54 protein-coding genes (2 of these 54 cut by a window edge) are annotated in these 57,671 nt (G+C 36.0%); 16 read left to right on the forward strand and 38 right to left on the reverse strand.

What is annotated here, in order from left to right; translation table 11 throughout:
• Positions 1–931 carry the 5' portion of an AAA family ATPase gene (locus E2R68_RS10475; protein WP_134277636.1) on the reverse strand. It extends 707 nt beyond the left edge of the window, so 931 of the gene's 1,638 nt are visible here — the first part of the coding sequence; the start codon lies at positions 929–931; the stop codon falls past the left edge of the window.
• A gap of 118 nt (positions 932–1,049) precedes the next feature.
• On the opposite strand from E2R68_RS10475, the gene E2R68_RS10480 reads away from it, so the two are divergent.
• On the forward strand, positions 1,050–2,291 hold the full coding sequence (locus E2R68_RS10480) for a multifunctional CCA addition/repair protein (RefSeq protein WP_134277637.1): 1,242 nt from the start codon (positions 1,050–1,052) through the stop codon (positions 2,289–2,291).
• A 63-nt stretch (positions 2,292–2,354) separates the two neighbouring features.
• On the opposite strand, the gene E2R68_RS10485 is transcribed toward E2R68_RS10480, so the two are convergent.
• The 3 genes from E2R68_RS10485 to folB are packed head-to-tail and all read right to left on the reverse strand — an operon-like array spanning position 2,355 to position 4,033.
• Positions 2,355–3,155, reverse strand: coding sequence for an undecaprenyl-diphosphate phosphatase (locus tag E2R68_RS10485; RefSeq protein ID WP_134277638.1), 801 nt, complete (start codon positions 3,153–3,155; stop codon positions 2,355–2,357).
• 39 nt (positions 3,156–3,194) lie between these two features.
• Entirely contained in the window at positions 3,195–3,680 is a 486-nt protein-coding gene (gene folK / locus E2R68_RS10490; RefSeq protein WP_134277639.1) for a 2-amino-4-hydroxy-6-hydroxymethyldihydropteridine diphosphokinase, read from the reverse strand.
• Positions 3,680–4,033: a dihydroneopterin aldolase gene (folB, locus tag E2R68_RS10495; RefSeq protein ID WP_134277640.1), complete on the reverse strand. Its 354-nt coding sequence runs from the start codon at positions 4,031–4,033 to the stop codon at positions 3,680–3,682. The genes folK and folB overlap by 1 nt, the downstream gene beginning before the upstream one ends.
• Before the next feature lie 172 nt (positions 4,034–4,205).
• On the opposite strand from folB, the gene plsY reads away from it, so the two are divergent.
• From plsY to gloA, 3 genes are all read left to right on the forward strand, one after another.
• On the forward strand, positions 4,206–4,802 hold the full coding sequence (plsY, locus tag E2R68_RS10500; RefSeq protein WP_134277738.1) for a glycerol-3-phosphate 1-O-acyltransferase PlsY: 597 nt from the start codon (positions 4,206–4,208) through the stop codon (positions 4,800–4,802).
• 113 nt (positions 4,803–4,915) lie between these two features.
• A complete protein-coding gene (locus E2R68_RS10505) occupies positions 4,916–5,335 on the forward strand; it encodes a c-type cytochrome (RefSeq protein WP_208380207.1) in 420 nt (139 codons plus the stop codon).
• A 461-nt stretch (positions 5,336–5,796) separates the two neighbouring features.
• A complete protein-coding gene (gloA, locus tag E2R68_RS10510; protein ID WP_134277642.1) occupies positions 5,797–6,204 on the forward strand; it encodes a lactoylglutathione lyase in 408 nt (135 codons plus the stop codon).
• A 98-nt stretch (positions 6,205–6,302) separates the two neighbouring features.
• Here the strand turns inward: gloA and trpS are convergent, their stop codons facing one another.
• The 11 genes from trpS to pilM form a co-directional block, all read right to left on the reverse strand.
• On the reverse strand, positions 6,303–7,304 hold the full coding sequence (gene trpS / locus E2R68_RS10515; RefSeq protein ID WP_134277643.1) for a tryptophan--tRNA ligase: 1,002 nt from the start codon (positions 7,302–7,304) through the stop codon (positions 6,303–6,305).
• 21 nt (positions 7,305–7,325) lie between these two features.
• Positions 7,326–7,997: a phosphoglycolate phosphatase gene (locus tag E2R68_RS10520; protein ID WP_134277644.1), complete on the reverse strand. Its 672-nt coding sequence runs from the start codon at positions 7,995–7,997 to the stop codon at positions 7,326–7,328.
• Complete coding sequence (rpe, locus tag E2R68_RS10525) at positions 7,994–8,683, reverse strand: ribulose-phosphate 3-epimerase (protein WP_134277645.1); 690 nt, start codon at positions 8,681–8,683, stop codon at positions 7,994–7,996. Before rpe ends, E2R68_RS10520 begins: the two co-directional genes overlap by 4 nt.
• A 123-nt stretch (positions 8,684–8,806) precedes the next feature.
• Entirely contained in the window at positions 8,807–9,622 is an 816-nt protein-coding gene (locus tag E2R68_RS10530; protein ID WP_134277646.1) for a Dam family site-specific DNA-(adenine-N6)-methyltransferase, read from the reverse strand.
• Between the two features lie 149 nt (positions 9,623–9,771).
• Entirely contained in the window at positions 9,772–10,842 is a 1,071-nt protein-coding gene (aroB, locus tag E2R68_RS10535) for a 3-dehydroquinate synthase (protein WP_134277647.1), read from the reverse strand.
• The gene (aroK, locus tag E2R68_RS10540) at positions 10,842–11,357 is read right to left on the reverse strand and encodes a shikimate kinase AroK (RefSeq protein WP_134277648.1); all 516 of its coding nucleotides are present in this window, start codon (positions 11,355–11,357) and stop codon (positions 10,842–10,844) included. Before aroK ends, aroB begins: the two co-directional genes overlap by 1 nt.
• A 156-nt stretch (positions 11,358–11,513) precedes the next feature.
• Complete coding sequence (locus tag E2R68_RS10545) at positions 11,514–13,643, reverse strand: type IV pilus secretin PilQ (RefSeq protein WP_134277649.1); 2,130 nt, start codon at positions 13,641–13,643, stop codon at positions 11,514–11,516.
• Positions 13,644–13,669: 26 nt separating this feature from the next.
• A complete protein-coding gene (locus tag E2R68_RS10550) occupies positions 13,670–14,188 on the reverse strand; it encodes a pilus assembly protein PilP (protein ID WP_134277650.1) in 519 nt (172 codons plus the stop codon).
• Complete coding sequence (locus E2R68_RS10555) at positions 14,188–14,757, reverse strand: type IV pilus inner membrane component PilO (RefSeq protein WP_134277651.1); 570 nt, start codon at positions 14,755–14,757, stop codon at positions 14,188–14,190. The genes E2R68_RS10550 and E2R68_RS10555 overlap by 1 nt, the downstream gene beginning before the upstream one ends.
• On the reverse strand, positions 14,754–15,311 hold the full coding sequence (locus tag E2R68_RS10560; protein WP_134277652.1) for a PilN domain-containing protein: 558 nt from the start codon (positions 15,309–15,311) through the stop codon (positions 14,754–14,756). The genes E2R68_RS10555 and E2R68_RS10560 overlap by 4 nt, the downstream gene beginning before the upstream one ends.
• Entirely contained in the window at positions 15,311–16,369 is a 1,059-nt protein-coding gene (gene pilM / locus E2R68_RS10565) for a type IV pilus assembly protein PilM (RefSeq protein WP_134277653.1), read from the reverse strand. The genes E2R68_RS10560 and pilM overlap by 1 nt, the downstream gene beginning before the upstream one ends.
• A gap of 192 nt (positions 16,370–16,561) precedes the next feature.
• Between pilM and E2R68_RS10570 the strand changes: the two genes are divergently transcribed.
• Entirely contained in the window at positions 16,562–19,177 is a 2,616-nt protein-coding gene (locus tag E2R68_RS10570) for a penicillin-binding protein 1A (RefSeq protein ID WP_445177085.1), read from the forward strand.
• 13 nt (positions 19,178–19,190) lie between these two features.
• On the opposite strand, the gene yrfG is transcribed toward E2R68_RS10570, so the two are convergent.
• The gene (yrfG, locus tag E2R68_RS10575; RefSeq protein ID WP_134277655.1) at positions 19,191–19,838 is read right to left on the reverse strand and encodes a GMP/IMP nucleotidase; all 648 of its coding nucleotides are present in this window, start codon (positions 19,836–19,838) and stop codon (positions 19,191–19,193) included.
• Positions 19,839–19,965: 127 nt separating this feature from the next.
• Here yrfG and nudE point away from each other — a divergent pair, with 127 nt between their 5' ends.
• A complete protein-coding gene (gene nudE, locus E2R68_RS10580; RefSeq protein ID WP_134277656.1) occupies positions 19,966–20,514 on the forward strand; it encodes an ADP compounds hydrolase NudE in 549 nt (182 codons plus the stop codon).
• Positions 20,515–20,568: 54 nt separating this feature from the next.
• On the opposite strand, the gene sthA is transcribed toward nudE, so the two are convergent.
• Positions 20,569–21,999, reverse strand: coding sequence for a Si-specific NAD(P)(+) transhydrogenase (gene sthA, locus E2R68_RS10585; RefSeq protein ID WP_134277657.1), 1,431 nt, complete (start codon positions 21,997–21,999; stop codon positions 20,569–20,571).
• Positions 22,000–22,218: 219 nt separating this feature from the next.
• Between sthA and E2R68_RS10590 the strand changes: the two genes are divergently transcribed.
• The 4 genes from E2R68_RS10590 to E2R68_RS10605 are packed head-to-tail and all read left to right on the forward strand — an operon-like array spanning position 22,219 to position 24,823.
• Positions 22,219–22,578 (forward strand): YijD family membrane protein, encoded by a 360-nt coding sequence (locus E2R68_RS10590; protein ID WP_134277658.1) that lies wholly within the window; start codon positions 22,219–22,221, stop codon positions 22,576–22,578.
• Between the two features lie 21 nt (positions 22,579–22,599).
• Positions 22,600–23,061 carry a methylglyoxal synthase gene (locus E2R68_RS10595; protein WP_134277659.1) on the forward strand — a complete coding sequence of 154 codons (462 nt, stop codon included), beginning with the start codon at positions 22,600–22,602 and terminating at the stop codon, positions 23,059–23,061.
• 15 nt (positions 23,062–23,076) lie between these two features.
• On the forward strand, positions 23,077–24,177 hold the full coding sequence (locus tag E2R68_RS10600; RefSeq protein ID WP_134277660.1) for a YcbX family protein: 1,101 nt from the start codon (positions 23,077–23,079) through the stop codon (positions 24,175–24,177).
• A 13-nt stretch (positions 24,178–24,190) separates the two neighbouring features.
• Positions 24,191–24,823, forward strand: a complete 633-nt coding sequence (locus E2R68_RS10605) for a hypothetical protein (RefSeq protein ID WP_134277661.1) — start codon at positions 24,191–24,193, stop codon at positions 24,821–24,823.
• A gap of 73 nt (positions 24,824–24,896) precedes the next feature.
• Here E2R68_RS10605 and miaE read toward each other — a convergent pair whose 3' ends face one another.
• Both miaE and E2R68_RS10615 read right to left on the reverse strand, forming a co-directional pair.
• Positions 24,897–25,658: a tRNA isopentenyl-2-thiomethyl-A-37 hydroxylase MiaE gene (gene miaE, locus E2R68_RS10610; protein WP_134277662.1), complete on the reverse strand. Its 762-nt coding sequence runs from the start codon at positions 25,656–25,658 to the stop codon at positions 24,897–24,899.
• A complete protein-coding gene (locus E2R68_RS10615; protein ID WP_134277663.1) occupies positions 25,658–28,900 on the reverse strand; it encodes a DEAD/DEAH box helicase in 3,243 nt (1,080 codons plus the stop codon). Before E2R68_RS10615 ends, miaE begins: the two co-directional genes overlap by 1 nt.
• A gap of 374 nt (positions 28,901–29,274) precedes the next feature.
• Between E2R68_RS10615 and E2R68_RS10620 the strand changes: the two genes are divergently transcribed.
• Positions 29,275–29,976: a GGDEF domain-containing protein gene (locus E2R68_RS10620; protein WP_166738847.1), complete on the forward strand. Its 702-nt coding sequence runs from the start codon at positions 29,275–29,277 to the stop codon at positions 29,974–29,976.
• A gap of 44 nt (positions 29,977–30,020) precedes the next feature.
• Here the strand turns inward: E2R68_RS10620 and metH are convergent, their stop codons facing one another.
• Positions 30,021–33,704, reverse strand: a complete 3,684-nt coding sequence (gene metH, locus E2R68_RS10625; RefSeq protein WP_134277665.1) for a methionine synthase — start codon at positions 33,702–33,704, stop codon at positions 30,021–30,023.
• Between the two features lie 767 nt (positions 33,705–34,471).
• Entirely contained in the window at positions 34,472–35,389 is a 918-nt protein-coding gene (metA, locus tag E2R68_RS10630) for a homoserine O-acetyltransferase MetA (protein WP_134277739.1), read from the reverse strand.
• A 214-nt stretch (positions 35,390–35,603) separates the two neighbouring features.
• On the opposite strand from metA, the gene E2R68_RS10635 reads away from it, so the two are divergent.
• Positions 35,604–36,089, forward strand: a complete 486-nt coding sequence (locus E2R68_RS10635) for a GNAT family N-acetyltransferase (RefSeq protein ID WP_134277666.1) — start codon at positions 35,604–35,606, stop codon at positions 36,087–36,089.
• Between the two features lie 86 nt (positions 36,090–36,175).
• Here E2R68_RS10635 and E2R68_RS10640 read toward each other — a convergent pair whose 3' ends face one another.
• From E2R68_RS10640 to gspC, 14 genes are all read right to left on the reverse strand, one after another.
• Positions 36,176–36,853 (reverse strand): SCO family protein, encoded by a 678-nt coding sequence (locus E2R68_RS10640; RefSeq protein WP_243834656.1) that lies wholly within the window; start codon positions 36,851–36,853, stop codon positions 36,176–36,178.
• 21 nt (positions 36,854–36,874) lie between these two features.
• Complete coding sequence (gene lexA, locus E2R68_RS10645; protein ID WP_134277667.1) at positions 36,875–37,501, reverse strand: transcriptional repressor LexA; 627 nt, start codon at positions 37,499–37,501, stop codon at positions 36,875–36,877.
• An 82-nt stretch (positions 37,502–37,583) separates the two neighbouring features.
• Positions 37,584–38,339: a type II secretion system protein N gene (locus E2R68_RS10650; protein ID WP_134277668.1), complete on the reverse strand. Its 756-nt coding sequence runs from the start codon at positions 38,337–38,339 to the stop codon at positions 37,584–37,586.
• Between the two features lie 18 nt (positions 38,340–38,357).
• Positions 38,358–38,840: a type II secretion system protein M gene (locus E2R68_RS10655; RefSeq protein ID WP_134277669.1), complete on the reverse strand. Its 483-nt coding sequence runs from the start codon at positions 38,838–38,840 to the stop codon at positions 38,358–38,360.
• Entirely contained in the window at positions 38,840–40,039 is a 1,200-nt protein-coding gene (gspL, locus tag E2R68_RS10660; RefSeq protein WP_134277670.1) for a type II secretion system protein GspL, read from the reverse strand. Before gspL ends, E2R68_RS10655 begins: the two co-directional genes overlap by 1 nt.
• A gap of 22 nt (positions 40,040–40,061) precedes the next feature.
• A complete protein-coding gene (gene gspK, locus E2R68_RS10665) occupies positions 40,062–41,030 on the reverse strand; it encodes a type II secretion system minor pseudopilin GspK (protein ID WP_134277671.1) in 969 nt (322 codons plus the stop codon).
• Complete coding sequence (gspJ, locus tag E2R68_RS10670; protein WP_134277672.1) at positions 41,030–41,662, reverse strand: type II secretion system minor pseudopilin GspJ; 633 nt, start codon at positions 41,660–41,662, stop codon at positions 41,030–41,032. Before gspJ ends, gspK begins: the two co-directional genes overlap by 1 nt.
• A complete protein-coding gene (gene gspI / locus E2R68_RS10675) occupies positions 41,649–42,035 on the reverse strand; it encodes a type II secretion system minor pseudopilin GspI (protein WP_134277673.1) in 387 nt (128 codons plus the stop codon). Before gspI ends, gspJ begins: the two co-directional genes overlap by 14 nt.
• A gap of 1 nt (position 42,036) precedes the next feature.
• Positions 42,037–42,606: a type II secretion system minor pseudopilin GspH gene (gene gspH / locus E2R68_RS10680; protein WP_134277674.1), complete on the reverse strand. Its 570-nt coding sequence runs from the start codon at positions 42,604–42,606 to the stop codon at positions 42,037–42,039.
• A gap of 39 nt (positions 42,607–42,645) precedes the next feature.
• On the reverse strand, positions 42,646–43,086 hold the full coding sequence (gene gspG / locus E2R68_RS10685; protein ID WP_134277675.1) for a type II secretion system major pseudopilin GspG: 441 nt from the start codon (positions 43,084–43,086) through the stop codon (positions 42,646–42,648).
• 41 nt (positions 43,087–43,127) lie between these two features.
• Complete coding sequence (gene gspF / locus E2R68_RS10690; protein WP_134277676.1) at positions 43,128–44,342, reverse strand: type II secretion system inner membrane protein GspF; 1,215 nt, start codon at positions 44,340–44,342, stop codon at positions 43,128–43,130.
• 1 nt (position 44,343) lies between these two features.
• The gene (gene gspE / locus E2R68_RS10695) at positions 44,344–45,864 is read right to left on the reverse strand and encodes a type II secretion system ATPase GspE (RefSeq protein ID WP_134277677.1); all 1,521 of its coding nucleotides are present in this window, start codon (positions 45,862–45,864) and stop codon (positions 44,344–44,346) included.
• A complete protein-coding gene (gspD, locus tag E2R68_RS10700; RefSeq protein ID WP_134277678.1) occupies positions 45,861–47,894 on the reverse strand; it encodes a type II secretion system secretin GspD in 2,034 nt (677 codons plus the stop codon). The genes gspE and gspD overlap by 4 nt, the downstream gene beginning before the upstream one ends.
• 168 nt (positions 47,895–48,062) lie before the next feature.
• Positions 48,063–48,917 carry a type II secretion system protein GspC gene (gene gspC, locus E2R68_RS10705; protein ID WP_243834657.1) on the reverse strand — a complete coding sequence of 285 codons (855 nt, stop codon included), beginning with the start codon at positions 48,915–48,917 and terminating at the stop codon, positions 48,063–48,065.
• A 299-nt stretch (positions 48,918–49,216) separates the two neighbouring features.
• Here gspC and hslR point away from each other — a divergent pair, with 299 nt between their 5' ends.
• From hslR to pckA, 3 genes are all read left to right on the forward strand, one after another.
• A complete protein-coding gene (gene hslR, locus E2R68_RS10710) occupies positions 49,217–49,621 on the forward strand; it encodes a ribosome-associated heat shock protein Hsp15 (protein ID WP_134277680.1) in 405 nt (134 codons plus the stop codon).
• A gap of 25 nt (positions 49,622–49,646) precedes the next feature.
• Positions 49,647–50,513 (forward strand): Hsp33 family molecular chaperone HslO, encoded by an 867-nt coding sequence (gene hslO, locus E2R68_RS10715; protein ID WP_208380211.1) that lies wholly within the window; start codon positions 49,647–49,649, stop codon positions 50,511–50,513.
• A 167-nt stretch (positions 50,514–50,680) separates the two neighbouring features.
• A complete protein-coding gene (gene pckA / locus E2R68_RS10720; RefSeq protein ID WP_134277682.1) occupies positions 50,681–52,297 on the forward strand; it encodes a phosphoenolpyruvate carboxykinase (ATP) in 1,617 nt (538 codons plus the stop codon).
• Between the two features lie 69 nt (positions 52,298–52,366).
• Here pckA and E2R68_RS10725 read toward each other — a convergent pair whose 3' ends face one another.
• The 3 genes from E2R68_RS10725 to E2R68_RS10735 all read right to left on the reverse strand — a co-directional run bounded on the left by E2R68_RS10725 (position 52,367) and on the right by E2R68_RS10735 (position 56,449).
• Entirely contained in the window at positions 52,367–53,659 is a 1,293-nt protein-coding gene (locus tag E2R68_RS10725; RefSeq protein ID WP_134277683.1) for a hypothetical protein, read from the reverse strand.
• A gap of 143 nt (positions 53,660–53,802) precedes the next feature.
• Positions 53,803–54,333 carry a protein disulfide oxidoreductase gene (locus E2R68_RS10730; protein WP_243834658.1) on the reverse strand — a complete coding sequence of 177 codons (531 nt, stop codon included), beginning with the start codon at positions 54,331–54,333 and terminating at the stop codon, positions 53,803–53,805.
• Between the two features lies 1 nt (position 54,334).
• On the reverse strand, positions 54,335–56,449 hold the full coding sequence (locus E2R68_RS10735; RefSeq protein ID WP_134277684.1) for a protein-disulfide reductase DsbD family protein: 2,115 nt from the start codon (positions 56,447–56,449) through the stop codon (positions 54,335–54,337).
• A 356-nt stretch (positions 56,450–56,805) separates the two neighbouring features.
• Between E2R68_RS10735 and E2R68_RS10740 the strand changes: the two genes are divergently transcribed.
• Positions 56,806–57,671 carry the 5' portion of a 2-hydroxyacid dehydrogenase gene (locus E2R68_RS10740; protein WP_134277685.1) on the forward strand. Its footprint extends 124 nt past the window's final position, so 866 of the gene's 990 nt are visible here — the first part of the coding sequence; the start codon lies at positions 56,806–56,808; the stop codon falls past the right edge of the window.

A 57,671-nucleotide genomic window follows, 5' to 3' on the forward strand; every position in this document is an offset into this window, starting at 1 on the left:
GTATTGGTTGATTAAAGTGGTGCCCTATTTTAGGGGCTTGCATAACAAAAAAGAGACCTAATATAGCTAATAAAGCAAATCGCCAAATATGTTTAAATGGTTTATCTGAAACTTGGCTATCAAAGCTTAAATCAATTTCTTTTACAGCTAAATCAACCATCTTAGCCGTCACTTTATGTGAATTTTGACTGTATGCACAAAGCATACTGCGGTCACAAATTAAATTAATTAAGCGAGGAATACCATGGCTGTACTTAAAAATACGCTTCAATAATTTAGCATCAAAAATAGGGTAACTTGCCCCTGCAACATTTAAGCGGTGTTGAATATAAAACTCAGTTTCTTGCAAATTAAGTGGCAATAAATGGTAACGAGCAGTTATCCGCTGTGCTAATTGACGTAATTTAGTTTCTTTTAATTTTTGTTGTAATTCTGTTTGCCCAATTAGGATGACTTGTAATGGTTTTTTATTATTAGACTCTATATTCGTTAATAACCTTAATTGCTCTAATACAGAAAAGCTAAGGTGCTGCGCTTCATCAATCAAGACAATAGCATTACGCCCTTTCTCTAAATTATGAATCATCCAACTACTGATCGCATCAAAGAGTGTTTTTAAACTCGCTCTTTCAACATCATAAGCAATATTTAACTGATCACAAATCGTCGCTAATAACTCAACTTCTGTTTGTGCAGGGTTAAGAACAAAAGCGACATCAGTATCAGCAGAAAGGTCTTTTAGTAACACTCTGCATACTGTTGTTTTTCCTGTCCCAACTTCACCCGTTAATAGAACAAAACCGCCGTTCCCCTGTAATCCATACATAAGGTGAGCTAATGCTTCTTTGTGGCGGTCACTTAAAAAGAGAAAGTCTGGATCTGGCGAAATTGAAAATGGTTGCTCTTTTAATGAGAAAAATTCTTGATACATCTTAAAACCTAAGCAAAATTATAAGGCACACTTAATTAACTCTCTTGATACAGAGAAGCTCCTGCATATTGAGATAGAATCGGTATAATAACTAAATTAATCATTAAGGGGGAAAACAATGCGTGTATTTTTAGTCGGTGGCGCAGTTAGAGATAAATTATTAGGACTCGAAGTTAAAGATCGTGACTTTGTTGTCATTAATAGTACTCCTGAGCAAATGATAAACAAAGGTTTCACTCAAGTAGGCAAAGACTTCCCCGTTTTTCTACACCCTACAACAAATGAAGAATATGCCTTAGCAAGAACTGAGCGAAAACAAGGCATAGGTTATACTGGGTTTATTTGTTACGCAGGGCAAGATGTTAGTTTAGAAGATGATTTAGCGCGCCGAGATCTAACCATTAATGCCATTGCAGAATCTGATGATAAACAGTTAACCGACCCTTATGGTGGCCAACAAGATTTAGAAAATAAAATATTACGTCATATCAGCCCTGCATTTAGTGAAGACCCATTAAGAGTATTAAGAGTAGCTCGTTTTGCAGCTCGATTTGCTCACCTTGGTTTTACTATTGCACCAGAAACACAGCGATTAATGACAGAACTTGCTACAAGCGGTGAATTACAAAGTCTTACACCGGAACGAATATGGGTTGAAACAGAAAAGGCATTACAAACTGATAGCCCGCAAACATATTTTCAAGTATTACGTGACTGTGGTGCACTAGCAGCTTTATTTCCTGAAATAGATAATTTATTTGGAGTACCTGCACCTAAACGTTGGCACCCAGAAATTGATACTGGTATTCATACATTAATGGTTGTCGAGCAAGCCTGTTTATTATCAAGCTCAACCGTTTTACGTTTTGCCTGTTTAGTCCATGACTTAGGTAAAGCATTAACCCCAAAAAGTGAATGGCCAAGCCATAAAGGCCATGGTTTAAAAGGTTTGGCAGTTATTAAAAAACTATGTCAGCGCCTTAAAATTCCTAATGAATATAGAGATTTAGCTTTATTAGTAAGTGAACATCATACGAATATTCATAGTGCTTTTGAGTTACGAGCAAGTACCATGAGTAATATTATGGAGAAATGCGATGCATGGCGTAAACCAGAGCGCTTTCATCAAATGTTGCAATGCTGTGTCGCAGACTCTAAAGGCCGTACTGGTTTTGAATTATTACCCTATCCTACAGCAGAATATATGTGGCAAGCCTTTCAAGAAACATTAAAGGTAAATATTAAAGCGATTATTGCAGAAGGTTTTCAAGGGGTAGAAATCAAACATAAATTGAACGAACAACGTGTTCAACTTATTCAAGACTTCAAAAATGAGCAAAAACTAAAAAGAGAATGCTAATAAAACAATATAAAAGAGAAGAATAGCTATAACTTACAACCAGTTATAGCTATTCGAATTACTTTAACCTGCTAACACGTAAAATAACGCAAGACCTAATAGCAAACGATAAATAACAAACGGTAACATTCCAACTTTATTTAATAATAATAAGAAGACATGAATACATAAAATAGCACTTATAAATGAAATACCAGCCCCTAAGAATAATGAAGACCAATCCACATACTCGTCAGAGAGAATAAACTTTAATAAGTCATATCCAGATGCCATCGCAATAATAGGGATAGACATTAAGAAAGAAAAACGAGCTGCGGCATTACGAGTTAAACCTAACATCAAACCTGCAGTAATAGTTATACCTGAACGAGATGTACCAGGGATCAACGCAAGCGCTTGCGCAAAACCTAAGATAATTGCACCTTTTAATCCCGTTTGATATTCGGTTTTTATTTGGCTTGCTTTGGCATCTGCCCACCACAGTAATAAACCAAAGACGATGGTAGTAACAGCAATGACATATCCACTACGAAGGTACATTTCAATATAATCTTTACCAAAAAAACCAATAGCAGCCGCCGGGATCGTCGCCCATACTATCCACCAAGCAAGTTTACTATCTGGCGTATGATTTTTATTTTTAATGGAGTCTGTCCATGCCATCGACATGTTGATCACTTCATGACGGAAATACAATACAACAGCCGCCAGAGTGCCAATATTTAAAACGAGATCAAAAGCTAAACCTTGATCTTGCCAGCCTAATAATACTGAAGGCAGAATTAAATGTGCAGAACTGGAAATAGGTAAAAACTCAGTTAACCCTTGAATTAAGGCTAGTACTACAATTTCTAAAATACTCATTTCAATCTCATTTAGTTAAAGTGATTAATACTTTATTGGTTAAAAAATAGGTGTTTCTACTTTCCACAATTTTTGCTTATTTGTGGGATACTGTTGCCATAGTTGTTGATACGTAACGGCTAAAATGGGGTGAATTAAGGTTGGAGCTAATTCTGCTAAAGGTTGTAATACAAATGCATTTTCAGTTATTTCAGCTCGTGGGACATCACGTATTTTGTCAATTTCAGCATCATATAATAATAAATCGAGATCTAAAGTTCTTGGTGCGTATTTGATTGCTTTTTCTGGTCGCCCTAATTGTATTTCTATACATTTTAATTTTTTAATAACTGATTCGATAGATAAATCACTATGTAATTCAGCAACCAAATTATAAAAATTACCACCTTTAAAGCCTACCGCTTCACTTTCAAAAATATTCGATAAACGTAATTGACCAAAAGACTCTTTTAATAAAATGACACCTTGGCGAATATTTTCTCGACGATTAATACTTGATCCAATACCAATAAAAATTTGCGCCACTATTTTATACCACGTTCAATTTGTACACCTAAACTTTGGGCTTTAGCTAACGCTCCAGGCTTATGTAATGTTAGCTTTATCCATGGCACTGCAAATTCTTGCATTATCAATTCAGCAACACGTTCAGCCATTGTTTCAATTAATTCAAATTGATGTTGCTGAGCAAATTGGTTTACTCGTTCTGAAACACTGAAATAGTTTAATGCCAATGCAATATCATCACTATTTGCGGCAGGACGATTATCGAATGCCATTTCAAGATCAAAATAAAGTTTTTGCTGAACTGATTTTTCCCAGCCATATACACCAATTGTACTGATCACTTCTAATTGTTTAATAAAAACGATATCCATGCTTAAACCTTATAGCTATGCCTATTTTTTATACGACGATGCTTTTGTTTATAATACTTTACAAGTAAACTCAGCCTACAAAACTCAATATTATAATGAATGTTATAAGAAATAATCTCATAACTCATTAACAATGCGCCATATTTTACCTGATTGGGATGAAATAAGTACCATGATTATACTGACCACACTAATTTTTAGCGTGTCTGCTTATTTTATTGGCGCGCTCAACGGTGCCATTTTATTATGTAAGCTCAAAGGTTGGCCCGATCCTAGATTAGAAGGCTCAAAAAACCCAGGTGCTACAAATATGCTGCGTTTACATCACGCACAAGCAGCAAGCCTCGTATTAATTTTTGATCTATTAAAGGGAGTCATCCCTGTTTACCTCGCTTATTTCGCAGGAGTTCCACCTGTAGCCATTGGCTTTATTGGTATCGCCACTTGTTTGGGGCATATTTTTCCACCTTATTTTGGTTTCAAAGGAGGAAAAGGTGTTGCTACAGGATTAGGTACTTTATTGCCTTTAGGTATGGATATGACAGGTTTGGTTATTATTACTTGGTTATTAACAATTGCAGTCAGCGGTTATGCTTCTTTAGCAGCAATTATTACGGCAATTGCAGCACCTATTTTTATCGAAAATATAAAACCAGAATTCACTTTGCCAGTATTAATGCTGTCATGTTTGATTATTATTAAACATATCAGCAATATTCGTCGCCTGATCAGAGGAAAAGAAAAGAAAATAGTGAACTGGAAACAATAATATCCATAAAGATACTGGTAGTTAAAGGCAATCTCGTTATAATTAACATTTTTACAACAAGCCTTATGCAAATAAGCTTTTTATTAACATTTACAGGAGTTCACGTGAGCCTTATTAAACGTCTTAGCCTATTTATTGCTCTTTCAATGAGCCTATTTAGCACACTAAGCTTTGCACAAGACCTATCGGAAGAAGCAATTGCCCATCGTATTAGTCCCGTTGGTGATGTTTATTTGGATGGCGAAGTTGCAACAGCAAGTTCTGGTGGAGATTCAGGTGAATCTGCTGGCCCACGTTCTGGAGAGAAGATTTACAACTCTTTCTGTGTTGCATGTCATGGCACAGGTGCCGTTGGCGCTCCGATTAAAGGAGATGCTGCAGCATGGGCTCCTCATATAGCGAAAGGTGAAGAAACCTTAATCAAACATGCAATCACTGGCTTTAATGCGATGCCTCCAAGAGGGACGTGTAATGATTGTACTGATGAGGAAATAACTGAAACAGTTAAGTTCCTAACAAAAGGTTTATGGTAGAAAATTACCAAGCTAATATTTAAATAAAAAGCGAATTTATATTCGCTTTTTTTGTGCCTATTTTTTAAGAATGCCTCAGTTTATAGCGAAGAAGTAAGTTACTTTAAGCAGTGAAAAAGCCCTGTCGTTGACTAAGTTGGTTATTATTATGTTACAAAATAAGAAATGACCTAATTCACAGCATAAGTTGACGTAAATGATTATTTCCTTTGCTAAACTGTTAACACTGAAAAATAAGTTATTTTAATTACCTAAAAATTCAGGCTTATACCAATTGCATTAAGTATGTGATCTAAATTTTGTGCAGAAAAAACAATTCAATTCGAGCCGTAAATTTCGTAAAGGGTTGTTCCATTTACGAAATTTATAACAAAGAAGTGAGTTGTTTTAAGCAATAAAATAGAGCTGCTATTTACTGTGATTGGTATTAATCTTGATTAAGATAATAGAGGAAGTATTTTATGCGTTTATTACACACAATGTTACGTGTTACTGATCTACAAAAATCTTTAGATTTTTACCAACAAGTATTAGGAATGAAGTTATTACGCCAATCTGAAAATGCTGAATATAAGTATACTCTTGCTTTCTTGGGTTATGGTGATGAGCTTGAAACAACAGTGATTGAATTAACCTACAACTGGGATACTGATGCTTATGACTTAGGCAACGCTTATGGTCATATTGCTATTGAGACTGATGATATTTATCAAACCTGTGAAAAAATAAAAAGCTTAGGCGGCATCGTTACACGTGAAGCTGGTCCAGTAAAAGGTGGCAGTACGGTCATTGCTTTCGTAAAAGATCCAGACGGTTATATGATTGAGCTGATCAATAAAAAAGATGCAGGTAAAGGTTTAGGCGAATAAATTACGTCTCATACTGATAAACTCTAAATCGAAAAATAAAAAAGGCTGATTAAAAATCAGCCTTTTGCTTTTTAATGCATAATAACGATGATAATTAATTATTTCGGTAAGAAACCAACACGATCGTATACTTTAGCTAAGGTTGCAGCAGCTCGTTGTTGCGCTTTCTCAGCCCCCACTCTCGCCATTGCTTGCAATGCATCTTCATCTGCACGTAACGCTTTAAAACGAGCTTGAATCGGCTCTAATAATGTCACTACGGCATCTGCTGTATCTGATTTTAAATGTCCGTACATTTTATCTTCATACTCGGGAATCAAACTCTCGATTGATTTGCCTGTTGAACATGAAAGTAATGTTAATAAATTAGAAACACCTGGTTTTTCAGCAGTATCAAAGTAGATGCGAGCTAACTCATCGGTATCTGTTTTAGCACTTTTAATCTTTTTAGCAATTTTCTTAGGATCTTCTAATAATGCAATAAAATTCTTTTCATTATCATCAGACTTAGACATCTTTTTAGTCGGTTCTTGTAGACTCATAATACGCGCACCGTGCTCAGGAATTGCAGGCTCTGGCACAACAAAAGTATCGCCATATGCGTTATTAAAACGTGTTGCAATATCGCGTGCTAATTCAAGATGTTGTTTTTGATCGCTACCAACAGGCACACTACTTGGGCCATATAATAAAATATCCGCCGCCATTAAAACTGGGTAACTAAATAACCCGGCATTAATGTTTGTGACATTCTTTTGTGATTTATCTTTAAATTGAGTCATACGGTTTAATTCACCCATTTGCGTATGGCAATTTAATATCCAAGACAATTCAGCATGTTCAGGCACTTGTGATTGAATAAACATGGTACTTTTTTGTGGATCAATCCCTACCGCTTGGTACATTGCTAAACCATCATAAATAGCACTACGCAATGCTTTTGGATCTTGGCGAACAGTGATCGCATGTAAATCAACAATACAAAATAAACAATCATGTGTTTCTTGCATAGCAACCCATTGACGAAGTGCGCCCATGTAATTACCGATGGTTAAGCCGCCAGATGGCTGACATCCACTTAATACAACTGGTTTAGTCATTTTTTATTTCCTTCATTACTTTTATAGTAATGTTAATAATTCGTCGAAATGATTAATCATATAATCAGGGTTAATATCGGCAATAGGCTCACCAAAGTTATAACCGTATGTTAATGCTATTGTTTTTACCTGTGCGTTTTGTCCCGCTAAAATATCATTACGTGAATCGCCTACCATCACCACATCTGCTTTATCGACTTTAAAATAGTTACAAGCATAATCTACTTGCATTGGATCTGGTTTATTTTTAGCTAGAGTGTCTCCACCTAAAAGTAAATCAAAGCAGCGATCAATACCAAAATAAGCTAATAAATCAGGTAAGAATTTTTCACCTTTGTTGGTCACTAAAGCAATTTTGTAACCTTTATCCTGTAACGTAAATAGTGTGCTTTTTACTGCAGGATATAAACCTGATTCTGTATTTAAAAACGCTTGATAATAACCTTCAAAAATAGCAACAGCATGATTTAATTCTGATTCACTAGGCGCTTTGTTCTGAACATGTATTAAACAACGCTCAACCATTTTAGGGATGCCGTCACCCACCCAAGTTTTAACTATCAAATCATTCACATTAGGTAATGCAAAATCATCTAACATTGCATTCAAAGCTAAACGTAAATCCGGCACACTGTTTACTAATGTACCATCTAAATCAAAACAGATAAGTTTAATATTAGTTAGTTGATTCATCTTAAAACACTCTCTAAGTTAACTTGAGCTAATTGTTCACGCATATCGTCGATCACTGCTTTATAATCTGGTTGATTAAAAATAGCCGAGCCTGCCACAAACATATCAGCACCCGCTTCAGCAATTTCTTTGATGTTGTCAGTTTTAACACCACCATCAACTTGTAAACGGATATCTAAACCACTGTCATCAATTAATTTACGTACTTGACGAAGTTTTTCAAGAGTATGTGGAATAAAGGATTGTCCACCAAACCCAGGATTCACAGACATTAATAAAATAACATCTAATCTATCCATAACATGCGTTAACTCTTCTAATGAAGAAGCTGGATTTAATACTAAACCGGCTTTACAACCATGATCTTTAATAAGCTGTAATGAGCGATCCACATGTTTTGATGCATCAGGATGGAAGGTAATAATTGAAGCGCCTGCTTTAGCAAACTCAACAATCATAGTATCAACGGGCTCAACCATTAAATGAACATCAATAGGAGCGGTAATACCAAAATCACGTAGTGCTTTACAAACCATTGGACCAATCGTTAAATTGGGTACGTAATGATTATCCATTACGTCAAAATGCACAACATCGGCACCATCATCTAATACTTTTTGTACATCATCACCCAAACGAGCAAAGTCTGCAGACAGGATCGAAGGTGCAATTAAATAATCAGTCATGATGATTTGTTCCCTAATAGAAAAAAGCTAAATAATAAAGCCATTATTCTACCTAAGCAGCGCCTAACACACTAATTTTTATTTTCGATGTTTGTACTCAGGATGGTATATCTTTGAAGTTAATTATTTTTGAGCAGGAAAGAAAGCAAATAATTCAGCAGCAGGTTTACGATCTGAAGATTTACTACTAATTGTACGAGAAACAAAAAAGCTATCGCATTCTGCATCTCGATATAATTCTTGCGTTAACGTTGTATCGTGATTACTTAATAAAACGGCCGCTTTACTTTCTCGCGCTAATTTAGCCAACTGTGCTTGATCATCTAAACTAAAGCCTTGTGTGGCATAACTAGTAAAAGAAGCGCTTTTACTTAATGGTACATAAGGAGGGTCACAATACAGCACATCATCATCACGGAGATATAAAAAAAGTTTTTGATACGGTTTACAAGTGAAAGTTGCTTTTTTCGCTTTTTCAGAAAAAAACAATAACTCAGCTTCTGGGAAATAAGGTTTTTTATATCGCCCAAAAGGCACGTTAAAACCACCACTTTTATTATAACGACACAGACCATTGTAACCGTGACGATTCATATAGAGGAATAAGAGTGAGCGTAGGTAAACGTCATCACTTTTATTAAACTGCTCTCGCAACTGGTAATAAACTTCTTCTTGATTGTATTTATTTTGGAAATAAACCTTTGCATCATGGATGAACTGCTTCGGTTTACGTTTAATAATTTTATACATCTCAATTAAATCAGGGTTGATATCATTAAGAATATATTCTTCATAATCACTATTTAAAAAAACAGATCCTGCGCCAACAAAAGGTTCTATTAATCGTTTTGCATCAGGTAAACGCGCATTAATTTGCTCGGTTAACGTGTACTTTCCGCCTGCCCACTTTAAAAAAGCTCTGTTCTTTTTATTATTCATTTAAAAACAACCGATACATTTTTAGCACATTCAACTCGTTTTATCACCGTATTATTAGGGATAAAAAAAGGACACATGAGATGTTGCAGGTGAACGATCAACTGCAACAAAGAAGAGATTAACCTTGTTATTATTACAAGCATAATAAATTATGATTCAATAACGTCGCGAAGTACTCTCTCACTGACATCATCAAATAATGCACTTGTGCCTACTGAGGTCGGTAAAACTAAACGTAATTGACCATTAAGTACTTTTTTATCTAATTGCATATGTTCTGCAAAATGCTTGTATTGCATATCAGCAGGCGCAGTTAATGGCAGATCAAAGGCTTCAATCAAATTGATTATTTGTTCCACATCATTGTGATCTACTAAGCCTAATATATAAGACGTTTCAGCAGCTAAAACCATACCAACAGCAACCGCTTCACCATGTAACCAGTTACCATAACCTTGCTCAGCTTCAATGGCATGTCCAAACGTATGACCAAGATTTAACAGTGCGCGAATGCCGTGCTCTTTCTCATCAAGTGCAACAACTTCGGCTTTAATCGCACAACAACGCTTAAGCATGTAAATAATTGCATCAGGATCAAGTGATTTAATAGCTTCAATGTTTGATTCTAACCAAGCAAAAAAATCTTTATCGTAAATAATACCGTATTTGATCACTTCAGCCATACCCGCCGCGAATTCACGTGCAGGTAGCGTTTTTAAACATTCAATATCAATAATAACGGCTTGAGGCTGATAAAAAGCACCGATCATATTTTTACCAAGCGCATGATTTACAGCAGTTTTTCCGCCCACTGACGAATCAACTTGAGATAATAATGTAGTAGGTATTTGTACAAATGGAACGCCTCGTTGATAACATGCAGCCGCAAAGCCTGCCATATCACCAATAACGCCACCACCTAATGCAACAATTGTGGTATCTCTTGCATGTTTTTTAGCTAATAGTTCGCTTAATATAATTTCAAACGTATTCAGATTTTTATGTTGCTCGCCGTCAGCTAAAATAACTTCATCTATTTGATAGTCTTTTAGTGTTTCTTTGCAGGCGTCTAAATATAAAGGAGCAACCACGTCATTAGTGACGATCATTACTTTTTTACCTTTAATTGCGCTGCTAAATAAATCGACATTAGACAATAAATTTTGTCCAATAGAAATTGGGTAACTACGGTCACCTAGATCAACGAGTAACTTTTCCATTAAAAATCCAATAAAGCAATAATTTGACTAGCAACTACTTTTGCACTTTGCTCGTCTGTTTCAATAGTGTAATCCGCAGCTTCTTCATAAAGCGCGTTTCGTTTTTCTGCTAATGTTTCTAACACTGATTGTGGATCATCAGCTTGCAGTAATGGTCTACGTTTATCTTTCAACGTTCTCGCAAGTTGCTTTTGAACACTTGTTTTCAAATAAACAACGATGCCACGAGCAGATAAATGAGTTCTGTTTTCTTGTCGAATAACAGCACCACCACCCGTTGCTAAAACGATGCCATGTTTTTTAGTTAGTTCATCTAGCATTTCTTGTTCGCGGTTTCTGAAACCTTCTTCACCTTCGACATCAAATACCCAGGCGATATCCGCACCTGTTTTACGTTCAATTTCGCTATCTGAATCAAGGAAATCTAAATGCAGCATTTGTGCAAGTTGACGTCCAATTGTGCTTTTACCAGCCCCCATTGGACCGATTAAAAATATATTACGCTGTTCTGCCATGTTGAATTTTTACTCAAGTGATTGATTACTGGGAAAACCCTTAGAAATTAAAGAGAAGTCGCTTATTATCGCAATTGTTAACAATATATTGCAAGCCATAAAAAAATAAGCCCGAAGATAAACTTCAGGCTTATTCAAAATTTAGCTTACAAATTATTAATATTTGGTTTGCATTACGATACGTGGAGTAACAAAAATTAATAACTCAGCTTTACTATTTTCTTGAATAGTTGATCTAAAGAAGTAACCAAGATAAGGAATATCTCCTAATAATGGAACCTTAGTAATTGAGTCAGTAATACGTTGTTGGTAAATACCACCAAGTACTAATGTTTCTCCATTTTCAACTAGTACTTGTGTTGCAATTTCCTGTGTATTAATTGCCACTGCAGTACCTGTACCTGTAGGAACAATTTCACCTTTTGAATCTTGGGTAATCACTAAGTCTAAGATAACTTTGTTATCTGGTGTGATCTGCGGTGTTACTTCTAAACTTAATACCGCTTTTTTGAAGCTCACAGATGTTGCACCTGAAGAGGCTGATTCAACATATGGAATTTCAGTACCTTGTTCAATATAAGCAGTTTGTTGATTAGACGTTGTAATACGCGGTGTTGCAATTATTTCAGCTTTATTCTCTTGCTCTAATGCCGAGAGTTGTAAATCTAAAATTTCACCATTTGCAAGCTTAGCAACTTGGAAGGCAATATTACCGGCAGCTCCTGCGACAGGTAAATTAACATTCAAACGGTCTGAGACAGAACCTGTTGTACCGCCTGCAATACCTGGCAATGTACCCGAAGTAGAACCTGTCGTTGTTGTACCCGTTGTGCCTGAGAAGCCCCATTGAACACCTAGTTCTTCACCTACAGAATCATTTACCGTTACCATTCTTGCTTCAATAACAACTTGGCGTACTGGAATGTCTAAGATTTCAACCATATCTTTAACTGAATCAATAACAGCAGCAGTATCTTTAATTAATAGCGTATTAGTACGTGCATCGATACTTACGTTACCACGAGCAGATAACAGCCCTGCGTTTCCACCTGATAACATGCCAGCAATGTCAGCTGCTTTTGCGTAATTAATTTGAATGTATTCAGAGTGTAATGTCGCTAAGTCAGCCACTTCTTTATCTGTTTCTAATTGCTCACGTTCTTTTGCTGCCAATTCAGTTGCAGGGGCAATCATCAGAACGTTACCGTCCATACGCTTACCCAAACCTCTCACTTTCAGAATGATATCTAAAGCTTGCTCCCAAGGAACATCATCAAGACGTAGCGTAATATTACCGCTTACTGAATCGGTGATAACTAAGTTAAAACCGTTAAAATCAGCTATTAACTGTAATACAGTACGGACTGGGATATCTTGGAAGTTAAGTGAAATAGCTTTACCTTGATAAACACTTTCTTGTTCATCTTTTGGTTTTTCAGATACTTCAATCATAAATAAAGTATCTAATTGGTCATAGCGGTAGTTATATTCACCTTTCATTTCAAAAACAAAACGCGTTGTACCATCTTCACGGAAAGTCTCTACTTTCTCAACTGCGGTTGCAAAATCAACTACATCCATGATGTATAACAATTCATCAGGAATATAGGTGCTTTGGAATTCAGCAATTAATTGATTATCACGACGACGAATATCCACAGCAACACTTGAATTATCTAAGTAAACAAATAATTTACCTTGCCCTTCTGAACCACGTTTAAAATCAATTTCTGAAACCGTATTTACATAGCCTTTAGGTTTCTCTGTTGAGGTTGCTTTAGCTTCTAATTTAGCAGGTGTTGGCAATTCAACTTGTATAGTTTGATTACCTGAATCTTGCGCAACAGCAAGAGCTAATGCAGATTCAGCCGCTGACGTTTCTGATTGTTCAGAAACTTCACCAAAACGTACAATAAGGTTATTAGCTTCACGTGAAATGCGGTAAGGCATTAAAGTATCTAAGTTAATAACTAAACGTAAACCTTCAATAGTACGATTAGCTTCAACAACTTCTATTCCGCCTTTCTGTATTTTAATTGGATTTAGTTTAAGAATTGAACTTGCATCAGCAATATCAATAATTAACTGATTTGGGCGATAATTTAATTTATCTGTATAAGCACTGATAGCATCATTGAATTCAAACTTTAATTCATATTTCCCTTGCACAAGTGGATTGACATTAAGTTTGGTTAATTGTGGTTCAGCAGTCACAAAAGAAGACAATAATAATAAAGCGACACTTACACTCGATAATATTATTTTTTTAAGGTTTCTAAGTTCCATTATTTCCATTTCATCCCTGATTAAATTTATTCTGACAGCAACTCGATTTGTGTAACACGTTCTTGCCAGCAGCCGTTACTGTCTGATGCTAGCTCTAATAAATCGATTTTATTTTTGGAGACTTTTAACACTTTTCCATAGTTTAGCCCCAAATAATACCCTGGTCGTACCTTGTGAATTTCACCTCCTGATACTTGCACAAGCGCCCAAAGCTCTTCATTGATCGATAATGTACCTCTCATTTTAATATTTTCAAGAGAATACATCTCTAATGACTGTTTTTTACGTTCAAAATTAGGCTGAGGGCAACTTTTAGGCGCATTTTTTACCACCTCGGCAACTTCAGCTTTAGGTTTTGAAAATGGGTCTCGGCCCTCTTCCTGCGTAAAAACTAACGCATCAATTTTTTTCAAAGTGGGTATTTTATCATTAATGGGATAAACCTTTGCTTTAGTCTCAACAACAAAGGAGTTCAAATCATCAATTTTCACTTCTACACATGCAAACAGCGAAAGACTCATTAATAAAGTGAATAAATGCTTCATTATTTATTTCCTTTATAACGGTAGGTTTTAGCCACAACATCTAACATAAGCATGTTCTCCCCACTATGCTTTAAACGTAGGTTTTCTAATATGACAATACGTGGTAATGCCGCAATATCAGCTGAAAACTTACCTAACTGATCGTAAGTCCCTACCACTTGAATACTGATTGGAACCTCTTCCGAAAGCTCACCCTGTTTCTTCACTCCCCAGTTAATACTTTTAAACTGTAAACCGTTATTTGAACCGATAAAGCTAATGTCATCTAACAAGCTCGCAAGTTCTTTGTTACTAGGTAATTTATTAACCAGCCCCTCCAGTATCACTGCAATTTCTTTCATTTGCTCTCGATACGGCTCAAGGTTTGAAGCCAGTGCGGCTTTTACTCTAAATTCATCTTTTAGTGTTAACTCTTTTGCTTCAATTTTCTTTAATTGTTTTAACTGGTCTTCAATGACGTAATAATAAAAACCAACAAACAACATAAGACAAACAACCACAATCATCACAACTTTATATAAACGAGGCCAACTACCTACATTTTCAAAATCTAATTCATTAATGTTCATTTTTTAGCCCCCTGCTCATCAAGCACAACAAAGTTCATAGAGAACTTAAACAGTTTTATAGGTTCGGTAGGTCCTGTCACAATAGAAGGTAATGAAGCATCCCCTAACCAACCAGAACTATCCACATTTCTTACCATTGTACTAACCCGCCCGTTTGATTCAGTTAACCCTCTAACATCAACTCGGCCATTATTAAAATTAACAGAATCAATATAAACACCAGGAGGAGTAACAACAGGTAAAGTATTAAATAGATGAGTTGCGGTATTACGCTCAGCTTCAAGATGTTGGATTAAGTTAATACGACGTACTAATTCTGCTTTTTCTGCTTTAATATTACGGATTTCTGCAATGCGTCTATCAAGAATAATAGTTTGAGTTTGTAAGTATTGATTACGTTCACTTTGTGCATCAATCATTGAATCGACATACATTTTACCCACATAACAGATGGCTAAAGCCCCCAAGCAACTTGCACCTAATATTGTAAAAAAAGTTATTTTTCTTTTCTTTTTATCGTCTTCGCGCCATGGCAACAGATTAATATTCGACATTAAATAACTCCTCGTAATGCCAAACCTAATGCCATCATATATTTAGCTCCAGACTGGCTTAATAATGTTTTATCTTCTTCATTTTTGAATTCGAAACCTAGATAAGGATCTGCAACTTGTACATTTACCTCTAACTCATCTTTTAATTGTTGTACTAGTTCAGGCATTAACTGCCCACCACCCGTTAAAATTAATTTTTTAACTTCTACGGTATTGGGTGCATTAGTAAACATGCGTAAATCAAAACGCAAATGATTCACTGTCTGATTAATAAAAGGAGTAATAACGTCGATATCACAATCAACAGGTAAGTTACCCTCTAATTTCATTTTTTCAGCTTCTGTAAATGAAAAACCATAACGGTCTGCGATCATTTGGGTACAAGTTGCACCACCATGATTTTTGCTACGTGTAAAAATAATATTGCCCTGATAAAAAATATTGAGCATCATTTGCGAGGCACCAATATCCACAAGTGCAATACCTTGGTCATAATCTTCTGGAGAAAACACCAATTCAGTTGCACGAGCAAGAGCATGACTAGCCACGTCAACAACCGTTGTTTTTAAACCGCTTTCGTCCACGCATTGTACCTGTGATAACACTCTCTCTTTTCGAGCGGCACTCACAAGAATGTCATTGGCGGCTTTATCTACAGCATTAGGACCGATAATTTCAAAATCGATAAATATTTCATCTAATGGAAAAGGAATACTACTCTCTGCTTCTAATTCAACTTGAGCCTCTAACTCTAATTCATCAAGATCCGCGTTCATTGTCATCACTTTTGTAATGACGTCAGCCCCCGTCACAGCAATCGCAGCATTCCTGTAGTTAGCAGGGAAATTCTTTCGTAACTGTTTAATTACTAACGTTAATTTAGCAACATCTTCCAAACGGTTATCTACAATTAGTCCTTTAGTAACTGGCGCTTCCCCTACCGCATCAATCTGATACGTGCCATGGCCTTTTGATATGGCCATTGCTTTAATTGAATCAGATCCAAAATCGATGCCGATCACACCACTTGGCCCCATTTTTTTAAACCCAGAAAACATAATATCCTGCCGTATTTAGTGTTAATAAATAGATTTCTTTGATAACCTGCGATATTAAGATGAAAAACAACAACTTCCAAGGTGATGAGTCACAGTTCCCTCTTTAACTCCGGACTTATCACTATATACTGTAAAAAATAATCTAAAATCATGTAACACTGTCACACTATCGATTGGAATTACTCAAATATGATGAAATGGATCAAGCGTCTTTTTTTATTAGCTCTTTTCTTAGGACTTGCTGGAATTGCAACAATAGGAATTGTTTATTATCAACTTAAGGCAAACCTACCTGACGTAACGACAATTCAAGACATTCCGTTACAAGTACCGATGAAAGTTCTCAGTAAAGATGGAGAACTCATTTCTCAATTTGGTGAAAAGAGACGTATTCCATTAACTAGAAAAGAGATCCCAGATCAGCTTGCTAATGCTTTCATCGCAACAGAAGATAGCCGATTTTATCATCATATTGGTATTGACCCGATCGGTATTCTACGTGCAGCAGGTGTTTATATTGCTTCAGGTAGTGCAAAACAAGGTGCGAGTACGATCACCCAACAAGTCGCAAGAAACTTCTTTTTAACCAACGAAAAAACCATGTTGCGTAAAGTAAGAGAGATGTTTATTGCCATACAGATTGAGCAAATCTTAACTAAAGATGAAATCTTAATGCTGTACTTAAATAAAATTTCTCTAGGCCACCGCTCGTTTGGTGTAGGTGCAGCAGCACAAGTGTATTTTGGTAAAGCAGTTTCTGATTTAACACTTTCAGAGATGGCTGTATTAGCAGGCCTTCCTAAAGCGCCTTCGCGTTTAAACCCTATTTATTCAATTAAACGTGCAACAGAACGACGTAATGTCGTTTTAAGACGTATGTTGGATGAAAAATATATTACGCAAGAAGAGTATGAAACAGCATTAAAAGAAGTGGTTTTAAGCCGTTACCATGGTGCCGAAATAACACTTTCAGCGCATTATGTGGCTGAAATTGCACGTAATAAATTAGTTGAATTATATGGTGAAGATAGAAGTTATAACGAAGGTTTTAATGTTTACACTACCATCACTAAAAAAGCCCAAGAAGCAGCAAATCAAGCCGTAATTGAAAACCTACATAATTACGATATGCGTCATGGCTACCGAGGAGCAAGCAAAGTTCGTTGGACTGAAAAAGAGACCTCTTGGACACCTGAAAAAATAGCACGCACTTTATCAAGTGAAACAAGTTTTGCAGATCTCTTACCAGCCATTGTTGTTGCTGTTAATAAACAAAGCATTGATGTCATTGTGAAAGGACAAAAAGAAAACATTTCAACCATTGAATGGGACGGATTAAAATGGGCAAGAGCATTTAGATCTGATTCATCACAAGGTCGCGCGCCTCACAGAGCAAAAGATATTGTCAAAGTGGGAGAACAAATCTGGACCCGTGAAGTAGAAGTGGAAACGGAAGTTAATAAAGAGAAAGTATTAGTTAAACAACTACAACTTTCACAATATCCAGATGTAAGTGCCGCTTTTGTCGCCCTGAATCCGCAAGATGGAGCTATTAACGCATTAGTTGGTGGCTTTAGTTTTGTACACAGTAAGTTTAACCGTGCAACACAAGCAAAACGTCAAGTAGGTTCTAATATCAAACCATTTATCTATTCAGCAGCTATTGATAATGGTTACACATTAGCAACCTTAGTCAATGACACTCCTATTAATCAATGGAGTGGTAGTGCTGCGTGGAGACCTAAAAATTCACCTGCAATTTATGAAGGTCCAATTCGTTTACGTCGTGCTTTAGGGCAGTCTAAAAATGTAGTATCTGTACGTTTAGTGCAAGATTTAGGTGTTGATACCGTTATTCAGCAGCTAACAAAATTTGGCTTCAATGAAGCCGATATGCCTAAAAACTTTTCTATTGCATTAGGTTCTGCTTCAATTTCGCCTCTACATTTAGCAACCGGTTATGCAATTATTGCAAATGGCGGTTACAAGGTGGAGCCTTATGTTATTGAGCGCATAGAAGATGCTTATGGCACTGTGTTATACCAAGCTCAACCTAAGATTGTTTGTCCTGAATGTACTGATAAATATCAAGCAGATGCAAGTAAACCAGGTAAAGTTATTACTAAAACAATCACTGATGGAGGGGCTAAGGTTTGTGAAATTTCACCGATTGAGGAAGCGCAAATTGCCCCTTCAGTTATATCTCCTGAAACAGCTTTTTTAACACGTGAATTATTACGCACAGCAGTCTGGGGGGGGGGTGACTGGAAACATAAAACAGGTTGGAGTGGTACAGGTTGGAGAGCTGGTCGTGCAATTGGACGTCAAGATATGGGTGGGAAAACAGGTACTACCAATGATTCTAAAGACGCATGGTTCTCAGGTTTTGTAGGCAATATGGTGGCAACGTCATGGGTTGGTTTTGATGACTTTAATCGAAAACTAGGACGTGTTGCATATAATAGTAACTTAAGTAAAAACCAAGTAACTGGTGGTGAAGCGGGAGCAAGAACAGCACTTCCTGCTTGGAATAGTTTTATGCTAAAAACAACTAAAGATGAACCAACTTATACTCCGCCTCGTCCAATGACAATTTCTAGCGCTCGTATTGATAGAGCAACAGGTTTGTTATCATCATCAACAGACTACACCTCTGTATTTGAGTTCTTTAAATCAGGAACAATACCAACAGAATATGCTCCTGAAGCGGCTTATATTCCAGAAAGGTCGAGTGAGTCAGATACAACAGATGGTGAAAATAGCTCAGGTAAAAAAACAACCGTTACCTATGATGATGAGCTATTTTAGAATTTAATCTGTTTTAAAAAAGCTCTTCAAAACGTCGGACAGATGGGAAATCCTGCATTAATGATGCAGGTTTTTCACTATCTGGTTTATTGATCCCAACAAGATATTGAACACCAGCATCTTGAGCAACAGTGAGTATTTTTTCACTATCATCGATAAACACAGAACGAATAAAATCAGTATTCAACTGCTCTTGTACCGCACTCCAAAAACGTTTATTTTCTTTTGCTACACCAATATCATGGCTAGAAATAACAAGGTCGACATATTTTAAGAGATCTGTTTGTTTGTTTTTTAATGCAATACCACTAGGATGTGCATTCGTTAAAATAACAATTTTTTTATTTAATTCTTTTAACTTTTTCAAAAACCATAAGCTATCTTCTCGCCATTGAATTTTATGTTTATTTTTATTCTGTAATTGATGAATATCCAGCCCTAAAATAGTGGTCCAATAGTCATAACAGTACCAATTTAAGGTACCAAAAACTTTTTTATATTGGGCATAAACATGATGCTTAGCTTGCTCAATAGATTGGTCATGTAGTAATGAATATTGTTGTGGAACAAAATTAAGCCAAAAATTAGTATCATAATGTAAGTCTAATAAAGTACCGTCCATATCCAATAAAACCAGATCAACATCTTTTTCTAAAAACATAATATTCCTCAATAAAAAACGCTGTAAACCTTCAATATATCTACCCTTTTGTGCAATAGATTACCGTAGATACAATAACTATTGTAAGATAACATTTCTCTTCACTAATGATAGTCATGAGGTATCTATGAGTCGCTTTCCATTAACTTTGCCTGAAATTATTAATAAAAGTGTCGTTGCCTGCAGTCGATTTTTTAAAATTGAAACCTTACAGCTTAAATTTAGTAACGGTGAACAACGCGAGTTTGAACGTATGCAAGGCGGCCGCTCTGCGGTATTAGTTGTACCATTCTATGATGATCAAACTATCTTGTTAATTCGTGAGTATGCCGCTGGCACGCATAGCTATGAATTAGGTTTTCCTAAAGGTTTAATTGACCCAGGTGAGAGTGCTTTAGAAGCGGCCAATAGAGAATTAAAAGAAGAAGTAGGATTTGGAGCAAAAGAGCTAACTGAACTAAAAAAAGTAGTCATGGCACCAAGTTATTTTAGCAGTGAAATGACCTTATTTATGGCAAAAGACTTATACCAAGAGAAGTTACCTGGTGACGAACCTGAGCCATTAGAAGTGATTAAATGGCCACTAAACAAAGTTGATGAATTACTTGCACGAGATGACTTTCAAGAAGCTCGAAGCATTAGTGCATTATTACTGGTAATCAAAAACCACAAATAAAAAAGCATTAAAAAGAAGAGCTACCTTGCTATTAAGTAGCTCTTCTAAATTATTTTAAAATAAACGATTCAATCCATTTAATGCCGCTACTCGATATGCTTCAGCCATAGTTGGGTAGTTAAAAGTAGTATGTGCAAAATACTCAATAGTATTACCCGGACCTTCTTGTTCCATGATTGCTTGACCAATATGAATAATTTCCGCCGCTCGCTCACCAAAGCAATGAATGCCGAGAATTTCTTTTGTTTCACGATGGAATAATATTTTTAAGCTACCAACATCAGAACCCAATATTTGTGAACGCGCTAGATCTTTAAATTGTGCACGCCCCACTTCATAAGGTACTTGTTGTTGTGTCAGCATCTGCTCTGTTTTACCAACAGAGCTAATTTCAGGAATAGTGTAAATACCCGTTGGGATATCTTTGATTAATTTTCTTTCACCTTCACCCGTTATAATTAAATTAGCAGCAATACGCCCTTGATCATAAGCCGCGCTTGCAAGGCTTGGATAGCCAATAACATCACCGACAGCATAAATGTTATCTACTGCTGTTTGGTAATGTTCATTAATTGCTAATTGCCCACGTCCATCAGGTGTTAATCCCACAGCGTCTAGGTTTAATAGATCGGTATTACCAGTGCGGCCATTTGCATATAACAAACAATCCGCTTTCATTTTCTTACCTGATTTAAAGTGGATCACTACGCCCTCTTGTGAGGATTCAACTTTTTCATATTCTTCATCGTGGCGTAAAATCATGCCGGAGTTTCTAAAGTGATACGATAAAGCGTCTGACATCTCGGCATCTAAAAATGATAACAATCTATCACGTGTATTAATTAGATCCGTTTTAACACTTAACCCTCTAAAAATTGAGGCATATTCACAACCAATAACACCCGCCCCATAAATAACGATATGCTGAGGCTGATAATCTAGAGACAATATAGTGTCACTGTCATAAACATTAGGAGCGTTAAAATTAATATCTTGTGGATGGTAGGGACGAGATCCCGTTGCAATAATAATATCTTGTGCAGTAATGATTTCTGTTGAGCCGTCCGAGCTCTTAATTTTTAGCGTATGATTATCAACAAAAGATGCTTCACCAAAATGTAATGTACAGTTATTACGGTTATAAAAACCACTACGCATGGTTACTTGCTTAGCAATAACTTGTTCTGTATGACGCAATACATCAGCAAAAGTAAAAGCTTGTTTTTGTGGATAATTATTAGTAAATAATGAATTGTTTTTAAGTTCAATGAGTTGTGTAACACTATGTCGAAGGGCTTTTGAAGGGATCGTTCCCCAATGCGTACAACCACCGCCAATATCTTGATACTTTTCAATCACAGCAACACGCTTGCCAGCTTTAGCTAATTTCATAGCTGAGCCTTCACCGCCAGGGCCAGTGCCAATAATTATTGCATCATAATCATAACTCTTAGGAGTGGCTTTGTTTTTTTTCGGTGTTGACATTAGACGACCTTACTTTGACAAATAAAACACATATTAACAATCTATTATCATTTGTCACACATTCTTACAACAAAGCGTGCGCTAGATAAATAGCAATCGTCTATTACTGATATTCAGCTCTCTTTAAGTAACGACTTGATTATAAAAAAGAAGAAATAGCAGTCTGTTCATGGTATTTTTAGTTTTTAACACAACGTAATTGGCTGGAGTAAAAAAGTAATGCAAGATAGCAAGGTCTCAATAAAGTGGTTAATTTATACTTTTTTAATAGGGTTATCCGCTAATGCGTGTTTTTCTATTTTAACCATTTCTTTTGTTTCATTTTCTCCTTTTCCATTTTTAACGCTATTTTTTGCGGTGAATCATTTCTATCGTTTATATATTCATGAGGCAAATAATGAATATAGTATTCGTCCAGCATGGGTCGCTTTTTTTATTGGAATATTCTCTTTTTCTGCATTCACAGGTGCGCAACACCCTGAACTAGGATCAAATTTTCTATCAATTACAATCACGCTTATTTTATCTATTTGGCTAATGTATAAACTCATGTTTGGTGACAAACATTATTCCGCATAATCACTCTAAGAAGGTATAAAAATGGATTACATTACACGTAATATCCCAGCATCAAAAAAGAAGATTGCTTTAGTTGCACATGATCATATGAAATCTCTTTTAATGAGTTGGGTTGATGACAGAGTAGAACAATTAAAACACCATGATTTACTGGCAACAGGAACAACAGGCTCTTTACTAGCGAAACAAACAGGCTTACCAATCGAATGCCTTTTATCTGGTCCAATGGGTGGAGATCAACAACTTGGCGCTAAAATAGCTGAAGGAAAAATTGATGTATTAATTTTCTTTTGGGATCCAATGAATGCGGTGCCACATGACCCTGATGTAAAAGCATTATTACGCTTAGCAGCTGTTTGGAACATTCCAATTGCAACCAACATAGCAACAGCTGATTTTATTATGGATTCAGCATTACTTGCTCAAGATTATTCAACACGCATTCCTGATTACCAGGGATACTTAATCGAACGAACTAAATAATCGTTAAGGATTAATGTGCAAAGCTTAACTGAACTTTATATTTACCCAATAAAATCCACCAAAGGCATTGAGTTACCGCAAGCATTGGTTGAAGAAAAAGGATTAAAGGATGACCGACGTTATATGTTGGTTGATCTTGAAGGTAAATTTATTACTGGTCGAACTCACCCTCAGTTAACTCAAATCAGTATTGAGTTTTCTAAAAAAGGGTTATTTGTCAGCGCACCAAAACAACCTAGTATTTATATTCAACCAGAGTTATTTTCAACACAAACTCTGAATGTCGATATTTGGTCGGATTCAGTACAAGCTCAGCATTGCAATATAGAATATGATCGCTGGTTTTCTTCTTTCTTAAAACAAGAATGCCAGCTTGTTTATTTTGCAGACACAAGTAATCGAACAGTTAAAAACACACAATATGAAGTCGGTTTTGCTGATGGTTATCCTCTATTACTAATTAACCAAGCTTCTATTGATCAACTTAATACACATTTAGATGCCCCTATAAGTGCTTTGCATTTTCGTCCTAATTTATTAATTAAAGGTGATACCGCTTTTATTGAAGATACTTGGGCACGGATTAGAATTGGTGAAGTTGCATTTCAAGTGAGTAAACCTTGCTCTCGTTGTACGTTTACTAATGTAGATCCCAAAACAGGGGTTGCAGATCTCGAACAACCATTAAAGACCCTTTCTCAATTTAGATATCATCAAGGTGATATTGATTTTGGTCAGAACTTAATTCCATTAAATACTGGCATTATTCGTTGTGGTGATGCAATTGAGATACTAGAAACTCAAATACCACCTTCATATAGTTCAATGCTAGCAACTCAAACAAGTAACAAAGAAGCAGTACAAATTTACTTTGCTGGATCTGATATTGAAGTGACAGGCGATAACCAACAACTATTATTAGAACAAGCAGAACAAGCTGGCATTAACATCCCTTATTCATGTCGAGGTGGTAAATGTGGGCGTTGTAAAACACAAGTTTTAAGCGGAGAGGTTTCGGTATTAAGTAATGAAGGCCTCAATGATAACGAAATTGAAGCAGGTTATGTATTAGCTTGTAGCTGTATTCCCCTATCCGATATCACAATTAATCATTAAATAGAGGCAATTTATGCCTATTAATAAAATATCCACAGTCACTGATACTCCACGATTAATTAACTTATTAGGCATCACAGAGAATACTAAAGAAGCAGGATTCATATTATCCGACGGGCGGTTATTACATCTCCCACGAAAAAACCCTTTAGTAAATTTTAATCATCTTGATGTCATTAAATTATTACCACAGTTTCAAATGACAACAAATCCTGTTAGTGATACAGAAATGATTGCTTTTATGGCAAAAGAGCAGTTAATCCGCTTTAACATCGAAGGCATAATCCACTGTGCTGTCCATCCAAGCTCTATGCAAATGCGTAAGATTTACAACATACTTGCTTATCGCTCATCAATCTTTGAAATTATCATATCTAATGCAGCTGCCATGACATTAGCGCAGCATCAAGTATCTGGACCAAGCATGTCAACATTAGTAAAAATTTTTAAAATTTATGAGCAGCAAACTGCCGCCATTAAAACCGATGAATTTTTTGTACAACAGACAGCAACTCATTACCAACTTGTATTTCGTCCAAGCATGAAAGTAGTCGGTAAGATGAATAAAAATACTAATACATTAAAAATGGAGCTCGAATATAAATCCGCGAGTAAATTATTTTATCAATTAATAACTGATTTATAGTTTTAAAATAGATAATGATTGGTAAAAGTAACGATTTAAAAGCCCATAAAAACCTTTATTCAGCTACTTACTGTTAATTGATAGGACAACCACTGTGGAATTTAAAATCCTCATCAGGGCTAGTAATTAACTCTCCTTCAATTTTACCAAAATAGGCAATACGCTGACTAATATCCTTACCTGCTATTTGCTCTGCAAGTGTTAAATAATCTTGATAATGGCGCGCTTCTGACCGTAAAAGAGAAAGGTAAAATTTATTTAATACAGGATCTAAATGCGCTGCTATCTTAGCAAAACGTTCACAGGATCTTGCTTCAATATAAGCACTGCAAATGAGCTTATCTATCAAAGTATCAGGCTCATGCGTTGTAACATGATTTAATAATTCTTTAGCGTAGCGACTCGAACCAACAAAACCAAAACGAATATCACGTGCATGCATGATCTCTATTACTTGATAAAAATGATGTAATTCTTCTTTAATCAATAACACCATTTTATCAACTAAGTCTTGAGCATAAGGTATATTACCTTTCACAATAATTTTTTTAGATAAATTATTGTTTGCTAACGCTCGCCAATCACCTTGCTTACGATAAACATAATCATTATAAGGTGTTAACCAAGACATCAAAGCATCACCACTTTGTTTATCCACCGCATAGCGACGAATCAATAGCATACCTGTTTGAGCAGCTTTTAATTCACAGATCATATGATCGATTAATAACACGGATTGATGCTCAACAAGCTTAGCTTTATTTATCCAAGCTTGTGGTGTTTCCGTATGTAAAAATGCTTTTATTGGCGCTAATAGTTTTTCTTCAGCTTGCATTAATAACGCTCAAATAATTTTAATAGTGCATCGCTATTATCCGGAGCAAAGTTTTCTTCTTGCTCTTTTCCATACACACTATCTGCTAATTTTTGTTTACGTGACTGCAATGCTAAAACACGCTCTTCAACGGTTTCTTCACAAATTAATTTATAAACAAAAACAGGTTTATCTTGGCCAATTCGATATGCACGGTCAGTTGCTTGATTTTCTACGGCAGGATTCCACCATGGATCATAATGAATAACAGTATCTGCTGCTGTTAAATTAAGACCGACACCACCCGCTTTTAAGGAGATTAAGAATACTGGAACATCACCCACTTGGAATTTCTCAATGACATCACTACGATTACGCGTTTGCCCTGTTAATTTAACAAAATCAATACCCGTTTCTTGTAATGCTTCTTCAATTAAGCCTAACATTTGTGCAAATTGAGAGAAGATAAGAATGCGGCGGCCTTCTTCTACCATCTCCGGTACAATTTCCATTAAAAAGTCTAATTTTGCAGAACTTTTAATTTGCTGTGCATGTTCTAATTTGACTAAACGAGGATCACAACAAGCTTGGCGTAATTTCAGTAACGCATCTAAAAATTCGATACGACTTCTTGCCATCCCTTTTTCGCGCAAGAGATCTCGTACTTTTGCTTCCATCGTAATACGAATGCTTTCATACAGCGTACGTTGATCATTTTGTAATGCGATTTTATGAATAATTTCAGTTTTAGCTGGCAACTCTTTCGCTACATCATCTTTAGTACGACGTAATAAGAAAGGTTTGGTTTTTTGAATTAACCATTGCTGTATTTGTTGATTTCCTTCACCTTCAATTCCCTTACGATAAACACGATTGAAAGTACTATATGAACCTAAAAACCCTGGCATCAAGAAATCAAACAACGACCATAATTCACCTAAATGATTCTCCATAGGTGTACCGGTTAAACATAGACGCTGTTTAGCATCAATTAACTTAATACTTTTAGTCATTTTTGCTAATGGATTTTTAATGGTTTGCGCCTCATCTAAAATGAGATCTGCAAAAGAAAATGCTTCAAACTCCTTAAAATCACGAGCAATTAAAGGATAAGTTGTGATAACGAGATCATAATCATTAATATCTTTAAAGAATTGATGACGACCAATGCCATGTAAAACCAATACTTTTAAGTCAGGCGTAAATTTAATTGCCTCATTAAGCCAGTTACTTACTAAAGAGGTTGGGCAAATCACCATTGAAGGTAAAGTTAATAACTGATGCTGCTTTTTATAAAGTAAATACGCTAAGGTTTGAACCGTTTTACCTAAGCCCATATCATCGGCTAACACACCTGAAAAGCCATATTCATTTAAGAACATTAACCAATCTAAACCTTCTTTTTGGTAATCACGCAGATCAGCCGTTAAACCTTCAGGTTTAAGCACAGATTGAATACCACTAAAATTAGCTAACTTTTTAGCTAACTCCTGAACGTGTTCACCACCAACCCAGCGATTAATTTCAGGTAATTGAGCTAATAAAGCAGCCTGATTTTGCGGCAGATTAATCTTGCTTTCATTGACTTCACCTAACTCTTGCAAGATTGACAAAATAGGTTGAATAGATTCGCGTTTAACACGCAGAGGACGGCCATTGCCTTGAGCTAATAAGATATCGTAATCATTCTGCTGCCAATCTTCATTGCTACGTAACCACTCTAATAATAAAGGCAATAATTCAATACGTTTGCCTTCTACTTCAATAGAAACACCTAAATCAAACCAATTACCTTTTTCATCAACATCGATGTCAATGCTATCAACTTGCTGACTCTGTAATGCTAAATCTTTAGCAATCTCAAATTGCCAACCTAGTACTTCTAAACGGGCTTTATGTGCCGTTAATAATGACAACCATTGAAACTCTTGAGAACCACCTAATTCAGGCGGTAAAATTCCCTGTGTATCTTTATTAACTATAAATTTGGGATCATACATATACACATCAAGTAAGCATAATTCATTAAATTCATGAAGTGCTGCCAGCTCTTGTTCTATCTCACGTGAGATACTAACAATCTGACCTTTATGCATATATTGATTACGTTGTTTATCTTCTAAAATATGAGGAGTTAGCAATAAATCACCATACTTAAAATATAAACGTCCTAAAAATAGGTCTTGAGCTTTTATCTTTTGTACGTCTAGCTTAAAGATAACCTGCAATTTTTCATCAATATGCTGAATATCATAATGCTGAGGATTAGGTAAAACATCTTGTGAAAACCCGAGCGAAACTTCCTGTGTAAAATGCGCCCGCTGTTCTTCACCTAACGGTGGTGATTGTAATAACGACAATAACCAATCACGGTTAAAATCTGTTGATATTTTACCAAACTGATGGCGTTCTAAATCATAGAAATAAGGTTTGGGTGTAGGAATTAATAACCAGTTTTCACAATCATCTAAATTAACCGTTAATTGCTTTAGCTCATCTTCTACAGATTGCCATTCGAGTGTTAAAGCACGTGCTTCAGAAACTGTTATTTTTTGATCTAAAGTTTCCCAGAAGCAACGTCCTGTTTGTAATATTTTTTGTAAGGCTAATAAATCTAACTCTGTTTTAATATAAGTTTTACCTAACTTGCTAACACGACCTTCTTTAGTTAACAATAAACGTAGAATTTCAACATCTTCATCTTCTACCCATTTAAAACTTTCCATCCAGCTTTCATTATCAGCAACAGAAACTAAATCTTTTTCACTGAAAACATGCGTATTTTCACTTTTTAGGAAACGCACCGTGCCATATTCAACTCTGATATAACGGTGCTCATGATTAAATACTTTTTTATCAAAAGAGAAACGGAAAAAACCTTGATAAGCAGACGCTCTCACTTTTGTAGGTTGTGTAACTTTCCCTTCTAACATTTCATACCAAGTTTGGTAACTATTCTCGATATTATAATTAGGAGTGTCAGCTTGATAGGCTAATAATAAAGCAACTGCATGTTTACAGTTCCAACCTACAGGACAAGAGCAGGTGCTCTGAATAATATAGCCACCTTTATTGGATGTTTTTATCGATGCTTTAGTGTCATAAGGAGCTTCATTCGTCCCTTTCACCAATCCTGTCAGGGTATTAGTCGATTCATCATAATCACATGCTAATACACGGCTCTCTTTAAAATAGAGGGTACCTCGGTCAATAATGTTACGACCAAAACTTGTTGATATATCTTGCTGAGTCACTTTAGGCATCGGAAAAAACCATCTAAAAAACGGATCGTTAATGATAGAGAGATCATGTGCATAAATAAAGGACTAATCACAAAATTACAAACATCCTAATAATTACAGACACATTTATTTACTAATAAAGACAATTTTAGTAGTTTACAGACAGGAATTTTATTTATCTTAAAAACGATACAATAAAAAATAGATCATCTTATAGAGATAAGAATTCATTGTTAAAAACTCAAACTCTTGCATCATTTTATTTTTTCATTATTGCTTATATCTGCCTGCACATATCTCAGTTCCCAATGGCTAATGATGTCGATTTTTATAGCTTATATTTTGAATTAATCATTACAATAACCCTGTTATTTTTGCTCATTAACTTACATAGAATGAAACATAATACCGTTGTTCATAAGTACCTATTAAGTGCCTTTTTCTTTTTATTTTTAGCTTTATTAACAGATTCCTTAGATGAAATATTTATTCAGCCATGGTTATTAACTGCGCTACTCGAAGATCTAGGACAAGTGATAGGGTTTATTCTGCTCTTTCACGGTATTAACACATGGATAACACAAAATAGTGTTCAAACGGGCGAGTTAAAAAAACGCTCAGAAACAGATGAGTTAACTGAGCTATATACTCGTAGCCATTTCAACAATATGCTTAATAACAAATTATTAGAACAAAGTAATTTATCCATCTTATTAATTAATATTGATAATTTTAAAACTATAAATGAACAATATGGTCAGTCTGCTGGAGATATTGTTTTAAAACGCTTTGCAAATAAATTAAAGGATTGTGTGCGTAAAACAGATATTGCCGCTCGCTGGAATGGTGAAGAATTTATTGTATTGTTAATTGGCAGTGATAATCAAATTACTAAAGACATAGCTGAATTGATCCGTGAAAATACTGAATTATTATGTGTGGAATACAATCAAGACATCATCAATATAACGGTTAGTATTGGTGTGGCAAGCTATCAAGATGGAATAAAGAGTTGTGAATTAATTCATCAAGCTGAACAATGTCTATCAGAAGCTAAAAGTTCAGGTAAAAACAAAGTATTAATCGATAACAAATAATCATCCACTTCCTAATAAGAAGTGGATGATTGCTATTAATTTAATTAACTTAAATTAGGTCCTAACCAACGTTCCGCCGTTAACATATCCCAACCTTTACGTTTCGCATAGTCTTCTACTTGATCCTGTTGAATAGTAGCAATCGCAAAGTATCGACTTTCAGGATGAGAGAATATCCAACCTGATACAGCAGCACCAGGATTCATGGCATAGCTTGATGTTAACTCCATGCCAATCTCTTGTTCAACATTCATTAAGTCCCAAATAACTGCTTTTTCAGTATGTTCAGGACAAGCAGGATAACCAGGAGCAGGACGAATCCCTTGATATTTTTCACGGATCAGATCATCATTACCTAGCGTTTCATCAGCAGCAAACCCCCAGTAATCTTTACGAGTTTGTTGATGTAAATATTCAGCAAATGCTTCTGCTAAACGATCACAAACAGCTTGTACCAAAATAGCATTATAATCATCATTATTTGCTCTGTAGCGTTCAGCAACTTCACGCTCGCCAATACCACCGGTTACAGCAAAAGCCGCAATATAATCTGCCACTCCCGTGGATTTTGGTGCAATATAATCAGCTAAACAATGATTAACAAAAGGTGCTTTTTTCTCTGTTTGTTGACGTAGTTGATTACTCACTTGTAAGATTTCAGACCGTGTTTCATCACTATAGATTTCAATATCATCACCAACACTATTTGCAGGGAAGATACCCACCATACCCGCTGCAGTAATTTCCCCTTCGGCTTCGACAGTATCTAACATTGCTAAGGCATCTGCGAATAATCGTGTAGCTTCTTCGCCAACCACTTCATCTTTTAAGATACGAGGGTATTTACCTGCTAATCCCCATGTCATAAAGAAAGGAGTCCAATCAATATATTCACGTAATACGCTAATAGACATATTGTTAATGACTTGAAGGCCTAATTTATTAGGTACTTTAGGCTGATAAGACGACCAATCTATTTTTGCTTTATTCGCTCGAGCTTGAGGCAATCCAATAGGTGCACTACGAGGGCGTTTATTCGCATGCTGCTCTCGTACTCGTATGTAGTCTAAATTTAACTTTTCAACAAAATCAGGTTTAGTTTTAGGGCTTAATAATTTCTGACAAACACCTACCGCACGAGAAGCGTTAGAAACATAAACCACAGGTTCATCATAATTCTGCTCAATTTTAACTGCTGTATGCGCTTTAGAGGTAGTCGCTCCTCCGATTAATAATGGGATTTTTAAACCTTGACGTTGCATCTCTTTCGCAACATAAACCATTTCATCTAAGGAAGGAGTGATTAAACCAGATAAACCAATTAAATCTGCATTATGTTCAAGAGCTGTTTTGATGATCTTATCGGTAGGCACCATTACACCTAAATCAATAATTTCATAGTTATTACATTGTAAAATAACGCCTACAATATTCTTACCAATATCGTGAACATCACCTTTAACAGTTGCCATAACAACTACACCATTAGTCTCACCAACAGCTTTAGTTGCCTCAATGTAAGGATTTAAATAAGCAACCGCTTGTTTCATTACACGTGCAGACTTAACAACCTGTGGTAAAAACATTTTGCCTTCACCAAACAAATCACCAACGATGTTCATACCATCCATTAGCGGCCCTTCGATCACTTCAATAGGCATATTAACGGCTTGACGGGCTAGCTCAGTATCCTCTTCAATAAACTCGGTAATACCTTTTACTAATGCGTGCGCAATACGTTCATTAACAGGAAGTGTTCGCCATTCCAGTGCTTTACCATCATCAACTTTAGCTACGCCATCACCTCGATATTTTTCAGCGAGATCTAATAAAGCATCCGTTGCATTAGCGTGTTTATTTAAAACAACATCTTCTACTGCATCTTTTAATTCTTTAGGAATATCATCATAAATAGCTAACTGTGCAGCATTTACAATCCCCATATCCATGCCATTTTTAATACAGTAATAAAGGAATACAGCATGAATCGCTTCACGAACAGGGTTGTTACCACGGAATGAGAAAGAAACGTTAGAAACACCACCAGAGATCATCGCATGCGGTAAGTTATCTTTAATGTCTTTAACTGCTTCGATAAAGTCTACCGCATAGTTATTATGCTCATCGATACCTGTTGCAACAGCAAATATATTAGGGTCAAAAATAATATCTTCAGGTGGGAAGCCCACTTGATTAACAAGGATGTCGTATGAACGTTTACAAATTTCAAATTTACGCGCTCGGGTATCAGCTTGGCCATCTTCATCAAAAGCCATAATAATCACAGCAAAACCATAACGACGGATCAATTTTGCTTGATTGATAAAGTTATCAACACCTTCTTTCATGCTGATAGAGTTAACAATCCCTTTACCTTGAACACATTTTAAACCTTCTTCTAAAATTTCCCATTTAGAAGAATCGACCATAATTGGAACACGTGAAATATCAGGTTCTGAAGCACATAAGTTTAAGAATTTTTTCATCGCATATAATGAATCAAGCATCGCTTCATCCATATTAATATCGATAATATCAGCACCCGCTTCTACTTGATGTAAAGCAACTTCTAGCGCTTCATCGTATAACTCATCTTTAATTAAACGTTTAAAACGAGCTGAACCCGTTACGTTAGTACGCTCCCCAACATTTTGGAATAATGAATCATGGCTAATCGTTAGTGCTTCTAATCCACTTAAACGACACGCCACTTCAATTTCAGGGAGAACTCGAGGTTTAATACCTTCAACAGCATCAGCCATTGCTTTAATATGCGCAGGGGTTGTACCGCAACATCCCCCGACTAGATTTAAAAAGCCACTTTCAGCCCACTCTTTAATATGAGTAGACATTTCGTCAGCTTCTAAATCATATTCGCCAAAAGCATTAGGTAAACCAGCATTAGGGTGAGCAGAAACATAAGTTTCAGAAATACGAGACATCTCTTGCACATATTGACGTAATTCATCAGGGCCTAATGCACAGTTTAAACCAAAAGAAATAGGTTCAGCATGGCGTAGAGAGTTATAAAAAGCTTCTGTCGTCTGTCCTGATAAAGTACGCCCTGAAGCATCGGTAATCGTGCCAGAAATCATGATTGGTAATTTATAGCCCAACTCTTCAAATACAGTTTCTACAGCAAACACGGCAGCTTTTGCATTTAAAGTATCAAAGATGGTTTCAATAAGAATTAAATCACAACCACCTTTAATTAACGCATGTGTTGATTCAATATAAGCAGTCACTAATTCATCAAAAGTAACATTACGATAAGCAGGATCATTTACATCAGGAGAAATAGAACAAGTACGGTTTGTTGGGCCTAAAACGCCAGCAACAAAACGAGGACGATCAGGTGTTTCATCTGTTTTTTCGTCTGCAATACGACGAGCAATACGAGCAGCTTGTAGATTTATTTCAGCAGATAATGATTCCATTTCATAATCTGCCATTGCAATAGTAGTGGCATTAAATGTATTGGTTTCTAGAATATCAGCACCAGCATCTAAATATTCACGGTGAATATTGGCAATGATCTCAGGTTGAGTCAGTACTAAGAGATCATTATTACCTTTTACGTCACAGCTCCATTCTTTAAAGCGCTCTCCACGAAAGTCTGCCTCTTCAAATTTATGGTCTTGGATCATCGTCCCCATGCCGCCATCGATAAGAAGAATGTGTTTTTCTAGCTGTGCTTTAATTAATGCACTACGATCCATTGCTGACATAGAATTTCCTGCTGCTGTTTTTTAGGTAAAAATCAATGTTTATAATAACATAAAAGTAAACATGCATAACTTTCAAAGCGCATTCCATCTTGAAATATTCTGTTATAAATTATGAATATTTTGATAGTTGTAAGAATCATGGATGATAACCACGGAAGTATCGTAGTTGCTATAACAGATAGATTTAAACAAAAGGATAGCGCGAGGAATTCACTCACAAAAAAAGCGAGCTACTTAGCTCGCTTTACATCTTGAAAGAACTGTTTAATTGTGAGTATTAAAAGGTTTATTAACTTAAGAATAAATAATCATTCATAACAATAAAACTTTAGCAATGCTCCACTATCTAAATCAGTAAAAGTAAATGTCAGATTAGCCCGTTGGCAATGAGTTTTAAAAAAATAAACTCCTAACTCTGACACTCACTTTTAAAACATTGATAAAAAATAATAATATTCAAATCTCCTTGTATTCGTGAACACAATCAGTATGAATTATTAGAAACCGATATTGTTACCCCGCGGGGTGATTGAGTGTTTAATTTAACAACTCACTAATGCACGGTTTCAGTACACTGATACGAAGCTATCATCAAAATAATTTACTCCTTCAGTATATTTTTATTAACTTACGATACTTGAAAAATATTAATACAACCATCAAGCGCTAGGTTACTTATTTTTACTTTCTTAACTGTTAATAATTGTAGGTGAGCTTTTAATCCTTGCCACTTTTTATTCCGTTTTTTTACAATTATTTTTTATCATTTAGATAAGATCTTTTAAATCGTATGGAGTAACCTGATAAACACAATAGTTTAGCCAATTACTATACAAAAGGTTTCCATGGCTTCGCCAGATTGCATGCGGGATTTCATTCTCATCATCATTAGGATAATAATTAATAGGGAGAACAGGACCCAAACCTTCATCAAGATCTCTTAAGTATTCGTTATTCAGTGTATTCGCATCATATTCAGGATGCCCTGTAATAAAAACTTGTCGACAATCAGGAGTGGCAGCTAAATAAACCCCCGCATCTGGAGCATCAGCAAAAACAACTAGATCAGTTTTCTCTTTAATGACTCGGCTATTGAACTCCGCATAACGCGATAAAGGAGCCCAGAATTCATCATCAAAGCCTCTTACTAATGGATGATGATGGTGGTATGTGCGATGTGAATAAATACCCGATAGTTTATTTTCACGAGTCACTTTATCCAAGTCATAAAGTACTTTTAATGCCGCTTGTGCAGCCCAGCATAAAAATAAAGTAGAGGTGACATTATGACGAGACCAGTTAACAATTTCTGTAAATTTATCCCAATAATAAACATTTTCAAAAGGGATAGTACCTAATGGAGCACCGGTAACAATAAATCCATCCCATTTTTGTTCTTTAACTCGTTCAAAATCACCATAGAATTTATCTAAATGTTCTTGTGGTGTATTTCGAGTTGCACGTGCATCTACCCGTAATAATTCAATATCAACTTGTAACGGTGTATTTGATAAAAGACGCATCAATTGTGTTTCTGTTTCGATCTTTTTAGGCATTAAATTTAAAATTAATACTCGAAGTGGACGGATGTTCTGATGGCTTGCACGTGTTTCTGACATGGTAAAAATATTTTCAGATTTTAAAATACTTGATGCAGGTAAATCATCTGGAATACGAATCGGCATACTTACTTCCTCTACAAGATTAACTTTAGACATCTAGAAGTCTAACATTAAAATGAAATTTAAAAATATAAAATTCTATTCAGCCCACAAACAATCTAATTAAACCTTATCATTCACTAAAAAAACAACTACAACTAGTCACTCATTCTTTAACTAGTATCTGCATAGCGCTTTCGTTAGACTAAAAATAATTAATATAAAACAGGGAATAACCATGCTTTCAATACAAACGGTTTTAGCTGACTTAACAAATAAACAGCATGCAGATGCTTATTTAGATTTAATGTCTCATTATGCTTGTGATCCTATGGGAGGCGGAGAAGATTTAAGTCCCTTTGCTAAAGAAAACTTAATCTCAACTTTATTAACACGTAACGATGTTTTTATTATTTTAATTTTCAGTGACAATAAACCTGCAGCACTACTAACAGCAATAGAAGGATTTTCTACTTTTGCATGTAAACCTTTATTCAATATTCATGATGTAGTTGTTCACTCAGATTTTCGAGGAAATGCGTTAACTAAAGTATTATTTAATAAAATTGAAGAAGTGGCTAGGCAACGTAATTGCTGCAAAATCACATTAGAAGTATTAAGTGGGAATAATATTGCTTGTAAAGCGTATCAAAAACTAGGGTTTTCTGATTATCAGCTTGATCCTGAATTTGGTAGCGCTTTATTTTGGGCCAAGAAATTATAAGAATGGTAATACGCTAAAAAATTGAGTTTTGATTGTATATTCCGCTTAGTATTTAGATAGCTAAATACTAAGCGAAAAATAGGCTTTTATTGATGATGATCTTGCTCATATTGTTGTTGTATTTTTTTAATGTCCCGGACCATTAAATCCATATCAACATGATTAATTCCTTGCTCATTTAGCACAGATTTAAAAGTGGCATGAAACTGACCAGCAGGATTAATTAAAACAATCGAAGCACTATGGTCAACCAAATAGAATGCATCTGATTCCCCCTCTTCTACCAAGCTATAAATCAATCCTAATTGATTTACAAAAGGCCAAAGTTGTTTATGAGTACCCGTAACACCAATAAAGTTTTCATTAAAATAGTGGACATAATCAGCAAGTTGCTCAGCTTTGTCGCGATTTGGATCAACCGAAACAAATACAACTTGGGTAGTTGTATTTTGATCATTCTTTAAACTGGGATAAATACGATCTAAATCAGTAAGAGTTGTTGGGCAAATATCAGGACAAAAAGTATAACCGACAAAAAAGAGTGTCCATTTACCTTGTAACGACTGATTAGTAAAAGCGACTTTTCCTGCCTTATAGAAAGTGAAATTAGACAGTTCAATAGGCGGCTGTGATAAGATCAAGGCACTATTTTTAGAAGTATCCAATGCTGTAGAAGCTTCTTGTAAACGGCTAGACTGGGCAACACCAAATGAAAAACTTAGTGCAAGAAATACAAAACTGATAATAAAAATAAAAAACTTCACTTACTTAACCTTATCAGTTTATTACATCCAATCAGCAGTACGAATAACACCAACGGCAATACCTTCAATATCAAAAGACTGATACTCTAAGTCCACTTTAATGGGATCAAATAGTGAGTTTTCCGCTTTTAATGTAACTTCTTTACCATCACGATAAAAACGTTTTACCGTAACATTTTCTTCCACTCTTGCAACAACAACTTGCCCATTATTAATGCTTTGCGTTTTATGTACAGCTAATAAATCACCATCCATAATTCCGATGTCTCGCATACTTTCACCTTCAACACGCAATAAAAAATCTGCAGCTGGGTGAAATAAAGTAGGATCAACATCATAATGTGTTTCAATATTCTCTTGCGCTAGGATGGGTTCTCCAGCTGCAACTTTACCGATAAGTGGCAAACCTTCTTCTGCAATCTCATTATCTTTATGATCACTGACTAAGCGAATTCCTCGTGAAGTACCAGACAGAATTTCAATCGCACCTTTTCTAGCAAGTGCTTTCAAATGTTCTTCAGCTGCATTGGCACTTTTAAAGCCTAATATTCTTGCTAATTCCACACGTGTTGGTGGCATGCCTGTTTTTGCAATCTGGTCTTTAATAACGTCTAGGACTTCGCCTTGGCGTTTAGTTAACTCTTTCATAGGATCTCCACGCGACAATAAACTGTAAACAAACACAGTGTATATTCATACATGGTTAAATGCTAGCGAAGAGTCTGATTTTTTATAATCTACCTTTGAAATTAATGGTAGTGGCACCACTTGCGTTGCGAGGTCCTGCCCAAGATAATGATTGTGCAATAGAAGGGTCTAGTTTATCGGTTCCTTGAATATCTCCATTAAGTTGATAAGCACCGCCTTCACTTAATTTCACATCTAAGTTAGTGATTAATTGCTCAGACTTTTGTGTCACTAATGCTGATATATTTCCGTTATCACAACTTAAATCAACGGCTGCTGAACTTAAATCAATATTTCCCATCTGACTAGAAAGATAAGCATTATTCCAAAAAATTACTCCATCAAGTTGCTCACAATAAGGTGAGCCTTGCTGTACTTTCTTAATTGCGGCAGAAAATTCGCCAGTAATTTTTACAGGTAGTTGCATAGGAAGGAAAGTTAATAACTCTTGTGATGTTAAATCTAGTATCACATTAGAAGCACTTGCTTGACCAGAAGTGATGCCATATTCAACAACAGCTTTACCTGACATGGATTGAGGGCCGTTATCGAAAGAAACGTTGGCCGCTAATACTGAATCTAATAACGCATCAAACTGTATATCCCACTTTACATTTTGTAAGGTCAGCTTAGGGTTAACAACAACTTGCTTCGCTTGCCCCTGCCAGATACTACCTGTTACATCATTTATTTTAATTGCAGTTTTAGGCATCCAAGCAACGACAACAGCGGCCGGTAAATTAACTAATAAGGTGATGCAATAAACGAATATAAAAAATATCGCAATTTTAACTTTCATTTGAATCCTTTGATGATGCTAATAACTTAACGATAAACGATTAACTTTAATCATGCCTTGGTCTTTCTGACGATTGATGTCAACACTCACAACTTGTACACGAGAATCATTTTGTAATGCAGTGATCCATCGTAAAAATTGAGTAAATTCAACTTCATTGATCCAAATATCCACTCCATTTTTTTGATTTTGAATACGCGAAATATTAATGTTATTACGTTTAGCAGTGTTATTAATAAGCTGTGATAAGTTTACTTTTCGTTGTGGTCTTTTACCCTCACTCACACCTGCTTTAACTAATTTAGCAGCATTCGTTTCAACCCATTGCAATGTTTGCTCTGAACTTCTTAATCTCTGTTGCTGATCAGCTAGATTAGAAGTAATAGGCTGCCATAATAAAAAATAAATTAAGGCGACAAAAATAACAACAGCAGAAATAACAGAAAGCTGTTGCTCTCTTTCTGTTGTGCCTTCCCACCAGTCTTTAATTTGCTCAAACATTATTTCATCCTCACAGTTAACGCGCCACTAACTCGGCTTCTACTGTTACTTAGCGCGCCTTGTTCAAGTTCATATTGCTCAGGCATACTTTTAGCTAATTGTTCAAAAGACTGGAAGCTCTCAGCACTCACCATTAGGCTTATTTCTCTTTTATCATTATTAAATTTAAGCGTATTTATTTGTAAACTAGGCACAGCTTTAAAGACAGGAATAAGATCATTCAACATAGCTAAAAAACCAGTATCCCCCCCTGAGTGAGACAGATCTTCAGAAAGGCCTTTTAGTTTTCTCTTGATACGGTTATATCTTAAAGCGCTTTCATTAGGAAAAGCTTTTTTATAAACAGCTTCAACTTGTTTGCGTACGATTAACGTTTGCTCTTCTGCTTTTTGACCTTGAATAAATAAATTTACCAATACAATAACAAATAATAACAACATCATAATTGCTGGATACTTCCACTTAGCAAGTTGTAAGTTGTTTTCTTTTTTTACTTTAAATTCACCACTTAAAAGGTTTGTATTATTACCAATACAACCCTCAGTCAATAATTGCATTGGTAATATAGGATCGAGCAATTGCCATTGCCCAATAGCCTTTTCAGGCATTGGACTATAGCTTTCGATAATTTGTGCTGGATTTTCCATCAAGCGCAGTTGCAAAACGCTATTTAACATTTCACTTTCACATCCCCAACCAGCATATAAATTTTCACGGACAATCCACTGCCCATCTAATTGTAATACTTGCCACTTTTCATCTTCCGGGGAAGGTAAAGCCAATGCCTCAGGAATAAATTTCACACAAACGATATCTGCTTCTTTCAGCCAATCTAACCATGTTTGCAATTTGTTTTTGGCACAAATAGCCACATGCACTAAATCAGTTTCTTTAGCCACAACAGAAAAGTGTAATTTATCAACATCACCAGCTAGATCATCTTCTAACATATATGGCAATGCTTGCTGCATTTGACGTGTAAATGAACCATTAATTTGTACTGATTTTAAAGTTACATCAACGCTAGGTAATAAGCAGATCACTTTACGTGACTGTGCTTTCTCTGTGAGTTCTTGTAATGCTTGCGCATTTTCAATATCCCCCGAGCCGATAATCTCTTTTTCGCTGTCTGACCAAATTAACCAATGGATAGTCTGACGTGCTTCACTTGCTAGGCGAATAACTAATTGTTCACTCACTAAACCTCTCCATGTTGAGCATCTACTCTATTCCTGCATATTGAAAACGAACTGTGGTCGCTTTTTTGTCTTCTATTTTAAATAATAACTTTAAAGCCATTAATCGATCATCAAATTCTGCAACACCATATAAATGAAAAAACTCACTGGTCACACTTAATTGTGACTTTATATCTTCAGGTATGGTTTGATCAATGAACATAGGCGACTCTAAAAATTCATTGGTTGTTGCCCACCCACTGGTAGGTCTATCTTCTAAAAGTTGTTCAAAATCTTCTATTGAAAAATTAAATTCCGGTTTGAACAAAGCATATAAAATTTCTGCCTGATCAACTGCGACTGTATTAACATTAATCAGTTGTGTTGCTACAGGTAATGCACATAAATAAGGTTTAATATGCTCAAAAACAGCACGACTTACTCCCTGAACAGATCTTAATTCAGAGATATCAACCATCAAATTATTGGCTGTTAAATGTGCAACACCTCGCGCTTCATAAATTCTATCTTCAGCACCTTGTGAACCATCGACCGTATCATTTTTATCAATCCAATCTCGAGTTGATTCAGCCACCACCTCTGCCGTATATTGCTCCACATCAAGAGCTTCTAATAACGCTTGAAACTGACGTACTGGTAATGCTCTCACATCATCTTTATCTGCTAAAGCAATCGCATTAACATTAAAACAACTACGATAGTCTTTTAACCTACCTGCAATGGTACCTTCATCGACAGGGAAAACCATATCCGGCGTTGCCCACAACTGATCTAAACTTACAACACTACTATCGGCCATATCATTATTTAAGATCATTCGACTGAACTCTACAGATGCTTGGCCATACCAATAGACTTTTTGTGAAAAACTTAATCCTTCAGTACGTAATAAACTTGCTGTCATACGTCCCGTCATGGTGGTAGCGATTGTCACCATTAACGCTAAAATCATTAAAACAGTAATTAATGCAATACCGCGTTGTTTTTTCATTATTCTGCTACCTGGCTAGTTGGTAACATGAACACTCGTCTTAATTCGCCATAATGTTTACTGGTAATGGTTATTTCAATACCCTCAGGAATTTGCTTATTTGAGTTCCAAGTATTTACCCAGCCTTTATTCCAAAATCTAAACTTTAAAGCTTCGACCTCATGCAATATGACTTGCTCTTCAGGTTTAGCACCAGCAACAGTATCTGGATATAAATAATATAAACGTTGTAATTGGCCTTCTTTTACACGATAACCAACACGAACCACATTTGAACGGGGTAATAAATTAAGAGGATTAGTCCAGCCTAAACGATTAAATTCAATTCCTTCACTATCTGAACCAATAACGCCTTTACCAACATATAAGGCTTTTAAGTTAGAGGATTCAACGTTACTTGTACGCGAGGTTCTAGCAACCATTTGTACAAAATCACGCTCGATTAATAACATGCCTCGTTGCACTTCGATTAAGCGTAAATCGTGTTCTTTACTGATTTCTCCACTACGTAAAACCCCTTGCAGAATTTGATAAGCAGCTAAACTTAAGACAGCAAAGATGGCAATTGCAATTAACACTTCAATTAAAGTGAATCCATGTTGTTTGGATTTTTGAGTATTAAGGCCTGCCAATGTAAGTCCTTATATGGCCTAGTGCACGACCATCTTTTTTATCACTCACTTCCACATCTAATGCAACAAAATTAGGATCGCCCGTTGCCACTGATTGATAACGCCAATACCATTTAGCACCAGCAAATTCTACTTCCGCACTGCTCCAACTAGAACTTGGCCAGCGTTTTTGTAACTTTAATTCTGCAAGACGATTACTAGCAATCCACATGGCAAAAGTTTTTTGTTGTAGGTAGCTTTGATTATTTAATGCTTGTGAAGCGGCTTGCATCACAGCAAGACCAGCAGAGGCAAGGATAACTAAAGCCAGCATAACTTCTAATAAAGTCATACCTCGTTTACGTTTAATAGAGCGAACAATGGATAAATTCATATTATTGCTCACTAACTAATTCTATTTGGCCACTCATTCCAACATTAACCGTGACCGTTTTTTCTTTAATTTCTGTATTGTAAAATTGGTAGCTAAAAGGAGTCACTTCACCACTAGACATAATAAAAACCTGTGGATTAATTTTCACTTCTTTTTTATCCCCTTCAACTTCAACTAGATATTCTCGTTCTAAGAATGGGTCATCATCTTCTTGGTCTATTTCATCCCACACACTGCCACTTAAAGTATATTTAGCACTAATACTATAAGGGATTTCAACCGTGCCACTAATACGAGAATCAGTAAAAGGACGCCATTTTTTTTGCTTTAAATCATAATAAGCAAATTGATATTGCTGTTCACCAAACTCAATACCTAATTCAGTATTTGATATCAAAGCATGGTCTTCCGCAAATTGTAACAAGGTGCTGAAACGTTGCGCATGCCATTCACTGCTTTTATCCAAATTAGCTGAACTAGGTAATGTCATTACAACGCCAACAGAAATCATGCCCATTAATAACAGGACTAGCATGATTTCTAACAGAGTAAATCCCTTGCTGCTACGCATTGTAATGTTCGCAGGTTATCTTGATTAAATTCTTAATAACTATTTATCACTTAAGTTCCAGTTACCAATATCATCATCAGTCCCTTCTTCACCATCAGGTCCAACAGAAAGCACATCAATTTTACTATGTTCACCAGGACTATTTAATAAGTATTCGTTACCCCAAGGGTCTTGAGGAAGACGTCTAATATATCCATCTTCACGGTAATTACGCGGCGTAGGAGAACCATTTGGCTCAGAAACCAACGCATCCAAACCTTGGTCACTACTTGGATAAATACCATTATCCAATTTATACATATCTAACGCATTTTCTAATGCAATAACATCAGATTTTACTTTTTGAATGTCTGCCTTATCTTTATTGCCCATTAAGTTAGGCACAACCATTGAAGCTAAAATACCTAAAATCACGATAACCACCATGATTTCTAATAAGGTAAAACCTTTTTGTTTGTTATTCAGATTTAAATTTTTCACCTTTTCACCCTTTTTTTATTATTGTAAAACGAATGGCTCAGCTAACCTGAAACCATATTATTAAGTGCCAAAATTGGCTGTAAAATGGCAGCAACAATGAATAAAACTACACCAGCCATAGAAACAACAAGTGCAGGTTCAAACACGCCTAAAGCTAATGTTACCTGTGCCGAAAACTGTTTGTCTTGATTATCCGCAGATCGTTCCAACATATTTCCTAATTCACCACTTCTTTCTCCACTCATGATCATATGTAACATCATAGGGGGGAATAATTTAGTGCTTTGTAATGCTCGACCTAAACTAGTCCCTTCACGAACTCGTTCAGATGCTTCTGCTACTTTTAAACGAATATATTGATTACTTAATACATCGCCAGCAATACTCATGGCATCCAGTAAAGGTACCGCACTACTATTTAAAATACTTAATGTTCGAGCAAAACGAGCTGTATTAAGTTCATTAGCGACTTTTCCAATCACTGGAACCGTTAATAATATTCGATCAAAACGTAATTGATTTTTGGCTTTCTTAAGATGCTGCTTAAACAGCAATAACCCAACAATCACCAAACTAACAAAATACAAACCATAAGCACTTAACACATCACTAGCCGCGATAAGAAACGTCGTAGAACCGGGTAAATCTGCTCCCATTTGTTGAAATTGACCAACAACCTGAGGCACTACAGAGGTTAATAGAATTGCAACAACAGATACAGCAACCAAGGTTAATACAATCGGATAGATCAAGGCTTGCATCATTTTACTTTTCATTTCTTGACGTTGCTCTGCGTAATCCGCCAATCTATCTAATACTTTTTCTAAATGCCCTGATTTTTCACCTGCTGCAACCATGGCACAAAAAAGATTATCAAAAATCATGGGATAATTACGCATGCTATCAGCCAAACTATGGCCTTCAATAACACCACCGCGTACCGCTGAAACCATATCTTTAATTTTAGGATTGTCACATTGATCAGCAACAGCTTGTAGCGCTTCTTCAATAGGGATAGAAGAAGCAACTAATGTGGATAACTGTCGAGTTATTAAAGCTAAATCTGCGGTTTTAATTTTGTTTTGAATGAATGCTTTACCAGCTTTATTACGCTTGGAAGCAACAGCTTCAACTTCTATCGGGGTTAAGCCTGCATTACGTAATTGTTGACGTAACATACGAGCAGAATCAGCTTCTTGTGTGCCTTTTTTTTGTTTACCCTTTGCGTCTAACGCTTTATAAGAAAAAGTAGCCACACTAGTCCTCTCTTGTTACACGCAGAATTTCTTCTAGTGTTGTCTGCCCTAGCAGTACTTTTTGTAAACCGTCTTCACGAATACTTGCTGAAGTTTTACGAATTTCTCGTTCAATAGCTTGCTCTCCAGCACCGGTATGAATTAACTCTCGCACCACTTCATTAACAACTAAGAGTTCATGAATACCAGTACGGCCACGGTAACCACTATGATTACAATGATGACAACCCGCAGGGCGATATATAGTCGCGTCTTCATTTTCAGACACTCCTAAAATGATTTTTTCAGATGCATTGGCTGGATGTGCTTCTTTACATTTAGGGCATAAACGACGTACTAAACGCTGCGCTAATACTCCTAGAATACTCGATGATAGTAAAAAAGGTTCAACACCCATATCACGTAAACGTGTCACTGCACCAACCGCAGTATTTGTATGCAATGTTGATAATACTAAGTGCCCCGTTAAACTCGCTTGTACAGCGATTTCAGCGGTTTCAAGATCACGTATTTCACCAATCATCACCACATCTGGATCTTGACGTAAAATAGCTCGCAATCCTCGAGCAAATGTCATATCTACTTTGGCATTTACTTGAGTTTGACCAATGCCATCAATGGCATATTCTATTGGATCTTCTACCGTTAAAATATTTCTATCTTTAGAGTTAATTTCCAATAAACCAGCATATAAGGTAGTACTTTTACCAGACCCCGTTGGGCCAGTAACCAAGATAATACCGTGTGGTTTATGAATTAGATTTTGCAGTAATTTATGATTTTTAGGAGTCATGCCTAAGGTTGATAATTCAAGCTTCACGGCATTTTTATCTAACAAACGTAATACAACACGTTCACCATGACTTGCAGGCATAGTAGAAACACGCACATCAACCGCTCGTCCACCAATACGTAGTGAAATACGCCCATCTTGTGGTACACGTTTTTCTGCAATATCTAATTTTGCCATTACTTTAATACGTGAAACTAATAAAGCCGCTAATTTACGTTGTGGTTTTAATATTTCTCGTAAAACACCATCAATACGGAAACGAATAATTAATGATTGTTCAAACGTTTCAATATGAATATCTGACGCTTCTTCTTTAATCGCTTCACCTAACATGGCATTGATTAATTTAATAATCGGCGCATCATCTTCAGCTTCTAATAGATCATCATCACTTGGTAACTCTTCAGCTAACGTAAATAAATCATCCGATCCTAAATCTTCCATCAATTGCTGTGCTTCTAATGTAGAAGATTGATAAGCACGAGCCACTAATTTGTCAAAAGCATCACTATCAACTTTTTCAATAGTAAAGGGATGGCCAATAACACGGCGGACTTCTACTAATAAATCAAGATTAGGCGCTTGTTTAAAACATAAAACACTTTCTTTATCATTATGAGACATGACTAATTCATGTTTTTTAGAGAAAGCAAACGGCAGTTGTCCTGAAGGTGTAAACTCTACCGCTTCCGGCTCTTCAACTGCAGTTACTTCGCTTAAATCACTCATACACCGTTAACCTTGTTTTCTTCTGCAACAACATCTTCAGCTTTTTGTTCATTTAACTCTTCTTTAACTGCTTCTTGATCTTTCTCTTTAATTTTACGGAACGAATGTGGATCAACTTCAACTGGCTCACCCCATTTAGGTAAAAGAGGCGCTTCAGAATTTGGCATCAAATTAATACCTTCAGCTGTTTGACCCAATTGAATTTGACGAATCAAACCGTATTTACGTTGGCTTAATTCCATCATAGTTTGATCATCACGCACAATCGTAGCGCGTAAGAAAACCATTAGGTTACGTTTTTCAGTACTACTTTTGGTTGAACGGAATAAGAACCCTAAGAATGGGATATCACCTAAAATTGGCACTTTATCAACAGTCTCATTAACGGTTTCATCAATTAAACCACCGATAACAACGGTTTCACCTGATTTAGCTAATACTGTCGTTTTCACTGAACGAGTAGCAAAGATAACATCAACAGAAGTTTGTCCTTTAATATTCGATACTTCTTGCTCAATATTCATCTGTACCGAATCACCCTCATTAATTTGTGGAGTGACTTTTAATTTAATACCAATTTCTCGACGTTCAATTGTTTGGAAAGGGTTGTCATTAGATGAGCTAGAAGTTGAACCTGTTAATACCGGTACTTCATCACCAACAATAAAGCTCGCTTCTTGATTATCAAGCGTAGTTAAACTTGGTGTCGCTAAAATATTAGAGCCACTTGAACTCTTAAGAGCTTGTAATACAACTCCCCAATCTGAGCCAACATAACCGGCCACACCACCAGCAATTTTAGATAATGACGAAGCAACACCACTTAAATCATCTGCATCATTATTAACTTGATACGCACCAGTAACAATTTCACTAGTAGTCACACCATTATCATTAAACTGTGTGGCAGCACCGCCAGCAGAAGCCCATTGAACACTTAAGTTGACACCATCACCTTCCGATACTTCAACCACAATTGCTTCAACTAAAACCTGTGCTCGACGAATATCAAGTTGACGAATAATACTGCTTAACGACGACATTAATGCAGGCTGCGCAGAAATGATCACCGAGTTAGTACCTTCATGAGCTTCAATACTTAGGTTTGAGTTTTTATTATTAGCTTTAGATTTACTATTTGAAGACTCTTCTAAACCTTTGCTTACACCTGTTAATACATCTACAACTTCTTGTGCTTTGGCATATTTAAGGTAGAAAACACGTGTATTACCATTATTTTTTAACTCATTATCTAATGACTTAATTAGCTTAATAATACGCGCTCTAATTTTAGGATCGCCACTTACAATAACCGAGTTAGTTCGCTCATCAGCAACTAAACGAGGTTTTAAGTTATTAGTAACGGCATTTTTTGCATTGCTAGGTGTTTGCTGAATTGTATTGATCATATTTACTATTTCTAATGAACTAGCAAACTGTAGCTTAACAATATCAACTTCTTGGTCACCAGCTTTATCAACTCGCTGAATGATTTTCACTAAACGATTTACTACAGCTGCTCGCCCAGTGATCATAATGACGTTAGATGGGTCATAATGCACAACATTACCACCACCGGCACTATCATTTAGTTGACGTAATAAAGGGGCAAGATCTCGTACCGAAACGTTAATAACCGGAACAACACGGGTTACCATTTCATCACCAACAAAATCTGTTCCATTATCCACAACAGGAATAGGTGCTACTTTGGCATCTTTAGACTTAATAACTTTAAGAATACCGCTGTTCATTTCAACAACAGCAAATCCATACACCTCTAAAACATTTAGGAAAAATTGATAATATTGTTTTTTATTCAAGACATCGTAGCTACGTACGTTAATTTTCCCTCGAACAGCAGGATCTAAAATAATAGTTTTACCTAAATTTTTACCTACAATATTAACAAACTCAGTCAGCTCGGCATTTTTAAAACTTGCTAAATATTCATCAGCCTGCACTGCAGTAGAATGTGATAATAAAATAAAAATACTGGCGCCAATTAAACCTACCAGTCTTTTCTTCATCCCTAAAATCATTACAACAACCTCATTGTTTACTGCTTCTGCCGAATCTATTTATTAGCAAGTTTGCTCGATTAATCATTCAGCAGTTCACACTTATTTTTATACTTATATTTTTTAAAATGACTTACTAGTACAAGTTATAATATCAAACAGGGCACAACATCTGCCCTACGGAATACTGAAAAATAACTCGTTTAGCTCGCCATCACGATCAACTGTTAAACTGATATCTGTCATAGTAGGAAACTCTTTCATCAATCCCATCGCCTGCCCCATATCAGTTAAATCAACACCATTTAATTCAATCGCTAAATCTCCAGCTTGCAACCCTGACTCTTCAAATAAGCTAGGGTCTTTACCTGGATTAACACGATAACCTTTGATTGCATTTCCCTCTCGAACAGGGGAAATACGAATATAATCCATTAACTTCCCTGGATTACTTAATAATTCTTCTCTATCAAGATCTATTTTTGCTGTTTTATGCCTACTTGAAGAACTCACAGATTTAGTCGCTTGTTGGCCTTCAAGGTTAGCCATTCGTTTATTCGCTTCTTCCAAGCCATCTAACACCAAAGTTTGCTTCTCACCTTTAACATCAATAATAATACGGTCATCATAGATTTCGCTTACTTTAGCATTAGTCCCAGTAATATCAGAGTCAATAAAATAACTATCTTGTTGTCCTCGATATTCAATAATAACGCTGGATAAATTAGGATTAGAAGCAGCGACAATCCCTACTAAAGTGATATTTAATTTTGTTTTAGGGGCATCTTCGGGGGTTTGGTTTTGCACCACTTTGGGCGCGGCTTGCGCTTCACCAAATAAGTGCTGATTTTGTAATTGTTGGGTACTTAATTTACTGCTGTTGTTAGTCGCAGTTCTCGCAGGGGGATTCCAAACATAAGCACTATCTTCTACCGGATATACTGACCAAGTTAATAATGCAGCTTGATGAGCTACTAAAGCACTGCTTATTATTAATACTATTTTTGGTAGTTGTTGAGAAATCACGAGCACTTTTATTTAATCCTGTTGCTAATCACTGAATGCCAGCTAATAATTATTACCTGCACAATGGTAACGCAGCCCGCAACAGGACTACAACCAACAAGTTTCAATAATGAGGCTTATACTGGAAATTTACAGCTTATTTGCCGATTAAATGGTCCTTTTATATACAATATGATTGCACTAGAGCAACTTGACTTATCAATTTTTGTCCCCATTTACTTAATACAGAACTTGATGACTTTCTTTCGGTTTAGCAGAACCATGACTTTTGCTACACTAGGGTACGCTTTTTTGAGTAAAAAATTATGACAGATTCAGCAGTAAGGATAGATAAATGGCTATGGGCCGCTCGATTTTATAAAACCCGTAGTTTAGCCAGAGAAATGGTCCAAGGCGGTAAAGTTCACTATAACGGACAACGCTGTAAAGCCAGCAAAACAGTAGAGATAGGTGCTTTCTTATCTATTCGACAAGGTGATGTTTCAATCGAAGTGACTATTGAAGCAATTTCAGAACATCGTCGTGGTGCTCCTATTGCACAAACGCTCTATAAAGAAACAGAAAAAAGTATCGTTAAACGCGAAGAATACCAAGTATTACGTAAGTTAAGTTTACAAAATGCACCACATCCAGATCGTAAACCTAACAAAAAAGAACGTCGTGACTTGATACAAGCAAAAACACAACGCAACACTGCCAACTTTGATTAAAAGTAACAGAATATACATGAGAGAAATTATGACAGACCAACTACAACGCTTCTTATTTGATGATTTTGAAATTCGTGGTGAAATAACACAAGCACATGAAACATTTAAACAATGTATTAATAATCACGATTACCCTGAAGCTATCGCAAATACATTAGGAGAGTTGTTAATTGCCACAAGCCTGTTAACAGCAACCTTAAAATTTGAAGGTAAAATAACAGTACAAATTCAAGGTGATGGTCCTCTAAGTATGGCAGTGATCAATGCTAACCAAAATTTAGAGATCCGTGGCACCGCTCGTTACCATGGTGATACAACAGGATTATCATTCTTAGACCTCATTGGTAAAGGTAATTTGATGATCACCATTACGCCTGAAGATGGTGAACGTTATCAAGGTATTGTTGCACTTGAGAAAGATAGTCTTGCAGCATGTTTAGAGGACTATTTTGTACAATCTGAGCAACTTGCCACTAAAATTAGTTTATTTGCAGATAGTCAAGCAACTCCAGTACAAGCTGCAGGTTTATTAATTCAAACATTACCAGCAAGTAGTGAGACGCACGAAGAAGATTTTGCACACGTTTGTGCATTAGCTAATACAATTAAAGCTGAAGAAATTTATACATTAAAAAATGATGAATTATTATTTCGCTTATATCATCAAGAGGAAGTTCGTTTGTTTGGTGAACAGCCAATCAGCTTTAAATGTGGTTGCTCAGAAGAACGCTGTTTATCTTCATTAGCATCACTTGATGCAGAAGAAATAAAAGAGATTTTAGCAGAGCAAGAAAGTATCGATATGCGCTGTGAATATTGTGCAACAACTTACTCTTTTAAAGAAAAAGACTTACAAATATTATTAACTGCAGACAACCAAACACCACACTAATTACCTCTCTTTTTAAATGATTAATTGCAATCGCCATAATAATTTTCATTATGGCGACCTTTTAATTCATTATTCGATCCTGATCTCACTTTTATTCTGAAAACTCTCCTACGCTCAAGACTAATATCCTTTTTTTAACAAAAAAATAACAATGTAAGGCAGTTGATATGAGCAGAATAGAACTCTCTACCGAGCAACTAAAAACATACGGCATTACTCAGGTTTCTGAAATTATATACAACCCTAGTTTTGACATATTATTTGCTGAAGAAACAGCAAGTAATTTAACAGGATTTGAAAAAGGTATTGTGACAGAAAATGGTACGGTAGCCGTTGATACAGGTATTTTCACTGGTCGCTCACCTAAAGACAAATACATAGTAAAAGATGAAACGACTCGTGACACCATTTGGTGGAGTGATCAAGGTAAAAATGATAATAAGGCCATTGATCAAGAAACTTGGATGCAACTCAAGAATCGAGTGACTGATGAATTATCCAATAAGCGTTTATTTGTTGTTGATGCTTATTGTGGAGCGAATGTAAATTCTCGCTTAAAAGTACGTTTTATTGTTGAGGTAGCTTGGCAAGCACATTTTGTCACTAATATGTTTATTCGCCCTAGTGAGCAAGAACTGATCAATTTTGAACCTGATTTTGTAGTTATGAATGGTTCCAAAACAACGAATCCAGACTGGCAAAAGCAAGGTCTTAACTCCGAAAATTTTGTTGCTTTCAACTTAACCGAAAAAGTACAAATTATCGGTGGCACTTGGTACGGCGGGGAAATGAAAAAAGGTCTTTTCTCAGTCATGAATTATTTATTACCTCTAAATGGCATGGCATCAATGCATTGTTCTGCCAATATTGGGGAATCTGGTGATACAGCTATTTTCTTTGGCCTTTCAGGCACAGGTAAAACCACACTATCAACCGATTCTAAACGCGCATTAATTGGTGATGACGAGCATGGATGGGATGACGAAGGAGTATTTAATTTTGAAGGGGGTTGCTACGCAAAAACTATCCGCTTAAGTGCAGAAGCAGAGCCAGATATTTACGGTGCAATTAAACGTAATGCTTTATTAGAAAATGTCATGATTAATGAACAAGGAGTTGTTGATTATGATGATGCCAGCAAAACAGAAAATGGACGAGTATCTTACCCAATCGATCATATTGCAAATATCGTAAAACCTATTTCAAAAGGAGGCCATGCTAAAAAAGTTATCTTCTTAACGGCAGATGCTTTTGGGGTATTACCACCTGTTTCTAAATTAACTAAAGCACAGACTCAATACCACTTCCTATCGGGTTTTACCGCTAAGCTAGCGGGAACAGAACGTGGAATAACAGAGCCCACACCTACTTTTTCAGCTTGTTTTGGTGCGGCATTTTTGACTCTTCATCCAACACAATATGCAGAACAATTAGTGAAACGAATGGAAGCTTGTGGAGCAGAGGCTTATTTAGTTAATACAGGTTGGAATGGTTCAGGAAAACGTATTTCTATCCAAGATACACGAGGCATTATTGATGCCATTTTAGATGGTTCCATTGAACAAGCGGAAACGAAAACAATTCCACTCTTTAATTTACAAGTGCCTATTGCGTTACCCAATGTAGACAGCGCTATTTTGGATCCTCGTGATACTTATAACACAGCACAACTGTGGGATGAAAAAGCAGAAAAACTAGCACAATTATTTATTGAAAATTTTGCTCGCTATACCGATAAAGAACAAGGAAAAGCACTCGTTTCTGCAGGCCCTATACTCCCTTAATCCATCGTAAATAAAATTAACCGACTCAGCTAAAGTAATAGCTAAGTTGGTTAATTTTTATAGCGGATGTTAGTTTGCTAACGTTTGTATAGTTACAATACTGGCTTCTGTAACCGTAAACTCTTTTTCAGCCTCGTTGATCATATCAACATAATATTCTTTAAAGCTTGATGAAGGTGTTTCAGAAAACATCACCTCTGTATCGCTTAATACCGTTAAGTTACCAGCATCTGACACAGTCCCTTTTGATAAAGCTACAGTATTATAAACTTGAGTTGCTGTATTTAAAAAACTAATAATTGGAGAAACAGCAGCATTTGAAGACGCAGCATGCACACAGAATAATGAATTTTGTCCAGCAACGGCTAATTGCCCATTTGTTGCAGAAAAATTTCTAAAAGAGGTGATCTCTTTGCGGTATGGATTATTTGCATTAAATTCGTAAACTTCACAACCTGCCGTCATTTCATAATTACCACGCTTAACTGCATCGTAAGTTGGCGCATAACTTGTATCAGCCCAAGTAGTATCATCAATAACAGAAATCGTATCCAACAATGATGAAAACTCTAGGCTATATACTCGATTATCAGAAGTTTTAGTTGCATAAAAAGTCCCTTTATATAAAAAAGGAGAAATAGAGTCAGCAAAGGAAGTGACTATTTCTTTTGCTTCACTTCGCTTATACCAAACTAAATTACTACCGTCTTGTCTTAAAAAGTCACCATATTGATTAATCCAAAATGGTTTTCCGCTATAATCATAAGTTGCTTTATCAACAAATAAGCCATTTGATAATTCAAAAATATTCAAGATACCAGTGTTAGTGTCATTACGGAAAAGTCTTGCTTCGTCGGCAATATTTGAAGTTCGATGAGAATCATGCCAATAAGCAGTTGCTGTTATTTGATTACTTGCAAACGGAGCGCCATTAGAAATAACAGGATACAATTTACCCGATTTTTTCTCTTGGATTAAAACATAATCACCAGTGATTTTTTTATCATCAATAGTCAGCGTTAAATTTGTAACACTTAATGCTGAATAGGTATCGTTAATATCTGTGATAGCTGAAATCACTAAATCACTACTATTAGTTGTACCATTTTCAGTAATATTAAATACGACGGCAGTGCTGCTATCAGTAACTCTATTTTTATACACATATCTACTTTTAGTTACATCAGGCTGAATTCCATCGTAATCTAAACCGCGTAACTGCAAAGTTTGGCTTCCAGAAACGACACTATTCATTGTGATCGTAGTAGCTGATTTATTTGAACTTTCGTCCTCTGGAAGACATGCACTCAATAAACCTACACACGCCAAGCTTAGCATAGAGCGCTGTAAAACTGCCGACATTAATTTCTCCTAAAATGTATAAAATAAAAACGCGGCAAGACTAACAAAAAATACCTTATTAAAACTGGGGATAACTCTAATTCCTCATAAATAAAACAAAAAAAGCAGCCAAAGCTGCTTAAATAATCATCAAACAAAAGAGCTTAAGAAAATTTACTGAAAAATAATCTAACCCACATGCCAAAAGGAGAAGTAAACCCAGTTGTTACCGCGCTTATTTCACCTTTATTAATGACAAATAATGTTGGAGTCACTGTAATTCCCCACTCTTGAGCAATAGTTCCTTTAGGATCATTAATGACACTAAAATCATATTTTTTAGCATGCAAATATTGTTGTATGCGCTTGTTATTGCCAGAATTTAAAGCAACGGTAATAACTTGTGTGCCACCATCCACAAAATCAACTGAAGGAGAAACAACGCTACAAACACTACACCAAGTCGCCCAAAAATAAACTAAGACTGGTTTTTCTTGGCTCATAGCAAGTAAGTCTATTTGCTTATTTTGTACACTCATCGTGATTAACTCAGGAGCTTTACCTGAAACCATAGAGTGGGCACGCCATAAATCAACTCCCCAGCCTAAAACCAAAAACAATAAAAAATAAACAAACAGAGACTTAATACGTGCAAACCATGTTTTCTTAATCTTCACTTCCTTTTTTTGTTGCACTTTATTGTCCTTTTGCTTTCTCTAAGGCGGTAATAACATCATCACTATTTAAAATAGTTGATAGCTCAATACCCTTGGGAGCACCAGGCCCATATACAATATTAAACGGAACACCATAACGACCAAATGATTGTAAATAAGCAGTCACGGAGTTTGAGCGTACCGTCCAGTCACCTTTCATCGCGATGACACCACCTTCTTGTAACGCGCTATAAACAGGGTCTTGTAATATCACACCAACTTTATTTGCTTTACAAGTTACACACCAGTCGGCAGTCACATCCACAAAAACAACATTGCCTTGCTTAACTTGTTGTTGAATTATTTGTGTATTTAATGGCTGCCAGACAATGTCATCATGCAATGGGCTTGCCCAATATTTTGATGTCAAACTACCTACAATAAATATAACTGCGGCAACGAGTAGTAAACTTGAAAAGACAATGGTTAAAACTCTTACACCATGCTTTTTTAGGATCAATAGGGCAAATAAAAGTAAGATAACCAAGGCAACTAAGACTGTATAAAAACCACCAATAAAGCTATCTAATAAACTCACCAACCATAAACAAGTCGCTAAAATCAGTAATCCAAAAATAAGCTTAACTGAGCCCATCCATTTGCCAGGTTTTGGCAGTAATAAAGCAATACTTGGGAATATTGCAATCAATAACCAAGGTAAAGCCATTCCTAAACCTAAGGCAGTGAAAACTGCAAATAATTGCCACATCGAAGCGCCTAAAGCAAACGCAACAGCTGTACCTAAGAAAGGTGCACTACAAGGTGTTGCTAATAATGTTGCAAACATGCCCTGTAAATAATGTCCAAAGTATGAATGACCACCTTTTGTTGCTAACCAAGTTTGCATTGAAGAAGGTAATTGAATTTCAAACAAACCTAACATATTGGCGGTAAATAAGGCGGTGATCACCACCATTACGGCGATAAAATAAGGGTTTTGAAATTGAATCCCCCAACCTAATGCTTCACCTGAAAGTTTGAGCAATCCTAAAAATGCAGCAAGTAGCCAAAATGAACTTAAAATGCCAACACTAGAGGCTAAAAATTGTTTTCTTATTTGCGAACGCTGACTACGATCAACACCTAATACAGAACTAAGTTTCATCCCTAATACAGGTAAAACACAGGGCATAATATTTAAAATCAAACCACCTAAAAGTGCAATTAAAAAGATAGACGCTAACGACGCTCCACTAGTATCAACAGCTTGATTTCCTAATGTACTCACTATTTCAACCGCAGTATTAGCATCCACAACGGTAATATTAATATCTGCATTAGTAAGGTCGACCTCTCCGCCCCAACTACTTACATCAAAGACAGCAGTTAGTTTTTTGTCTGCTACTGAAATTTTCGGTTTAGAGAAAAACACATCAAGTAATTTAGGCTCATGACTATCAATAAAAAGATCTGGGGACTGCCAATCAATTTTGTGTGATAGCTGAACTACAATCTGTTGTTCTAATTGATTCCAATAAGTTTCCAGGCCTGTAATATTTGCACTATTTTTTTGTTCTTTAATTGCTTCTTGAGTCACCAATATTGGCACACTACTCACTGCTTGGGCATAAGCAAAGGCCACGTCATCATTGGTATGTAAAAAAGCAGGGTCAAAGCTTAAATCAATATCATAATCAGTTAATACACAGATTGTGGTACAAGAAGCTAAAGTCATCACTCCCTGTAAATGGCTGACTTTTTGGCTATCTTCAAGAGTAAGCTTAATTGGAAAATGTATTTGTCCTTTATAACCAACAGTTTCTACGCCTAATACCGGATAACGTTTTGGTGCAGGCCATGACCAGTCAACAGCTTTAATATTAGTGGATTTAGATGTCCATTCAAAAGTAGGGGCAACACCGCCTTCACCAGGAGAACGCCAATAGGTTTTCCAGTCACCTTCTAATGAAACATTTAATAAAGCATTAACAGTATGTAACTGAGGATCAGTTTGTCCTGTTAACTGTAAATTAACTTTAACCGGTGGATGATTAAAATTACTCACCCATCCTGTTTCAGGAGTTGCAGCAAAGCTATTACCGGTAAAAAAACTAAGCAGTAAAAAAATGAAAAAATAAGACTTAACAAAGGCCATGCAAACTCCAAAAACTACAAAAATTTAACTAGCTGAAATAAAAACCACAGTAAAGGTTATCTGTCATAAATAAACCTTATTTCACGTTAATCGTGAGATAGAAAGTACACAACGTCGATGAGACAGATTCAAACTAAAAAGGTTCTTCCTTCGACATTGACAAGACCATGTTTATTCAAAACTTATTGCATATTTTTTGAAAAAAATTCAAGTAAATAAGCAGAGTTTTCAAACAAAGAGTATTTTGAGAATATTAACATAGCCTTAATAGAATAAATAAAGCCGCACGTGTTGCTGTTCTTGTTTAAAATCGTTATAACTTAATTACCTCATCATTTTTTAATATGGATCCTCTTATGAAAGTCGCAATGTTCAGTTCTCGTAGTTATGATATTCAGCATTTTGAGCCATTAGCTTCAGATGCCATCAGTATTAATTTTTTCGATACTCAGTTAAACCAACAAACTGCAACACTAGCAACAGGTTATGATGCGGTGTGTGCTTTTGTAAATGATGATTTAAGCGCTCCTGTTTTAACACTACTTAATGAAATCGGTATTAAATATATTGCGATGCGTTGTGCAGGTTTTAATAATATTGATTTAGATTGTGCAAATGATCTGGGTATTACTATTGTTCGTGTACCAGCCTACTCACCAGAAGCCGTTGCAGAACATGCTATTGCACTATTAATGACCATTAATCGCCGTACTCACAAAGCTTACCAACGTACTCGTGATGCAAACTTCTCGTTAGAAGGTTTAGTTGGGTTTAACCTACACGGTAAAACGGTTGGTATTATTGGTACAGGTAAAATTGGGGTAGCAACAATGGCTATTTTCAAAGGCTTTGGTTGTAAAATATTAGCCTCTGACCCTTACCCTTCAGAACACGCAAAAGCATTAGGAGCTGAATATGTCAGCTTAGAAACACTTTTTGCAAACAGTGATGTGATCAGTTTGCATTGCCCATTAACGAATGAAAATAAGCATTTATTAAATAAAAACACATTCGCACTGATGAAAAATGGCGTCACCATTATTAATACAAGTCGTGGTGGATTATTAAATGCACATGATGCGATTGAAGCATTAAAATCAGGTCGTATTGGCGGATTAGGTTTAGATGTTTACGAAGAAGAAGAACAATTATTCTTTGGTGATCACTCAAGTGAAATTATCACCGATGATATTTTCCGTCGATTATCTGCTTGTCACAATGT

The sequence above is a fragment of the Psychromonas algarum genome (genome assembly GCF_004376845.1).
Lineage (GTDB): Bacteria > Pseudomonadota > Gammaproteobacteria > Enterobacterales > Psychromonadaceae > Psychromonas.

Bases quoted from the DNA above. Each gene is read 5' to 3' on its own strand.
- lexA (WP_134277667.1), bottom strand. From the start codon at position 37,501: ATGAAAGAGTTAACTAAACGCCAAGGCGAAGTCCTAGACGTTATTAAA.
- trpS (WP_134277643.1), bottom strand. From the start codon at position 7,304: ATGACTAAACCAGTTGTATTAAGTGGATGTCAGCCATCTGGCGGCTTA.
- E2R68_RS10650 (WP_134277668.1), bottom strand. From the start codon at position 38,339: ATGAAAGTTAAAATTGCGATATTTTTTATATTCGTTTATTGCATCACC.
- E2R68_RS10530 (WP_134277646.1), bottom strand. From the start codon at position 9,622: ATGAATAATAAAAAGAACAGAGCTTTTTTAAAGTGGGCAGGCGGAAAG.
- pilM (WP_134277653.1), bottom strand. From the start codon at position 16,369: ATGTTTTCTGGGTTTAAAAAAATGGGGCCAAGTGGTGTGATCGGCATC.
- sthA (WP_134277657.1), bottom strand. From the start codon at position 21,999: ATGTCAACACCGAAAAAAAACAAAGCCACTCCTAAGAGTTATGATTAT.
- E2R68_RS10555 (WP_134277651.1), bottom strand. From the start codon at position 14,757: ATGAACATTAATGAATTAGATTTTGAAAATGTAGGTAGTTGGCCTCGT.
- gspD (WP_134277678.1), bottom strand. From the start codon at position 47,894: ATGAAGAAAAGACTGGTAGGTTTAATTGGCGCCAGTATTTTTATTTTA.
- aroB (WP_134277647.1), bottom strand. From the start codon at position 10,842: ATGGAAAAGTTACTCGTTGATCTAGGTGACCGTAGTTACCCAATTTCT.
- E2R68_RS10615 (WP_134277663.1), bottom strand. From the start codon at position 28,900: ATGCCTAAAGTGACTCAGCAAGATATATCAACAAGTTTTGGTCGTAAC.
- folB (WP_134277640.1), bottom strand. From the start codon at position 4,033: ATGGATATCGTTTTTATTAAACAATTAGAAGTGATCAGTACAATTGGT.
- E2R68_RS10735 (WP_134277684.1), bottom strand. From the start codon at position 56,449: ATGGCCTTTGTTAAGTCTTATTTTTTCATTTTTTTACTGCTTAGTTTT.
- aroK (WP_134277648.1), bottom strand. From the start codon at position 11,357: ATGGCAGAACAGCGTAATATATTTTTAATCGGTCCAATGGGGGCTGGT.
- E2R68_RS10590 (WP_134277658.1), top strand. From the start codon at position 22,219: ATGCAAGATAGCAAGGTCTCAATAAAGTGGTTAATTTATACTTTTTTA.
- gloA (WP_134277642.1), top strand. From the start codon at position 5,797: ATGCGTTTATTACACACAATGTTACGTGTTACTGATCTACAAAAATCT.
- E2R68_RS10570 (WP_445177085.1), top strand. From the start codon at position 16,562: ATGAAATGGATCAAGCGTCTTTTTTTATTAGCTCTTTTCTTAGGACTT.
- plsY (WP_134277738.1), top strand. From the start codon at position 4,206: ATGATTATACTGACCACACTAATTTTTAGCGTGTCTGCTTATTTTATT.
- E2R68_RS10550 (WP_134277650.1), bottom strand. From the start codon at position 14,188: ATGAAGCATTTATTCACTTTATTAATGAGTCTTTCGCTGTTTGCATGT.
- gspK (WP_134277671.1), bottom strand. From the start codon at position 41,030: ATGAAAAAACAACGCGGTATTGCATTAATTACTGTTTTAATGATTTTA.
- metA (WP_134277739.1), bottom strand. From the start codon at position 35,389: ATGCCGATTCGTATTCCAGATGATTTACCTGCATCAAGTATTTTAAAA.
- E2R68_RS10560 (WP_134277652.1), bottom strand. From the start codon at position 15,311: ATGTCGAATATTAATCTGTTGCCATGGCGCGAAGACGATAAAAAGAAA.
- E2R68_RS10725 (WP_134277683.1), bottom strand. From the start codon at position 53,659: ATGTCGGCAGTTTTACAGCGCTCTATGCTAAGCTTGGCGTGTGTAGGT.
- miaE (WP_134277662.1), bottom strand. From the start codon at position 25,658: ATGCAAGCTGAAGAAAAACTATTAGCGCCAATAAAAGCATTTTTACAT.
- E2R68_RS10480 (WP_134277637.1), top strand. From the start codon at position 1,050: ATGCGTGTATTTTTAGTCGGTGGCGCAGTTAGAGATAAATTATTAGGA.
- pckA (WP_134277682.1), top strand. From the start codon at position 50,681: ATGAGCAGAATAGAACTCTCTACCGAGCAACTAAAAACATACGGCATT.
- E2R68_RS10520 (WP_134277644.1), bottom strand. From the start codon at position 7,997: ATGAATCAACTAACTAATATTAAACTTATCTGTTTTGATTTAGATGGT.
- E2R68_RS10595 (WP_134277659.1), top strand. From the start codon at position 22,600: ATGGATTACATTACACGTAATATCCCAGCATCAAAAAAGAAGATTGCT.
- rpe (WP_134277645.1), bottom strand. From the start codon at position 8,683: ATGACTGATTATTTAATTGCACCTTCGATCCTGTCTGCAGACTTTGCT.
- gspH (WP_134277674.1), bottom strand. From the start codon at position 42,606: ATGCGTAGCAGCAAGGGATTTACTCTGTTAGAAATCATGCTAGTCCTG.
- gspI (WP_134277673.1), bottom strand. From the start codon at position 42,035: ATGAATTTATCCATTGTTCGCTCTATTAAACGTAAACGAGGTATGACT.
- nudE (WP_134277656.1), top strand. From the start codon at position 19,966: ATGAGTCGCTTTCCATTAACTTTGCCTGAAATTATTAATAAAAGTGTC.
- yrfG (WP_134277655.1), bottom strand. From the start codon at position 19,838: ATGTTTTTAGAAAAAGATGTTGATCTGGTTTTATTGGATATGGACGGT.
- E2R68_RS10545 (WP_134277649.1), bottom strand. From the start codon at position 13,643: ATGGAACTTAGAAACCTTAAAAAAATAATATTATCGAGTGTAAGTGTC.
- E2R68_RS10620 (WP_166738847.1), top strand. From the start codon at position 29,275: ATGAAACATAATACCGTTGTTCATAAGTACCTATTAAGTGCCTTTTTC.
- E2R68_RS10635 (WP_134277666.1), top strand. From the start codon at position 35,604: ATGCTTTCAATACAAACGGTTTTAGCTGACTTAACAAATAAACAGCAT.
- E2R68_RS10655 (WP_134277669.1), bottom strand. From the start codon at position 38,840: ATGTTTGAGCAAATTAAAGACTGGTGGGAAGGCACAACAGAAAGAGAG.
- E2R68_RS10605 (WP_134277661.1), top strand. From the start codon at position 24,191: ATGCCTATTAATAAAATATCCACAGTCACTGATACTCCACGATTAATT.
- E2R68_RS10485 (WP_134277638.1), bottom strand. From the start codon at position 3,155: ATGAGTATTTTAGAAATTGTAGTACTAGCCTTAATTCAAGGGTTAACT.
- hslR (WP_134277680.1), top strand. From the start codon at position 49,217: ATGACAGATTCAGCAGTAAGGATAGATAAATGGCTATGGGCCGCTCGA.
- metH (WP_134277665.1), bottom strand. From the start codon at position 33,704: ATGTCAGCAATGGATCGTAGTGCATTAATTAAAGCACAGCTAGAAAAA.
- gspE (WP_134277677.1), bottom strand. From the start codon at position 45,864: ATGAGTGATTTAAGCGAAGTAACTGCAGTTGAAGAGCCGGAAGCGGTA.